The sequence below is a fragment of the Ramlibacter sp. genome (genome assembly GCF_035548915.1).
Taxonomy (GTDB): domain Bacteria; phylum Pseudomonadota; class Gammaproteobacteria; order Burkholderiales; family Burkholderiaceae_C; genus Ramlibacter.
On sequence record NZ_DASZSE010000014.1, the window covers coordinates 57672 to 100004 of the forward strand.

Genomic DNA, 42333 nt, shown 5'->3' on the forward strand with positions numbered 1-42333 from the left:
CGGCCGTCGCCCACCTGCTGCGTGTAGCTGGCCACGAAGTAACCCTTGAAGGCGAAAACGTTGTCCATGTGAAGCCGATTTTGCGTGCCGCAGTCCGGCTGTGCAATTCGGGAACGGACCCTCCCCCTACGATTCAATCTGCAAGAGTTGCATCGGGATTCTTACGAACGGCGGCCTCGTCGGGCCGCAGCTCGAGGCGCAGCGTGCAGGTTCCGTCCGGCCCTTCGCTCACGCCGAATCCGGCGTGCCGGCCGACGGCCACCATGCCGGCGTTCTCGCGCAGGCAGTACGCCACGACCCTTCGCGTGCCGCGAGCGCGCAGGTAGTCGAGCATGCAATCGGTGAGCCGCTGCCCGAGTCCGTGGTGCTGCCACTTGCCCGCGACGTGCACCGCGAATTCCGCTTCCACGTTGTCCGCATCGCAAACGCCCCGCACCTCGCCCACGATCTCGCCGTCTTCCAGCGCCACGAACGTCATCTCGCGCTCGTAGTCGATGAGGCAGTAGCGCGCGAGTTCGGACTTCGGCACTTCGCGCCGCGCCATGAAAAAGCGCAGGCGCAGGTCGGCGGGCGAAGCGGCCGAGTAGAAAGCGGCCAGCCGCGCGCCGTCTTCCGGACGAATGGGGCGCAGCAGCAGCTTGTGGCCGTCCACCTCGATCCTGCGCTCCAGCTCCGACGGATAGGGACGCAGCGCGAGCCGGCTGCCTTCGCCTTCGGCCGGGCGGCGCAGGCGCACGCGCGCGTCGAGGGCCAGCACGCCGCCGGCATCCGCCAGCAGCGGATTGATGTCGAGCTCCGCGATGCTATCCAGGTCGCAAGCGAGGCGCGACACGCTCTCGATGGCGCCCGTCACGGCGCGCATGTCGCAGGCGGCCCGCCCGCGATACCCCGCGAGCAGGCGACCGACCTGCGTCTGCCCGACGAGGTCCTGTGCAAGCTTTGCGTTGAGCGGCGGCAGCGCCACGGCGCGGTCCCGGCGCAGTTCCACGGCCGTGCCGCCTTCGCCGAACAGCACGGCCGGGCCGAACACCGGGTCGCTCGCGATGCCGACGATCAGCTCCAGCGCGTCGGGACGGCGCGCCATCGCCTGTACGAGAAAGCCCCGCACGCGCGCGTGCGGCGCGAGGCGCGACACGCTCTGGCGCATCCTGATCGCCGCCTCGCGCACTTCGTCGGCCGAATTCAGGTGCAGCGCGACGCCGCCCACGTCGGACTTGTGCACCACCTGGGGCGAGCGAATCTTGAGCGCGACGGGAAAACCGATGCGCTGCGCGAACCGCGCCGCCTCTTCGGCATCGGCGGCGTTCATGGTTTCCACCGCGGGGATGCCGTAGGCGCGCAGCAGTTCCGTGGCCTCGGTGGGCTCCAGCCATTCGCGCCCTTCGGCGAGCGCCTGATCCACGATCTCCTGCGCGGCGGCGCGGTCCGGCCGATACTCCGCCGCCTGCGCATCGGGCAGCTCGAGCAGCGCTTCCTGGTTCGCGTGATAGCGAGCGAGCTGCAGCCATGCGGCCACCGCGCGTTCCGGCGTGCCGTAGCACGCGATGCCCTCGCGGGCGAAGAGCTCGCGCGCTTCGCGCACCGAGACGCCGCCCAGCCAGTTCACGAGCACCGGCTTCGCGGCCTGCCGTATCGTCGGCGCGCAGGCCTTCGCGATGTCGGTGGCCGCCACGATGGCCGTGGGCGCATGCATGAAGAGGACGCCGTCCACTTCCGGCGCGGCCAGCAGAGTTTCGAACGAGCTGCGGTAGCGCTGCACGGGCGCGTCGCCGATGATGTCCACCGGATTCGCATGGGGCCACGTCGCGGGAAGGAACTCGTCGAGCGCCGCGAGCGTCGCGGGCGACAGCTGCGCGAGCTCTCCGCCGCCGAGCGCGAGCGCATCGGCCGCGAGCACGCCCGCGCCGCCGCCGTTCGTGAGGACGGCGAGCCGTCCCCCGAACCAGCTGCGCGGGCGCGACAGCGTCTGCGCCGCATCGAAGAGCGCCTCGAGCGAATCCACGCGCAGCATGCCCGCGCGCCTCACCGCCGCATCGAACACCGTGTCGGACCCCGCCATCGCCCCGGTGTGAGATGCGGCGGCCTTGGCGCCCGCGGGCGCGCGACCTGCCTTCACGAGGATCACAGGCTTGTTGCGCGCGGCCGCGCGCGCGGCCGACATGAACTTGCGCGCATGCTTCACCGACTCGACGTACATCAGGATCGCGCGCGTTGCGCCGTCGCTGCCGAGATAGTCGAGCATGTCGCCGAAGTCCACGTCCGCGCTGTCGCCGAGCGAGACGAAATGCGAGAAGCCGATCGCGTTCGCGTTCGCCCAGTCGAGCATGGCCGCGGCGAGTGCGCCCGATTGCGTCACGAAGGCAATCGAGCCCGGCAGCGCGCGCCCCGGCGCGAAACTCGCGTTCAGGCCCACGTGCGGCGCGAGCGCGCCGATGCAGTTGGGCCCGAGGATGCGAAGCCGCCAGGGCCGGGCCGCATCGAGCATCGCCTGCTCGTAGGTCGGCTCGTCCTCCGAGGGGCGCTGCCGCAGGCCCGCGGTCATCACGATCGCGCCGCGCGTGCCCCCGCGGCCGAGCTCCGCGATGAGTGGCGGTACGGCAGCGGGCGGCGTGCAGATCACGGCGAGCTCGGGCGCCTCGGGCAGCGCACGCACGTCGCGATGGATCTTCAGGCCGTTGCGCTCGCCGTCCTGGCGGTCGACGGCCCAGATCGGCCCGGCGAAGCCGCCTTGCAGCAGATTGTCCAGGACGATGCTGCCCAGGTTGCGCGCATGGTCCGACACGCCGATGACGGCGATCGAGCGCGGACAAAACAGGGATTCGAGGTTGCGAACGCTCATGCGATGAGCCTACGGGCCGCGCGGGAGGGCATGGTTGCGCCAGATCAAGGCTTCCCGGCAGAGGCGAATCGAGAATGCGTCGAAAGGGACCGTCAATCATCCGTCATGAGCACACAGGACCTCGCCTTGGACACGGCCGAGCGTTACCGGCAGGCGCTCGATCGCCGCGCGGGCGAGCTGCGAGCGTACTTGCGCGCCTGCGCCGAAGAAGCGGTGGCCTGCGCCGTCGATCCGGCCGAGGCGGGCGACTTCAAGGACGTCGCCGCGAAGGACACGCGCGCGGCGATCGATTCGGCGGCGGCGGACCAGGCGGCGCGGGACCTCGCGGCCGTCGCGGCCGCGCTGCGGCGCCTGAAAGACGGCACCTATGGCTCATGCGAGGACTGCGGCGAGCCCATCGGCGAGGCGCGGCTTGCCGCGATGCCCGCGGCGCTTTACTGCTGCGCTTGCCAGTCGGTGCACGAAAGACCGAAACTCGTGCGGCGGTGAACCGCACAAGAGGAAATCGCGATGACAACGACAAATGCACAAACGAGCGCGAGCGTCGCCCCGCTCGAGGCGATGATGGAATTCAACCGCTGGCAGATCGCGCTCGCCACCGAAGGCACGATCGCCGTGATGCGCGGCGTGGCCACCGCGCTCGAGTACTGGCAGGACCTGGCCTCGACGGGGTGGAAGTTCCAGGACGACGTGCTGCGCTCGTACAACCTCGCGGACCCCGCGGCGATCCTCGCTTCGGCCAACGTGCTCGACTGACTCCGGCTGCGAGCCGCGCATGAGGGCAAGCCTGCCTGCGACCATGCTCGCGATGGCGGCCGAGCCCGCAACGGGCCGGGTTCGCGCAGTGCGCAAGCCCGTTCCCGTCCCCGGCGCGGGCGAGCTCCTCGTGCGCGTGCTGGCCTGCGGCGTGTGCCGCACCGACCTGCACATCGTGGACGCGGATCTGCCGCCGCACGCGGCCGACGTGGTTCCGGGGCACGAGGTGGTGGGCGAAGTCGTCGCGCTCGGCAGCGGTGCCGCGCGTTTCGCGGCCGGCGCGCGCATCGGCATTCCGTGGCTGGGACGCACGTGTGGGCACTGCTCGTTTTGCCGCATGCAACGCGAAAACCTTTGCGACGCCCCCGTCTTCACGGGCTACGACCGCGACGGCGGCTATGCCGAATATGCGGTCGCGGACGAGCGATTCTGCTTCGCGCTGCCCGATGCGTACGACGCCGTGCATGCGGCGCCACTCCTGTGCGCGGGCTTGATCGGCTTTCGCACGTGGCGCATTGCCGGCGGCGCGGCGGCCGGGCGCATCGGCCTCTACGGGTTCGGCGCGGCGGCGCACATCGTGTGCCAGTTCGCGGCACGGCAGGGGCAGCAGGTGTTTGCCTTCACGCGATCGGGCGATGGCCGGGCCCAGGCCTTCGCGCGCTCGCTCGGCGCCGTGTGGGCCGGCGCGAGCGGCGAAGCCCCGCCCGAGCCGCTGGACGCCGCGCTCATCTTCGCGCCGGCGGGTTTTCTCGTGCCGGCGGCGCTCGCGGCGGTGAGAAAGGGCGGCAGCGTCGTGTGCGGCGGCATCCACATGAGCGACATCCCTTCGTTTCCCTACAGGCTCCTCTGGGGCGAGCGCGAAGTGAAGTCGGTGGCGAACCTCACGCGCGAGGATGGCGAGGCATTCTTTGCGATGCTGCGCGACGCCGAGGTGAAGACTCAAGTGCATCCATTCCCGCTCGACCGAGCCAACGATGCGCTGCAAGCCGTGCGAGGCGGAACGATCGAAGGCGCCGCTGTCCTCGTGCCGTGATGCACTGAGGGTGCGCGCCGGCTCATTCGTGCCGAAGCGCCTCGATCGGATCGAGGCTCGCCGCCCTGCGTGCGGGCGCGAAGCCGAACAGCACGCCGATCGCCGCCGAGAAACCGAAGGCGAGCAGCGCGATGCCCGCATCGAACAGAAAAGGCACACCCATCAGCGACGCAAGCACGTAGGAAGCCACGACGGCCAGCCCCACGCCCGCCAGACCGCCCGCTGAAGAGAGCACGACGGCCTCGACCAGGAACTGCAGCAGCACCTCCCGCTCCAGCGCACCGATCGCCAGCCGCACGCCGATCTCGCGCGTGCGCTCGGTCACGCTCACGAGCATGATGTTCATGATGCCGATGCCGCCCACGAGCAGACTCACGCCGGCCACCGCGCCCAGCAGCATCGTCATCACCTTCGTCGTGCCCGAAAGCGCATCGGCGATCTGCCGCGTGTCCATGATGCTGAAGTTGTCCTCCTCGCCCGCCGCCAGCTTGCGCCGCTCGCGCAGCAGCTCGCCGATCGAGCGCTTCACGCGCTCGGCATCGGCACCGTCGGCCACCGACACGAGCAGCGTGCCGACGTTCTGATTGCCCGTGAGCCGCCGCTGCACCGCATGCAGCGGCATGACGATCGTGTCGTCCTGGTCCTGGCCGATCGCGGCCTGGCCCTTGGAGGCCAGCACACCGATCACCTGGCACGAGAACTTGCGCACGCGCAGCTGCTCGCCCACCGGGTCCTGCCGGCCGAAGAGCTCGTGCCGGATCGTCTCGCCGATCAGGCACACGGACGCGCCCGCGCGTTCCTCGGCTTCATTGAAGACGCGGCCTTGCGCGACGCGCCAGTTGTTCGTGTGGAAGTATTCCGCGGTGCTGCCCGTCACGCGCGTCGCCCAATTGCGCCCGCCATAGACGGCGGTCACGCCGGCCGATTGCGCGGGCGCCACCGCGCTGATGCCCGCGAGCTGCGTCGCGAGCGCCTGCGCGTCCGCCTCCTTGAACATCTGCGCGCCCGCGGTATCGCTCACCGGGCCCAGACGCTGCCCGGGGCGGACCATCACGAGGTTGCTGCCCAGGCTCGAGATCTGATCGGACACCGCGCGCGTCGCGCCGTTGCCCACCGTCACCATCGTGATCACCGCCGCGACGCCGATCACGATGCCGAGCACGGTGAGAAACGAGCGCATCAGGTTGCGCCGTATCTCGCGCAGCGCGAGCCAGAAGGTGCTCCAGCCCATCAGGCCGCCTCGGGTTCGGAGAGCACCGGCGATTCGGCCGCGCCGCCGTCGCTCGCCACGCGGCCGTCCAGAAAACGCACGATGCGCCGCGCATACCGCGCCATGTCGGCCTCGTGCGTGACCATCACGATGGTGATGCCGCGCGCCGTGTTCAGCTCGCTCAGAAGCGCCATGATCTCGCGGCTGCGCTGCGTGTCGAGGTTGCCGGTCGGCTCGTCGGCAAGCAGCACCGAAGGTTCGGTGACGAGCGCGCGCGCGATCGCGACGCGCTGCTGCTGGCCGCCCGAAAGCTCCGCGGGCGTGTGATGCTCGCGGCCTTCGAGGCCGACGAGCGCAAGCGCCTTCGCGGCCGCGGCGTGCCGTTCGGCCGCCGGCATGCCGCGATAAAGCAGCGGCAGCTCGACGTTCTCCAGCGCCGACGTGCGCGGCAGGAGATTGAAGCCCTGGAACACGAAGCCGAGCCGGCCGCGCCGCAGCAAGGCGCGTTCGTTGCGCGTCATCGCGTGCACCGGCGCGCCGTCGAAGAAGTATTCGCCCGAAGTGGGCGAGTCGAGGCAGCCGATCAGGTTCATCGCCGTCGACTTGCCCGAGCCGCTCGGCCCCATGATCGCGACGAACTCGCCGCGCGCGATGTCGAGGTCGACGTCGCGCAGTGCGTAGACCGCGGTGTCGCCCTGCCCGTACACGCGGCTCACGTGCCGCAGCCGGATGAGCGGCGGCGCAGTCTCGCTCACTTCGTGGCCCCGAGCTGGTCGGTGATCACGACCATGCCCTCGTGGATCGCGTCGCCCGACACCTCCGTGAGGCGCCCATCGGATACGCCGGTCGTCACGGCGACGGCGACGGGCCGGCCCGATTCGAGCACCCAGACCTGCCGCGCGCCGGGCGCGACCGCGCCCTCCGCGCCCGCGCGGCGCTGCCGCTGGGGAAAGCGCGGCAGCAGTTTCGACACGATGCTCGTGCCGCCGCTTGCGGTAGTCGCCTGCGCGTCCGGCGAGAAGCGCAGCGCCGCGTTCGGCACGAGCAGCACGCCGTGGCGCTCGGTCGCGACGATCGAGGCCGTGCCCGTCATGCCGGGCCGCAGCGTGAGGTCGCGATTGTCGACGGCGAGCTCGGCGAGATAGGTGACGACGTTGTCCTTCGTGGTCGAGCCGTAGTTCACCCGCAGGATCGTCGCGGGATACTCGCGCTGCGCATACGCGCTCACGTTGAACGTCGAGCGCTGGCCTTCGCGCACGAGTCCCACGTCGGCCTCGTCGATGTTGACCTCGAGCTTCATGCGGGTGAGATCCTCCGCGATGGTGAAGAGCGTCACCGCCTGCAGCGACGCGGCCACCGCGTTGCCCGGGTCCACCGAGCGCGACAGCACGATGCCGTCCAGCGGCGAGCGGATGGAGGCCTTGCGCAGGCTGGTCTCGTCGGCACTGAGCGCCGCGGTGGCATCGGCGATGGCGGCGCGTGCGCTCGCCACCGCGGCTTCCGCGCGCGCGAGCGCGGCCTGCGCCGACGCGAGCTCCGCCGCGGAAGGCACCTTGCCGCCGGAAAGCCGCGCCACTTCCTGAAGGCGCTGCAGATTGCCCGTTGCTTCCTGCACCGTGGCTTCCTGCTGCCGCAGGCCGGCCTGGGCCACCGCGAGCGCCGCGCGCGAACGCGACACCTGGTCGGCGAGCCGGCTCGTGTCGAGCTCGGCCAGCACCTGGCCCTTCTTCACGCGATCGTTGAAGTCCACCAGCACGCGCGCCACGGTGCCCGAGAGTTCACTGCCCACGTCGGCCTTGTTCGTCGGCTGCAAGGTGCCCGTGGCGGTCACCTTCACGACGAGATCGCCGCGGGTAAGGGGCTCCGTCGCGAAGCGCGGCAGTGCCGCGGCGTCGTGCTGCGCGCTCCACCACCACGCGACGACGGCGAGCACCGCGACGATGGCGAATGCGATCCAGGACAGCATGCGGCGATACCACGGCGCGCGCCCCTCGCCGCCGAGCAATTCGCGAATGCGGATGTCGGGCGCGTTCACGATGCCGCCTTCGACGCGAGTTTCGATTCGCTCTCGCGCCATCCGCCGCCCATCGCCTTGTAAAGCCGCACGTGCGCCGCGGCGAGGTCCGCCTGCGCCGCGGCCACGCTGCCTTGCACGCCGAGCAGCGTGCGCTGCGTGTCCAGCACGGTCTGGAAATCGATCACGCCGCCCGCGTACCGCTGGGAGGCGAGCAGCTCCGCGTTGCGCGCGGCCTGCGCGGAAGTCCGCAAAGCCGCGAGCCGCTCGCGCGCCGATGAAAGTGCCACCAATGCATCCTCCACTTCCTGCAGCGCACCGAGCACGCTCGCGCGATAGGTTTCGTACGCCGCTTCGAATTCCGCCTCGCGGCCCGCGAGCTGCGCCTTCAGCCGGCCCGCGTCGAAGAGCGGCGCCGAAAGCGATGCGAGCAGCGACCGCGCGGCGGACACTTCTGCGATGCTGCCGAGCGTGAGGCCGCTCCATGCGGCCGACGCGGCGAGTTGCAGCGACGGCATGCGTGCGGCATCGGCCGCGGCGACACGTTCGGCCGCGGCCGCGAGCTTTTCTTCGGCCGCGCGCACGTCCGCGCGCTGGCGAAGCGCTTGCGCGGGCGGCACGACGAAAGCAACTTCGCGCGCGGCCGGCATCGCCGCGCCGGAGGCGAGCCGCTCGCGCAACGCGCCCGGCGCGCGGCCGGTCAGCACGGCGATCGCATGCGCCGACTGCGCTGCCGCCGCCTCGAGCGCGGGGATCGTGGCGCGCGTCTGCTCGGCGGCGCCCAGCGCCTGCTCGACGTCGATCGAACTCGCGAGGCCGGCTTGCGCGCGCCATCGGCTGATCGAAAGCGTGTCTTCCTGGCTCGCGAGGTTGTCGCGTGCGATCCGCGCCCGCACCTGGGCACTGCGCAAGTCGACGTAGGCGAGCGCGACTTCCGCTTCGATCGCGACCTGCACGGCCGCCAGCGTGTCCGCATCGGCCCGCAAGAGCGCGTCCTGCGCCGCGACGCCGTGTCGCGTGCCGCCGAAAAGATCGGCCTCCCATCCGGCATCCACGCCCACCTGGAAGCTGTCGCGTCCCTTGCCACCCGCAAGCGCCGAGCGCTGCGCGGATACGCCGAGCGAAAGTGCTGGCGCGAGCGCCGACGCCGCCTCGTCTCGCGCGGCGCGTGCCTGCCTGAGATTGGCGCGGGCGATCGCAACGTCCGTGCTTGCCGACCGCGCGTCCATCACGAGCTCGATGAGCAGCGGGTCGTCGAAGACGCGCCACCATTGCGCGGACGCGGCGGTTCCCGCGGGCGCCGCTTCGGTCCATTGCGCCGGAACGGCGTCGACCCCGTGAGGCGCAACGTCGAGCGGGTGGACGGCGCAGCCCGCCGTGACGAACACGGCGACCGGCACGAATGAAATCCTCATCACCGATCGATACTAGGCCGCGACGCCTGGCGTGAGATTGAGGTGGGTCAAGCGCGGCCGCCCGCCAGGAGTCTGCGCGGCGGCTACCCTCGCAAACCGCCAGATGCCAGGGCGGATGGGATCGGCATCACGGTGCTCCCATTGTGCCGCGCGCAAGACGCGTCCGGGATGGATGAAGTCCGCGCCCGCGCACGGCCGAGCGCCAGAAACGCCGCTTGGCCAATTCGAGCAGCACGAGGTACGCGGCGGTCATGGGCACGAGCGCCGCATAGAACCGCGCGGGGAGCACGACCAGGCCGAAGAGCGGGCCAAGCGGCGTGAACGGCAGCAGCACGCCCGCTGCGATGATCGCCCCCGCCGTGGCCCGGACGGCCGGATGCGGACGGCTCCCCAGCGCAGCGCCGCGCGTGCGGATGACGAAGATCGCAAGCACCTGCGTCGCAAGCGACTCGATGAACCAGCCCGACTGGAATTGCGCCGCGCCGGCGCCGAGCACGGCGATCAGTACGACGAACGTGAGCATGTCGAAGAGCGAACTCACGGGCCCGATCACGAGCATGAAGCGCATGAGCTGCGGCACGTCCCAGTGCTTCGGGCGATCCAGCTCGTGCGCGTCCACGCGGTCGAGCGGCAGCGCCACCGAGACGAAGTCGTACAGGAGGTTGTTCAGCAGGATCTGCAGCGCCGTCATCGGCAGGAACGGCAGAAAAAGCGCCGCCGCAGCCATGCTGATCATGTTGCCGAAGTTGGAGCTGGTGCCAAGCAGGATGTACTTGCGCGTGTTGGAGAACGTTCGCCTGCCCTCCGTGACGGCCGCGCTCAGGACGCCGAGGCTGTGGCGCAGCAGGATGAGGTCGGCCGACGCGCGCGCCGTGTCCGCGCCCGTGTCCACCGAGATGCCGACGTCGGCGCGATGCAGCGCGGGCGCGTCGTTGATGCCGTCGCCGAGGAAGCCGACCACGTGGCCGCGCGCGCGCAGCGCCTGGATCACGCGCTCCTTTTGCATCGGGTCGAGCCGGCAAAAGAGGTTCGCCTTGCGCGCGCGCTGCGCGAGCGCCCGCTCGTCGAGGTGCGCGATGTCGCTTCCCAGCAGAACGCCCTTCACGGGCATGCCGAGCTCACCGCACAGGTGGCGCGTCACGCGTTCGCTGTCGCCGGTGAGCACCTTCACTTCGACGCCCTTCGCATGGAGGGCGCGCAATGCGGCGCGCGCGTCGGCCTTGGGCGGATCGAGGAACGCCGCGAAGCCCGCGAAGACGAGCTCGCTCTCGTCCTTCAGGCCGGCGCTTTCCTGCGTCGCGGGGACTTCCTTGCACGCCACGCCGAGCACGCGAAAGCCGCTGTCTTCGAGCGACCGCAGCGTGGCCGCCGCGCGCTCGCGCGCCTCGCCGGTCCACGCGAGCGGCCCGCCGGCGGCGAGGTAGCGGTCGCAATGCGCGAGCACGTCCGCCGGAGCGCCCTTCACGCTCAGGCGCCGCTCGCCCGCGCGATCCAGCAGCACGGAAAGCCGCCGCCGCTCGAAGTCGAACGGCACTTCGTCGATCTTGCGCCAGGGCGCCGGATCGACTTCGCCGTGGGCAAGCACCGCATCCTCCAGCGGCGTGCGGATGCCGCTTTCGAAATGGCTGTTGAGGAACGCGTTTTCCAGCACCGCCGCGCTCTCGGTGCCGTCGATGTCGCAGTGGCGAGCGAGCTGGATGCGCGCTTCGGTGAGCGTGCCGGTCTTGTCCGTGCACAGCACGTCCATGGAGCCGAGGTTGTGGATCGAGGCCAGCCGCTTCACGATCACTTCCTGTTGCGCGAGCCGAAGCGCGCCGCGCGAGAGGCTCACGGTGAGCACCATCGGCAGCAGTTCGGGCGTCATGCCCACCGCGAGCGCGACCGCGAACAGGAATGTCTCGAGCCAGGGGCGGTGCGACATGCCGCCTGCGAGCAGCACGAAGAGCACGAGGAGAAACGCGATGCGCAGGATCATCGCGCCGAAGCGGCGCATGTCGGCCTCCAGCGCGAGTTCGCCCCGGTCCGCCGCCACGACGCCGGACACCGTGCCGAGCTGCGTCGCCTCGCCCGTGCGGCACACGAGCATCGTGCCGGTGCCCGACAGCACGCTGCTGCCCATGAAGAGCACGCATGGCGCGTCCTCGATGGCGGCGCCGGCGGCGCGCCGCACCTCTTTTTCCACGGGGAACGACTCGCCCGTGAGGGCCGATTGCTGCACGAAGAGATCGTGGCCTTCCAGCAGCACGCCGTCGGCCGGAACCTGCGAGCCGGCGCGCAGCACGACCACGTCGCCGGGGACGAGCTCGGCGACTTCGAGCGACGCTTCGGCGCCCGAGCGCAGCACGCGCGCGCGGATCGCCACCTGCGCGCTCAGTTTCGCGGCCGCCGAGTCGGCGCGGTGCTGCTGAATCTGGTCGAGCAGGAGGCTCGCGGCCACCGTCCAGCCGATCATCCACGCGCTCGTGCCTTCGCCCGTGACAAGCGATGCGATGCCCGCCGCCACGAGCACGAGCAGGAGCGGATTGCGCAGCCGCCGCGACATCGCGAGCCACCAGCCGCGGCGACGTGCCGTGCCCACGCGATTGGCGCCGAAGCGCGCGAGCCGCCGTGCGGCTTCGCCCGGTGCGAGTCCGGCCGGCGAGCTGCCGAGCGCCGCGAGCAGTGCGTCCGGCTCGTGCTGCCACCAGTCGGGCGGCAGCGCAGCGGGCGCGGGAATGGCAGGCGGTCGGAACATCGCGAGACTTTCAGCGGCTCATCTTGGCTTTGGCTTCGTGCGGCGCGCTTGACGGTGGTCAAGCACGCGGTGCGCGGCGGCGCCACCATCGAACTTCCCAAGCAATCGAAACGACCGAGAGGTGAAACATGGCGGGCTACAGACGCATCCTCGTGCCGGTGGACGGCAGCGAGACTTCCAACAAGGCGCTCGTCGCGGCGCTCAATCTGGCGCGCGACATGGGCAGCACCGTGCGCCTCTTGCACTCCATCGACGAGCTCGCGATGGTGAGCGGGCTCGAGGACTCGGGCTACGTCATGCAGGTGGCGCGCGACTACGGCGCGAAGACGCTCGAAGACGGCCTCGCGGTGGCGCGCGCGGCCGGCGTGGATGCCGACACGCATCTCATCGAGCTGCCCGGCCAGCGAGTGGGCGAGGCCGTGGCGGCCGAGGCCAAGGCCTGGGAAGCCGACCTGATCGTGGTCGGCACGCATGGCCGCAAGGGCATCGGCCGCGTGCTGCTTGGAAGCGGCGCGGAGCAGGTGATCCGCAACGCGCCGGTGCCGGTGCTGGTGATCCGGGGCGGGCCGGGCGTGGATTGAGTTGAGGGTCAGGGGTCATCCCCGCGAAAGCGGGGATTCAGTGGCTTATGCACTCGATGCGGTGACTCCATGCCGCTGTCGGGCGGAGGAAGCCGCTGGATCCCCGCTTTCGCGGGGATGACGGGGGGAGGCGCGGGGATGACGGGGGGCGCGCCGTTGACGGCGGGGCGCGCCGATGACGGCCGGGCGCGCCGATGACGGTGGGGCGCGCCGACGACAGTAGGCAAGAAACCCGCGGTGCCGACGATCAATGCGCCATCAGCACCGGCACGGTCTGCGCGCGCATCACCGTGCGGCTCACGCCACCCAGCACCAGCTCGCGCGCGCGCGAGTGCCCATAGCAGCCCATCACCAGCATGTCCGCGCCGAGGTCGAAGAGGCGCGACAGCACCATCTCGCCCAGCGCCTCCGGCGCGACGGGCTCGTGATGGAACTGCGCTTCCACCGCATGCTGGCGCAGCCACCCCGCCAGGCCGAGGCGGTGTCCGCGAATCTCGGGCGGCACTTCCTCGCCGAAGCTCAGCACGTGCACTCGCTGCGCCCGCTGCAGAAGCGGCAGCGCCGCCGTGACGGCGCGCGCGGACTCCCGCGTCGGCTTCCAGGCGATCACCACCGTTTCGCCGATCTTGCGCGTCCAGCCCGTGTAGGGCACGACCAGCGCGGGCTTGCCGCTCGCGATGATCACGGACTCGTTGAAGTCCCCCGGCAGCTCGGGCTGCGCGCCAGGGTCATGCTGGCCGAGCACCAGCATGTCGGCAGTGAGCGCCTGCTCGATGAAGCTTTCGATGACCGGCAGCTCGACGGCCTCGGCCCAGTCCGCGACCGGCCCCGGCGTCTGCATCGCCTGGTCGAAATCGGCGCGCACCTTGTCGCGCCGCTCGCGGTCGATCTGCACCAGATCGCTCGCGACCGAAGGCGCCATCGCGCCGCCGTACGGAATGTCGAGATAGCTCGGCGTCACCGCATAGAGGGCGCAGACCGCCGAGCCTTGGTGCCGGGCGATCTCACGCGCGACTTCGAGCCGCGCACGCCCGCCAGGACTCGAATCGAGGTGAACCAGGATCTGCTGAAGTGAAGTGCTCATGTCGATTTCTCCTTTGAGCGGCCGCGCCGCTCGATGCGTCAGTGAACGAGGACGGAGCCGACGGATTCGCCGGCGGGTTGCAAGGGGCCGAGCGGGTTGTTCTGGCGCTCGACACGATCGGTGTGGGCCTGGCCCGCATAGTTGCGAAACAGAACGGTCCCTTCGGACGCCACGACGAGCGCCTCGAACCACCAGCCCTCCACGCTCGTCACACGCCTCACGTTGAAGAAGTCGGCCCAGAAGCCGCCTTCGCGCTTGCGGCTTTCGCGAGCGAAGCGAAAGACCCACGCCTTGCACATCGACTTGGCGAGGATGCATTGGCGAATACCGGGGTCGAGGTCCGCGAGCGGCACGCCCGAATACGGCGCGAGGCGCGAGACGATTTCCGGATACGGGATCAGCGTCACGTTCCTGCCCTGCTCGGGGTCGAAGCCGAACTCGCGCAGGTCGGCCGTGCGCGTGCGGAAGGCAACGATCTTCTCCGCGGAAGCCTGCGCTTCGGCGAAGGTGGCAAAGGGCGACGGCGTGTCGGTGCTGCCGCGCGGCAGCATGGAAGCGCACGACGCGAGGAACACGCAGGCCGCAACGATCGGGGTGTATCGCAATCTCATGGCTTCACTTTTGCAGCAGTGCCGCCCCGCGGGGTTGACCCACGTCAACGAGCCGCGTGCACGGCCTGCGGGTTGAGGGACGACCGATCGAGCCGGCTCAGCGCCCGAGCCGCCGCACCGGGATGTAGAGCGGCACGCCGGAGCGCACGACGAGCAGCGCGACGGAACGCGCATTCAGCGTGCTCGCGAGGGCCTCGTCGAAATCCTCCGCGTTCGCGACCTCCCGGCCGTTCACGGCCGTGATGCGGTCGCCCGGCTCCAGCCCCGCGAGCACGCTCGAGCCCGACGCGGACGCCACGAACACGCCCGGGCCGTGACCGCGCGCGAGCTGCGGCGCAAGCAGCATGAGGCCGAGGCGATGCTCCTCGGGGGCGTCGCTCGCACCGGCTGCCGGCGGCGTGTCGGCCGCCTCGGCCTCGGCCACGATGACGACGTCGCGGCGAGACCGGTCCCGCCAGATGCCGAGCGAAAGAAGCTGCCCCGGCTTCGCGCGGTCGACCGCCGTCTCGAATTCCTGCTGGTCACCGATGCGCCGCCCGTCGAGCGACGTCACGACGTCGCCCGGGCGCAAGCCCGCGGCACGTGCCATGCCCTTGTCCAGAACCTTCGCGACGAGCGCGCCACGCGCGGCGGGCAGGCCGAACGCCTCGGCCAGCGCGGGCGTGACGGGCTGCGTGCGCACACCGATCGTCCCGCGCCGGACGTAGCCCGCGCTCTTCAGTTCGGCCGCGGCCTGCAGCACGGTTTCCATCGGGATGGCGAACGACACGCCCATGTAGACACCGGTATCCGAATAGACCATGGTGTTCATCCCCACGACTTCGCCCGCGGCGTTGAAGAGGGGCCCGCCGGAGCTGCCGGGGTTGAGCGCGACGTCGGTCTGAATGAGCGGCACGGTCACGCTGCCGGGCAGCACGCGCGGCCAGGCGCTCACGACACCCGCGCTCACGCTGTATTCGAAGCCGAAGGGCGCGCCGAGCGCCGCGACCCAGTCGCCCGCGCAGACGCGCTCGCGCGCGACCGCGACGGGAGAAAGTCCGTCCGCGGGCACGGCGAGAAGCGCCACGTCGCTGCGGCGGTCGAATCCCAGCACGCGGGCCGCGAAGCGCCTTCCATCGGCAAGAACGATCCACACGCCTTGCGCGGCGGCGACCGCATGCGCGCTTGCGATCACCTCGCCCGCGCGCAGCACGAAGCCGGAGGAAAACGAGCGTTCCTGTCCATCGGGAAGGGCTGCGGGCGATCCACCGGCCATGGGATGGAAGAACGCGGGCCCTTCGTCGTCGGCGGTATCGGCATGCGGCCGGATCACGAGCACGCTCACCACCGCGGGCGCGACGCGCGAGGCCGCCTGCGCGAACGATGCCGCCGGTGCCACCACGTTGCGCCCGTCGCACGTGCGGCCCGCGGCCGCGGCCGCACCGAACGCCAGCGCGAATGCGAGCACACAAAGCCCGAGCGTGCGAAAAGTCAATCCGCCTTTCATCGATCGGATTCTGCGAAACGGCCTGCGCGGGTAGTTGACGCGCATCAATTCCATCCTTTGTGCGAAGCCTAAAGTGAATTCGTCATGGACGCACGAATGCGCCTGCACATCCACTTCGAAAGGAAAGGAAAGGAACCGACATGAGCAACCTCCGACTGTTCGATCCGCTGATCGGCGACAACTTCGAGAACGCTTTGCGGCGCTTCTTCGCGCCGGCCTCGCTCGAACTCGACACGCCCCCTCTGAAGATGCGCGTCGACGTGACCGAGAACGACAAGGCCTACAGCGTGAAGGCCGACATCCCGGGCGTGAAGAAGGAAGACATCAACGTGCGCATCGACGGCAACCTCGTGCAGATCGATGCCGAAGTGAAGAGCGAAAAAGAGACCAAGGGCAACGGCGACAAGGTGCTTCGCAGCGAGCGCTACTACGGCACCGTCTCCCGGGCCTTCAGCCTCGCACAGGACGTGGACGAGTCGAACGTCCAGGCGAAGTACGCCGACGGCGTGCTCACGCTCGAACTGCCCAAGAAGGCGGGCTCGGCCGCCCGGAAGATCGCCATCCAGTAGGCGATGCATCCAACGAATGCCCCAATGATTGCCCCAACGATTGCCCAAACGATAGGAGACCGACATGGCTGATGCAGTCAAGACCGAAGGCGACGCGCTGCTGCGCGTGACGAATGCGAGCGACGTGGGAGCCTCCATGCAGCGCCGCTCATTCCTGAAGGGCGCGGCCGCCGCGGGTGCTGCCGTGTCGATCGCCGGCAGGGCGCTGGCCCAGGGCGAGATCGGCTACTGGTCCAAGGACCTGCCGAACGACAAGCTCGTGGACATGTACCGCACGATCGTGCGCATCCGCTGGCACGAAAGGACCATGGCCGACAAGATGGCGAGCGATCCCAACTACCGCGGCTACAACCACTTCTACGCCGGCCAGGAGGCGATCGCCTCGGGCGTGTGCGCGGCGCTGAACAACAGCGGCGGCGTGATGCAGGCCGACCTCGTGTACAGCACGCACCGGCCCACGGGCCATGCGATCGCCAAGGGCGTCGACATGAAGAAGATGGCGGCCGAGAACGAGTTCAAGGCCACGGGCCTGAACGGCGGCTACGGCGGCGAGATGCACCTGTCCGACCCCGAGGTGGGCTTCATCGGCGCGGACGGCATGATCGGCCCCGGCCCCGTGATCGCCACCGGCTCGGCACTCGCGATCAAGGCGCGCGGCAGCAAGCAGGTGGTCGTGAACTTCGGCGGCGACGGCACCTACGCGACGCCGCACTTCCACGGCACGCTCAACAACGCCGCGCTCCTGAAGCTGCCCTTCATCTACGTGCTGGAGAACAACCTCTATCACCAGTACGCGCACTATTCGTATTCGTGCCCGATGAAGGACATCGCCGAAGCGGCCGCGCCCTACGGCATCCCCGGCGTGGTGGTCGACGGCCAGGACGTGTTCCAGGTCTACAACGCCGCGAAGACCGCGGTCGAGCGTGCGCGGCGCGGCGAAGGCCCGACGCTCATCGAAGCCAAGACCTACCGCTACTACAACCACTGGGGCGCACCCGGCGTGAAGCCCGGTGAGCTCGGCGCCTTCGGCTACGACCCGCTCGCCATCACCTCGTTCCGCCCCGAGCGCGAAGTGCGCGCCTGGATGCAGCGCGACCCGGTGAACATCGCCCGCGACACGCTCATCAACTGGGGTGTGTTCGACCGCGCCCGCGCCGACCAGATCGAGGCTGCCGCGAAGCAGGAAGCGATCGAGGCGTTCCAGTGGGCCGCCGCGCAGCCCAACTGCAAGGAAGACGGCGCGCTTTCGAGGGTCTTCGCCTCCGGCGAACCCGTCCCCGCGCGGCAATTCGGCTGAGACGCACGAGATCAACGAGACCCAAGGAGATATCGACATGGCACGCAAGACATGGATGTACTCGGTGCTGGAAGCGGTCCAGCACGAAATGCGGCAGGACAAGAACATGCTGTGGCTCTTCGAGCTCACGCCCCCCGTCGCATCGAACCCGGGCAAGCCGGTGATCAACCTCGAGACGGAGTTCACGCGCAACCGCGTGCTGAATACCGGCATCGACGAGAACTGGATGGCCTCGGCCGTCCTCGGCGCGGGGCTCGCGGGCTCCAAGGCCGCCACCTACATCCCCTACCAGGGCAACTGCATGTGCTTCCAGGTGATCCAGAACCATGCGGGCAAGCTTCGGCTCATGACGGGCGGCAAGGCCTCGATGCCGATCGTGTACATCCTCGAGATGACCGGGCAGACGCCGGGCTTCGCGGGGCAGCACTCGGACTACGAGATCGACACCTACTACTCGCACATCCCCGGCGTGAAGACGGTCGTGCCGTCGACGCCGTACGACGCGAAGGGCATGATGGTGTCCGCGCTGCGCGATCCCGACCCGGTCGTGTACCTGTACCCGGCGGGCTTGCGCGAACTGATGGAGGAAGTGCCGGACGACCAGTATTCGGTTCCGATCGGCAAGGCCGCCGTGCGCTCGCAGGGCAACGACATCACGATCGTCGGCTCCGGCGCGAGCATGCCCGACGTGCTGGAAGCCACCGAGAAGCTGAAGGCCGCGGGCATGAGCGTCGAGGCCATCGACCTGCGCACGATCAAGCCGATGGACACCGAGACGCTCGTGAATTCGGTTCGCAAGACGAAGCGCCTGCTCACCGTGGACCAGAGCTACTACACGCTCTGCCCCGGCGCCGAGGTGATCGCCCGCGTGGCCGAGAACGTCGACGGCGCGAAGTTCAAGCGCGTGGCCTTCCCCGACGCCGCCCCGCCCGCATCGCCCGAGATGTTCCTCTGGATGCGGCCGAACGCGGACCACGTGGTGGCCGCGGCGAAAAAACTCGTCGGGTAAAGCCAGGGAGCGCACGATGCAACTTTCCGTCGCGAAATGCACGAACTGCGGGGCGCACGACGTCCACCCGACGAACGCCCGCTCGGCCTTCTGGCACGACGACCGCCTCGTGGTCGTGGAGGACATCCCGGCCCTGCAGTGCGCGGCGTGCGGCGAGCAGTACTACGACGACGCGACCATCGTGGCGCTCGACCTGCTGCGCGGCACCGGGTTCGACCCCGAAGCCGCGCGGCGCGTGATGGCGGTGACCGTGTTCTCGCTCGAAGACGCCCTCGCGACGGCGCCGGAGCGATGAAGGCCGGGCCGCCGCGCGCGCTGCGTCTCGCACTCGCGGGCGTGGCGGTGATGCTGCTCGTCGCCGCCGGCGGCGAGACGTCCGACTTCATGCCGAAGGGCGGCCGAGCGCTCCTCGTCGACGTCGTGGCGCCGACGGCTGCCGACCTCGCGGCGATCCGGCAGGAGAAGCGGACCGAGGCACAGTGGCTCGAGTTCGCGAAGGCGCAGAAGAAGCCGCTCACCGAAAAGGAACAGGCCACGCTCGCGGCCTACCTGGCCGTGAACATGCCCACGGCGAACGGCGCCGCGGCGCTGCCGCCCGACGGACGCGACCTCGCGTGGGAAGGCTGCCAGTCGTGCCATTCGCTCTTCGCGGGCTATCTCACGCAAACCGGTTCGGCCACGCGGTGGCGCAACATGTTCCTCGCTCCCTTCCACCGCAACATCAGGATGTCGGCGCAGGAGCGCGAGGAGTTCGCGCGCTACTCCGAGATCAACATGCCGATGAAGGTCGAGGACATCCCGGCCGAACTCCGGTTCTAGACCCTCCAACGAAGGATTCTTCCCATGACCATCCGCCGCATCCTGATTGCCACGGCCTGCGCGGGAGCGGCCGCGCTGGCGCTCGGCGCCGCGTGGGCCGAAGAGAAGGACGTGTTCGATTTCATTCCGCAGGGCGGGCGAACCCTTCTCGCGCGCGTGCTCGGCACGCATCCACCCGCGCAGGAAGTGAACGCCATGCTCGCCGAAAAGCATTCGCGCGACGAATGGCGGCAGTACCTGCGCGGCCACAAGGCGCAGATGGCCGCGCTCGGCAAGCTCGGCGACAAGGAACTCGAGACGCTCGCCGACTACATGGCCTTCAACATGCCGCTGCCGGCGGGCAAGGTGAACCCGGCTGCGAACCAGGCCGCGCTCGAAAAGGCGCTGCCGATCGACGGGCGCGACATGGCGCTCGAGAAGTGCCAGGGCTGCCACATCATCACCGTGGTCATCACGCAGAACCGCACGCGCGAAGCGTGGCTGGGCACGATGAACAAGCCGAGCCACGTGATGATCAAGCTTTCGAAGGAGCAGCGCGAGCAGCTCGCGAGCTTCCTCGTGCTGAACGCGGGCATCCCGATCGACGACGTGCCGCCGGAGCTGCGCGCGGGAGGCGCGAGCTACTGAGTCTTCCGACTCCCTCTCCCGCTTGCGGGAGAGGGCTGGGGTGAGGGTGGCGGCGCGCCCCCTCACCCCAGCAAAAGACACGGCCATGCTCTTCAACTCGCTCGACTTCTTCCTCTTTCTCGCGCCCGCGCTCGCGCTCTTCGCGTTCGCGCCGCAACGCGTGCGCTGGCTCTGGCTGCTCGTGGCGAGCGGGATCTTCTACGGCTGGCAGCAGCCTTCGCATCTGCTGTGGCTCGCCGCCGTGACGGCGGTCACGTGGGCATGCGGGGCGGTGCTGGCACGCATGGAAGCCGACGGCGCGCGCCGCGCGTGGCTGGCCGCGGGTCTCGTGCTCGCGATCGGCTCGCTCGTCGTCGCCAAGTTCTACGATTTCACCGCGAGCGAGCTGGCGCTGCCCCGGCTCGGCCTGGCTGCGCCCGCGGGCTTTTCCTTCTACGTGTTCTCGGCCGCGAGCTACCTGGTCGATGCGTATCGGCGCCGCACGCCCACCGGCGCGCACGCCGGCGAAGTCGCGCTCTACCTCGCGTGGTTTCCCAAGATCCTCGCCGGCCCCATCGAGCGCGCGCCGGGCTTCCTCGCGCGCGTGCGCGAAGCGGTGCGGCCCACGCCCGAGCAGATCGTGCTCGGCTCGCAGCTGATCGGCTGGGGCCTCGTGAAGAAGGTCGCCATCGCGGACAACCTCGCGCCGCTCGTGGACCGCACGTTCGGCATGGTGGCCTATGCGTCGCCGGTGGACCTGCTCGCAAGCGTCTACTTCTTCGCGTTCCAGATCTACTGCGATTTCTCCGGCTACACCGACATGGCCATCGGCGTGTCGCTGCTGTTCGGGCTGCCGCTCGCGGAGAACTTCCGCCGGCCCTACTTTTCGCGCAGCACGGCGGAATTCTGGGCGCAGCGCTGGCACATCTCGCTCGGCCGGTGGTTTCGCGACTACCTCTACATCCCGCTCGGCGGCAGCCGCGCCGGCCGCGTGAGGCAGTACCTGAACATCATGCTCGTGTTCGTCGCAAGCGGCCTGTGGCACGCCGGGCTCGGCTACGGCGTCGGCTGGACCTTCCTCGTGTGGGGCGCGCTCAACGGCGGCTACCAGTGGGCGGGTCTCGCGACGAAACCGCTGTGGGACCGGGCGGCCCGCGCTTTTCCCCGCATCGCGGCGAGCCGCGCATGGGTCGTGCTGCGGATCGTGTTCACCTTCCACCTGATCCTGCTCGCGTGGGTGTTCTTCCGCGCGAAGTCGCTGCACGACGCATGGGTCGTGCTGGAACGCATCGGCTCGCGCGTCGCCGAACTGCCGCATCTGCTCGCGCAGTATCCCTACGGCGCGGACCACAAGCTCGGGTTCGCGCTCATCGCGGCGCTGCTGGTGGTGGAAGCCGTTGACGAACGCAAGCCCGTGCTCGCGCGTCTCGCGGCCCGGCCCACCGCGTGGCGCTGGGCCGCCTGCTACGCGGCACTCGCGGTGCTGCTGGTTCTGGGCCGGTGGCAGGCGAGCGAATTCATCTACATGCAGTTCTGAAGCCGATGCAAGCGCAGATGCCCCCGCCTGCCATGACACCCATGCCGCTCGCCGCACGGCGCCTCGCGCGCGCGTCGGCCGCATTCGTGGGCATCGGGCTGCTGCTCTATCTGCTGCTCCTTGCGGGGGCGGAAGCGCTCGTCTATCGCAACGGCCACAGCAACCCTTTCTTCAAGATCGAGACGCTCGATCGGCCCTCGGCCGACTGGCTGATCCTCGGCACTTCGCATGCCATGCCGCTCGACTTCGGCGGCTTCGGTGCCACGATGCGGGAAGCGACCGGGCAGACCATCGTCAATCTCGCGGCGCAAGGCACCGGGCCTGTTTACAGCCGGCTCGTGCTGCGGCAGTACCTGCGCCGGCACAAGGCCGCGAACGTGCTCTACGTGGCCGATGCGTTCGCCTTCCAGTCGCGCGCGTGGAACGAAGACCGCTTCGGCGACGCCAAGCTGCTCGCGCGCACGCCGTTCGATGCCTCGCTCGCGGCGGCGCTCGCCGGCTACGTTCGCACCGAAGGCGTGAGCTGGCGCGCGTGGCTCGACTACGTGAGCGGGTTCTCGAAGATCAACAACCGCCAGCGCTTCGAGCTCGACGCGTGGGAGGGCGAGGCGCAGTTCGAGCGGCAATGGCGGGCCTCCTCGACTTCGGTGAAGAAGCGCATCGACTATCTCTACCCCGACGGCGCCGCCGCCGATACCCAGGCTACCCAGGCGCGCTACCTCGCCGAACTGGACCGCCTGCTGCGCGATGCGCGCGCGTCGGGCGCGCGCGTGACCGTCATCCAGATGCCCGTGCCGGCCGTGTTCCGCGCGCAGTTGCCGCGGCAGGCCGATTTCGAAGCGGCCCTCGCGCGCACGGCGTCGCTCGCCGGCGCGGAGTACCACGACTATTCCGCCTCGATCGACGAGCCGCGCTTTTACTTCGACAGCGACCATCTCGGCCGCACCGGTGTGCAGATGCTGTTCGACCGCGAGCTGAAGCCGCTCCTCCTCGCCGGAAGGCGCGGTCCCCAGCCATGACCGCCGAAGTCCGCTTCCTTCTGAATGGCCGGCCGGTGGTGGCCGACGCCACGGGCGAGCCGACGCTGCTGCAGATGCTGCGCGAGCAGCTTGGCGCGACCGGGCCGAAGTACGGCTGCGGCGAAGGCCTCTGCGGCGCGTGTACCGTCCTCGTGGACGGCCGCCCGGTGCGCTCCTGCGTCACGCCGCCCGCGCAGGTGGCCGGCCATCGGGTCACCACCGTCGAAGGCCTGGCGGACGGGGACCGGCTCGACGCTCTGCAGCGCGCATTCGCCGCGCGCGGCGCTTTCCAGTGCGGCTTCTGCACGCCGGGCATGCTGATGGCCGCGCACGCGCTGCTCGCCGCGAACCCGCGTCCCACGCGCGAGGCGATCGTGGCCGCGCTCGATCACCACCTCTGCCGCTGCGGCGCGCATCAGCGCATCGTCGCGGCCGTGGAAGCCGCCGGCCGCGACAAGGACAACGGATGACCGCCGCACCTCTGAATCGGCGCGAACTGCTGCGCATGCTCGGCGGCGGCATCGTCGTGATGGTCGCCTGGCCCGAGCCCACCGGGGCGCAGACACCGGCGTTTTCGTACCCCGAAGACGTCAACGCCTACCTCGTCGTGAAGACCGATGGCCGCGTCACGGTGCTTTCCGGCAAGATCGAGATGGGGCAAGGCGTGCTCACGTCGCTGGCGCAGATGGCGGCCGAGGAACTCGGCGTTGCGCTCGATGCGGTCGACATGGTGCTCGGCGACACGGCGCGCTGCCCGTGGGACATGGGCACGTTCGGCTCGCTCACCACGCGCATGTTCGGGCCCGCGCTGCGCGCGGCAGCGGCCAGGGCACGCATGGCGCTCATCGAGCTCGCATCCAGGCGCCTCGGCGTGGATGCCGCGCGGCTCGACGTGAAGGACGCTCGCGTATTCGTGCGCGGCCAGCCCGAGCGCGGCGCGACCTACGCGCAGCTCGCGGGCGGCGCGCGCATCGCCGCCGTCGTGGGCCGCAAGGAGATCCTGCGTGCCGCGTCGCAATTCGGCGTCATGGGCACGTCCCCGCAGCGGCTCGACGCGCGGGAAAAACTCACGGGCGCGGCGAAGTACACGGGCGACCTGCGCCTGCCCGGCATGCTGCATGCACGCATCGTGCGGCCCCCCGCACATGGCGCGCGGCTCGTGCGCGTCGACGCCGGCGCGGTGTTCGCCACGCCGGGCGCGCGCTGGGTGAACGAAGGCGAAGGCGAAGGCGAAGGCGAAGGCGGCCTCATGGCCGTGCTGCACGAATGGTCGCACGAAGCGGATGCCGCCTTCGCCCGCGTGCAGGCGCAGTGGGATGTTCCGCCCGCGCGCGTCGACAGCGAATCGATCTTCGAGCATCTTGCCGCGACGAAATCCGCGCCGCGGGTTCTTGTCGACCAGGGCAAATTCGGACCCGGCGACGCGGGCACGCGCCGTTTCGACGCCGAATATCGCAAGGGCTACGTCGCGCATGCGCCGCTCGAAACGCACGCGGCGCTCGCCGATGTGCGGGACGGGCGAGCGACCGTCTGGGCTTCGACCCAGACGCCTTTTCCCACGCGCGACCGCATTGCACGCGCGCTCGGTCTCGAGGCGTCGGCGGTGCGCGTGATCGTGCCTTATGTGGGCGGCGGCTTCGGCGGCAAGAGCGCGGATGCGCAAGCCGTGGAAGCGGCGCGCCTCTCGCGCGCTTGCGGCCGGCCGGTGAGGGTCGAGCGCACGCGCGGCGAGGAATTCTTCCTCGACACGTTCGACCCAGCCGCCGTCGTTCGCATCGCAAGCAGCCTCGACACGCAAGGCCGCATCGCGTCCTGGAGGAGCCGCGTCTTCGGCTGCGGCGATCGGGGCGCGGCCGTCTTCTACGACATCCCGAACCTGCGCGTGGAAGTGATGAGCGGCGCGTCGTACGCAAGCGAGCAACTCGCCGAAGGCGCGCACCCGCTCGCGGTCGGCCCGTGGCGGGCGCCAGGCGCCAACATGAACGTCTACGCGATCGAATCGCACATGGACACGATGGCCGCCGCCGCGGGCGTGGACCCCGTCGAATTCCGGCTGCGCCATCTGCGGGACGAGCGCATGCGGCGCGTGCTGCGCGCGGCAGCGGATGCATTCGGCTGGAAGCCCTCGCCCGCGCCGAGCGGCCGCGGCTTCGGCGTGGCATGCAGCGTCGACGCGGGCACGTGCGTCGCGACGATCGCGCACGTCGCGGTCGACGCGAAGTCCGGCGCAGTCCGCGCGCTGCGGCTCGTCTGCGCGCAGGACATGGGCATCGTCGTGAATCCCGAAGGCGCGAAGATGCAGATCGAAGGCGGCCTCGCGATGGGTCTCGGCTACACGTTGAGCGAGGAGGTCCGCTTCCAGGGCGGCGACGTGCTCGACCGCAACTTCGACACGTATCGGATCCCGCGCTTTTCGGACATGCCGCGGATCGAGGCGATCCTGGTGCGCAACGACGATCTCGCACCGCAGGGCGGCGGCGAGCCCTCGATCACGACCGCGGGTGCTTCGCTCGCGAACGCGGTGTTCGACGCGGCCGGTGCGCGCGTGCTGCGGTTGCCGATGACGCCCGAACGCGTGCGGCGTGCCGTCAGCGCTTGATCGGCGATGCCGCGCGCATCCACCTGCTGCAATGCATCGGGAAGCATCGCGCCAGCCTGCGCGCCGCTCGAGAGGAGAGCGAGCGCGAAGGCCAGCGCGCGGATCGGCCGAAGCGAAGCGCCCCGCCCGTCAGCGCCGTCCATCCGGCCCCGCACCGCGCGGCGCGGGCCTTCCGGACGGGGGATGCGGCGCGACAGGTCCGCGCGGCGGCGGATGCACGCCCGCCCCCGGCGGCGGATGCACGCCCGCCCCCGGCGGTGGATGCACGCCCGCCCCCGGCGGGCGGGGGGGATGCGGTACGCGCACCGGCGGGTGCCCGCGCAGCGGCGGCACGTGCGGCGGGCGATACCAGCGCCTGCGCACCGGCCACCACCAGCGGTCCAGGTAGTGGTCGTGCCAGTAGTCCTCCAGCACGAATCCCGCGATGCCGATGCCCACCACGGCGGCGATGCTCGGCAGCAGCACCTCGCGGTTGTCGTAGGCGTACACGAGGTTGCCCGCGTATACCCACCCGCGGTCCGGGCCGCTTTCGACGTCGCACCACGTGTAGCTCGGCACGCAGCCGTACACGTTCACGGCGGTGCGCGGGCCGAGGATGGCGACGACGGGAAAATCCCGCCCCGGTCCCGCGCGCAGGTGCACGCTCTTGCTGGTGGAGGCGAACTGCTGCGCGTGCGCCGCGCCCGAGAGCGCGAGCACACAGGCGGCGATGAAACCCGTGAGACGCATCTTCATGTCAGCTCGCGACGGCGTGCTGGATTCGTTCCTCCAGCTCCGCCGCACCGACGTCGATCAGGTCCACGGGCCGGGAGGCGCCGAGCCGATGCCCCGTGTTCTTGCCGAGCTCCTGCTTCAGTTCGCCGAAGAACGGATTGGGCGCGAAGATCGAGAGCGCATCGAAGCTGCCGCGCACGGCCTCGTGTTCCAGGTACTGCGCGAGTTCGTGGGCGAACCGCAGGTGTTCCTTGCGATGCGCATCGGTCTTGGGCTCGAAGGCCGAGCCCCCGAAGCCACTGCCGCTCATTTCGCGGCCGGCCTTGTCGTCGCCGAGCTCGCTCGTCTTCCTGCGGCTCGCGAGGTGTTCGAAAGAAGCGATCTGCTTCAGCAGGCCGCCATCCACGCGCGCCGCGAGGCGGGCCCGCGTGGCATCGGCGATCAGGAACCATTCGGTCTTGTGTTGCATGAGTCAACTCCTAAGTTTGCCGCGGCGCTTGGTCATGCTGAATGCGAACGCGAGCGTGCGCGATGCGGCGCAGGCCATGAAGCACGAACGCGTTGGGGGCCGTCGTCGATCTCGCGCGCGCACAGGTCCACCACTTTCATCGCTGGCTCCTTGCTGTTCTCTTCAATGGGCGCCCGCGGCCGGTCCCGGCACAGCGGGTCGCGAGATGGCCGCGGACTGCGTCGTCCGCGCGGCGGTCGAAGGCGGCAGCAGGTCGTCACCGAACGCGAGCAGGCGCGCGGTGGCGGAGCCGTCCTCCAGCGCTCGCTGGGTGAACGCCACGGTCGCGATGGGCGCATGGCCGAGGATGCGGCTCGCCTCGCCGACGGCGTTCGACGCGCCGCCCGAGCCCATCGTCGTCACCATCGCGAAGCGCGAAAGCGATTCGCGATGGGCCGCGATGAAGCTGCGCATCGGCCCCGCGAGCCGCCAGGCCCAGATCGGGGCCATGAGCACGACGGTTCGGAAGTCGCCCGGCGACGGGCCGTCGTAGTCGATCCGCGGATGGCGCCGCAAGAGCGAATCGAAGACGCAGCGCCACCAGTCGCGCCCGGGACGCCGGTCGCGGATTTCGGCGAGCGGCCAGCCGTGATGCGATGCGATGAGCTGCGCCGCGCGGCGAGTCACGCCGGAGTACGAATAGCAGACGACGAGGATGCTGTCCATGGCGTTTTCTCCTTCGAAGAGGGTGCAAAGCGGCCCATCGTGCGCGCAAGCAGCGCGCGGACTTCCTCGATGGGGCGGGTGTTGAGGATGTCGGCGGGCTCCAGCCAGCCGCGGCGTGCCTGGCCGATGCCCAGGCGCAGGAAGTCGAAGTCGTGCGGGCCGTGCGCGTCGCTTGCGATGCTCACGAGCACGCCCTCCTGCTTCGCGATGCGGCAGGCTCGGTCGTCGATGTCCAGGCGAAGCGGCTGCGCATCGAGCTCGATGAAAGAGCCGCGCGCCTTCGCGTGGTGGATCACGGCTTCGATGTCCAGATCGATCGGATCGCGCTTTCCGATGAGCCGCCCGGTGGCATGCCCGAGGATGCTGAAGTACGGATGATCCATCGCACGCTGCAGGCGCGCCGTCTGCTTCGCGCGCGAGAGCGCGAAGCCCTGGTGGACGGACCCCACCACCAGATCGAGGCGCCTCAGGATCGCGTCGGGCATATCGAGCGAGCCGTCCTCCAGGATGTCGACTTCGACGCCCTTCAGCAGCGTGACGCCGTCGAGCGTTTCGCCGAGCGCGTCGATCTCGTCGATCTGCCGCGCGAGGCGCTCCGCGTCGAGGCCGCTCGCCATGCCGGGCCGCTTCGACCGGTCGGCGATCGCGACATAGGCAAGGCCGTGGCGGCGCGCGGCGAGCGCCATCTCGCGCAGCGTCTGCGTGCCGTCGCTTCCTCGCGTGCGCACGTGCAGGTCGCCTCGCAGGTCGGCTAGGCGCACGAGGCTCGGCAGGCGCCCGCTGCGCGCCGCCTCGATTTCGCCCCGGTCCTCGCGCAGCTCCGGCTCGATGTATGCGAGGCCGAGCGCCGCGTACACGGATTCTTCCGTCGCGCCCGCGATGCGGCGCTTGCCGCGATCAAGGCCATATTCGTTCAGCTTCAGCCCCGCATCCAGCGCGAGCCGGCGCAGCGCGATGTTGTGCGCCTTGGAGCCCGTGAAGTAGAGCGACGCGCTGCCGAAGCTCGCGGGCCGCACGACGCGCAGGTCCACCTGCAGGCCCCCTGCGAGCAGGACGCTCGACCGCGTGGACCCTCTCGCGAGCACTTCGGTCACCTGAGGCGAGAGGGCGAAGTGTTCCATCACGCCGGTACCGGGCGGCGCCTCCACGAGCAGGTCGAGATCGCCCACGGTTTCGCGCATGCGCCGCACGCTGCCCGCGGCGAGCACGCGCCGCACGCCCGGGACGCGCCCCAACTCGTCGGCCAGCGCCTGCGCCACGGGCAAGACAGTGGCGAGCGGATGGCGACGATCGCGCTTCAGGCTCGCCTTCACGGCTTGCAGCAGCCGGCGCTCCAGCGCGATACTGAAGCCGCGCAGCTTGCGCACGCGCCCATCTTCGGCGGCCATGCGCAATTGCTCGAGCGACTTCACGCCCAGCTCGCGATAGAGCAGTTGCGCGCGACGCGGGCCGACCGCGGGCAGGCGCAGCAACTCGCGCACGCCGGGATCGATTTCGCGCCGCAACTGCGCGAGGAGCTCGCAGGTGCCGGTGGCCGCGATCTCGGCGATCTTGCCGGCCAAGTCCGCTCCGATGCCCGGCAGCGCCTCCAGCGGCTCGCCCGTAGCGAGCATGTCGCCGACCTCGCGGCCGAGTCCGCCGAGAACCCGTGCGGCGTTTCGATAGGTACGTGCGCGAAACGCATGACCGCCCCGCACTTCCAGCAGGTCCGCGATCTCGTCGAAGCCCGCGGCGGCATCCGCGTTGGAGAAGGCCACGATCGATCCCGGTCCGGTTCCCTAGTACATACCGGCCGCGCCCGGCATCTCGGGGCGTTCGGGCTGCTTCTTCGGCGCCTCGGCGATGAGGCAGTCGATGGTGAGGATGAGCCCCGCGATGGAGCCCGCGTTCTGCAGCGCGAGGCGAGTCACCTTCGCCGGATCGATCACGCCCATTTCGAGCAGGTCGCCGTATTCGCGCCGCGCGGCGTTGTAGCCGAAGCTCGGCTGCGCGGCGTTGTCGACGCGGTCGACTACGATCGAAGGCTCCTGCGCCGCATTCAGCACGATGCGCCGCAGCGGCTCCTCGAGTGCGCGCATCACGATCTTCAGGCCCGAATCCTCGTCCAGCGTCGGCAACGCGAGGCCCGTGAGCACCTTGCGCGCCCGCAGCAGCGCCACGCCGCCGCCGGGAACGATGCCCTCGTCGATGGCCGCGCGCGTCGCGTGCAGCGCGTCTTCGACGCGCAGCTTCTTTTCCTTCATCTCGGTCTCGGTCGCCGCGCCGACCTTGATCACCGCGACGCCGCCCGAGAGCTTCGCGATGCGCTCGTCCAGCTTCTCGCGGTCGTAGTCGCTCGTGAGCTTCTCGCGCTCGCGCTTGAGCGCGGCGATCCGGTCGCGGATCGCGGAAGGATCGCCCGCGCCGCCGACGATCGTCGTGTTCTCCTTGTCGACCACGACGCGACGCGCGCGGCCCAGGTGCTCGGGCTTGGCCTTCTCGAGCGTATGCCCCAGCTCGGGCGAGATCACTTCGCCGCCGGTCACGAGCGCGATGTCCTGCAGCATCGCCTTCCTGCGGTCGCCAAAGCCCGGTGCCTTCACGGCGCAGCACTTGATCACGCCGCGCATGCTGTTCACGACGAGCGTCGCGAGCGCATCGGCTTCCACTTCCTCGGCGATGACGACCAGCGGCGTGCCGGCCTTGGCGACGGCTTCGAGCAGCGGCACGAGTTCCTGCAGCCCCGAGAGCTTCTGGTCGTACACGAGCACGGCCGTGTCCTCCAGCACGCAGGACTGGCGTTCCGCGTCGTTGATGAAGTACCCGGAGAGATAGCCGCGGTCGAACTGCAGCCCCTCCACCACCTCCAGCTCGCTCGCCATGCCGGAGCCGTCCTCGATCGACACCGCGCCGTCGCGCCCGACCTTGTCGAGCGCCTGCGCGACGAGGTCGCCGATCGAGCGGTCGTTGTTCGCCGAGATCGCTGCCACGTGGGCGATCTCCTGCGACGTCACGCACGGCTGCGCCATCTTCCTGAGCTCCGCGACGACGGCGTCGATCGCCTGCTCGATGCCGTGCTTCAGCTCCATCGGGTTCATGCCGGCGGCAAGGTACTTGAGCCCTTCCTGCACGAGGCCGTGCGCGAGCACCGTGGCGGTGGTGGTGCCGTCGCCCGCCATCTCGCTCGTGCGCGCCGCGACTTCGCGCAGCAGCTGCGCACCCATGTTCTCGAAGCGGTCCTCGAGCTCGATGGCCTTGGCGACGACCACGCCCGAATTGACGATCTGCGGCGCGCCGTACTCGCGGTCGAGCACCACCGTGCGGCCGCGCGGGCCGAGCGTGACCTTCACCGCTTCGGCCAGCGTGTCCACGCCGCGGCGGATGCGGTCGCGGGCGTCGTCGTGGAACAGGAGTTTCTTGGCGGACATTCTTCGCACCTTTCGCATGCCCTTCGCATGCCTTTCGCCAGTCATTCTTCTTCAGGCCGCGCACGCGAGGCATGACGCAAGTCAACTCGCCGCAACTGCCCGGGCGTACATTGCCTTCGAAAGGAAGGCCGCATCCGTGGCCCCCTCGCAAAGGAGCAAGGACATGAAGACCGACCTGCAGATCAAGGCCGACGTGACCGCCGAACTGGCATGGGACGCGGCGTGCAACGCCGCGGCCATCGGCGTGGCGGTGAAAGAAGGCGTCGTGACGTTGAGCGGGCAGGTGGATACCTTTCTGCAAAAGCGCGCGGTGGACCAGGCCGTGCGGCGCGTCTCGGGCGTGCGCGGCGTCGCGCTCGACCTCGAGGTGCGCCTCGCGCCCGGTGACCACCGCAGCGACACCGACATCGCGCAGGCGGCCGTCGCCGCGCTGCGGTGGCACTCGGTGGTGCCGCAAGACAAGGTGCGAGTCGAAGTGGACGACGGCTGGGTCACGCTCACGGGCGAAGTGGACTGGCCCTACCAGCGCGCGAGCGCCGAGCAGTGCATCCAGCCGCTCACCGGCGTGCGCGGCGTGACGAACCAGGTAGCCATCGCCAGCCGCGCGGCACCCGGTGACATCCAGTCGCAGATTCGCGACGCGCTCGGGCGCCACGCCGCGCGCGAGGCGCGCCACATCGAAGTCGCGGTGGATGGCGGCGTCGTCACGCTCACCGGCAAGGTCGGCTCGCTCTCGGAGCACGAGGCCGCCGTCGGCACGGCCTTCGCGGCGCGCGGCGTCACGCGCGTCGTGGACCGCCTCGAAGTCACCGGCTGAAAGAGGGTTGACTTGCGACGATGCCCGGTGCGAGCATCGCGGGTCTGCAACAAAGAAGGAGAGGAACCGATGAACGACGTTACCCAGACCCCGCCTGCCGCGGGCGAACAGCGCCTGGCCGATGACCTGCGCACCGTGATCGCCGATGCCGAGCAGCTGCTGCGCCACGCGGTGCGCGACGCGAGCCAGAGCTACGCGGACGCGCGCACGCGGCTGGAAGGAAGCCTGAAGACCGCGAAGGACGAGCTCGCGGTGTTCGAGAAAGCCGCGCTCGAGCGCGCGATGGCGGGCGCCCGCGCGACCGATGCCTACGTACGGGAGAACCCGTGGCAAGCGGTGGGCGTCGGTGCGGCGATCGGGCTGCTGGCGGGCTACATTCTCGGGCGCAAGTAAGTGGCGCTCGGCGACAGCCTCTCGCGGCTCGGCGCCACGGGCGTGCTGATGGCGCGCCAGCGCCTGGAGCTCGCCGCGCTCGACTTCGAGGAAGAACTGCTGCAGGCCGCGTGGATTCTGATCCACGCGCTCGTCGCGGCGCTCTTCTGCACGCTGCTGCTCGCGGCCATCGCTGCATCCATCGTGATCGTTTTGTGGGATACGGCGCGCATCACCGCGCTTCTGTCCATCACGGGCGCGTTCGCGGCCGCGGCGGGCTTGGCCATCTGGCGGGTGGCGCGCGTGCTCGAGGAGAAGGCGCCTTTCATGGCCGCGACGCTGGCGGAACTCGCGAAGGACCGCGAGAGGCTCACGGCGAGCACCGAGTGAGCCGGGCCATGAATCAGCTCGGACGCATCCGCGCGCGCCGCCGCGACCTCGTCGGCGAGATTGCCCGCACGCGCGACAATGTGAGTGACGGCGCCGCGCGCATCCGGGGCTGGATGCGGCCGGTGGCGCTCGGCCTCACGGCGGGGCGCCTGCTCGCCGCGCGCAAGTGGCTGCGGCTCGCGGGCATGGCTCTTCTCGCGTTCACGGCCGTGCGCAAGGTGCTGGCCAAGCGCTGAAAAGGCACTGCGGCACCACCGGTATGGCGAGGACCAGACCGCCACGCCTCTAGCTGCACGCGACCGCCACCTGGCGCAGATCGAGGTGCCCCTGCAGCACCTTCTCGATGCCATCCTGCATCAGCGTCACCATGCCTTCGCTCACGGCACGCGCGAGAATCTGCGTCGAGCTTTCGCGCGCGAGCACCGCTTCCTTCAGCGAGGGACTTGCCACCATCATTTCATACACGCCGAGCCGGCCCTTGTAGCCCGTGTGGTCGCATTCCTCGCAGCCTGCCGGGGCATGCAGCGTGAGCGTGCCGTCCGCCTGACCGTAGCGCGACCGCCAGCGCGCCTCCACTTCGGCCGGCACGAGCGGCGTGGCGCCGCAGTATTCGCGCGCGAGCTCCGCGACCTCCTCGGGCGTCGCCACGTGCGGCTTCTTGCATTGACACAGGCGCCGCACCAGCCGCTGGCCGAGCACGCCCAGCAGCGCATCGGCGAAGTTGAACGGATCGAGCCCGAAGTCGAGCAGCCGCACGATGCTTTCCGCGGCGCTGTTCGTATGCATCGTGGAGAGCACGACGTGACCGGTGAGCGACGCGGCGATCACCGTGCGGGCCGTCTCGGGGTCGCGCGTCTCACCGACCATGATCACGTCCGGGTCGGCCCGCAGGAAGCTGCGCAGCACATTGGGAAACGTGAGGTCGAGCTTCGGGTTCACCTGCACCTGGCAGAGGCCCTCCTGCGCGATTTCCACCGGGTCCTCGACCGTCCAGATCTTGCGCTCGCCCGTGTTCATGTACGCGAGCAGCGAATGCAGCGTGGTGGTCTTGCCCGAGCCGGTCGGCCCGCAGACGAAGAGCAGGCCGTAGGACCGCTCGGCGATCGCCTTCAGCTGCGCGAGGTCGCGCGGCGCGAGTCCGAGCTGATCCAGCGACAGCGCGCGCGGCGCCGCGAGGATTCGCATCACGACGTCCTCCAGGCCCTGCGCGGTGGGCATGACGACGACGCGCAGCTCGATCGGCCTTATCCCCTGCTCCTGGAAACGAATCTTGCCGTCCTGCGGGCGCCGGTGCTCCGAGATGTCCAGGCTGCACATGATCTTGATGCGCGACACGAGCGCCGGGCGGAAATTGGCCGGCACTTCGATGTAGGGCCGCAGCACTCCGTCGACGCGGAAGCGCACGCGAGTGGGACGCTCGGCCATGCCGGTCTCGATGTGGATGTCCGACGCGCCCGCGTCGAACGCATCGACGATCATCTTGTTGACGAGGCGCACGAGCGTGTTGTCGGATTCCGTGACCTGCGCCGCTTCGGGCGGTACCTCCGGTTCGGGCCGTTCCTCGCCGAGGCGCGCGACGAGCTGGCCGATGGCCTCCGCGCCGCCGATGCCGCCGTAGTACTTGGCGATCGTGCTCGCGAGGTCGTCGTGCGAGGCCATGACGGGGTCGACCTGCAGGCCGGTGGCGAACTCCACTTCGTGCAGCGCCTTCCAGTCGAACGGGTCCTCGATGGCCACCACGAGCCGGCGTCCCGCGATGTAAAGCGGCATCACCCAGTGCCGCCAGGCGAGCTGCTCCGGCAACGCGCGGATCGCATTCGGGTCGCAGGCAAAGCGCATCAGGTTGAGCGTGGGCACGCCGAGCTGGCTCGCGACGGCCTGCGAGAGCGCCTCGCGCGGGATCGCGCCCATGTCCACCAGCACTTCGCCGAGGAGCCGATGCGGCCCGCCTTCCCATCTCTGGCGCGAAAGCGCTTCCTTCACCTGGGCCTCGTTCACGAGCCCCATCGCCACCAGCAGCTCGCCGATGCGGCCGCGCGCGGTGGAGCGGCCGATCTCGAGGAAGTGTTCGAGTTCGCGCCGGTTGCTGGGCGGGCCGGGTCGCGGCTCGGCCTCCTGCATCGGCGCCGAGGGTCCGGCGGGCGGCGCCGATGCCGGTGCGTCCGGCACGTCCATCATGCTCGGCACGTCCGTCACGTCCGTCACGTGCGTCAGGTGCGTCACGTCCGGCTCGGACGCCGCAGCCGCATGCGGCGCGGTAGCTGTCGGCGTGTCCGCGCGGTGCTCGTCCGGGGCATTTTCCTCGAGCGGATCGATGGTGTAGTCGTTGAACGCGTCGGAGGGAAAGAACCAGCGCATCGCGCCGTCGCTCGGGTGCACGACGAAGACGTAGAGCCCGCACGGGCGCATGAGCACGGCGAGCGCTTCGGCCTCGATGTCCGTGCCGTCCTTCATGTGCACGGTGCAGCGCCACGCGCGATGGCCCGACTTCAGCGCGACGGCACCCGGCGGCACGGCAAGCGGTATCTGCTCCAGCTCCACGGGCTTTTGCAGCTGCAGGCAGCGAATCTCGGAGAAAGGCAACGTGACCGCGTTGGCGTGCGCCGGGCGGAACGTGAGACGCCGCGCCTCGCAGTCGATCGAAAGCAGCACGCACGCCACCGCGTCTCCGGTGGCGAGCATCAGGTTGGCCCGTTCGCCTTGCGGATCGGGCTCGTCACCTGCAATGCGCATGTGGTGAGGCGCGGGCCAGTCGAGGCGCGAGTCGGCGGCAGCTTGGTGTGTCGTCGGCATGCGGATGAGGTTAACGATGCCTCGTGGCCTCGCGCTTGACACACGTCAACGCGCACGCCACCGCGACGCGTAGATTGATCGGCGCATGCCTGCGACAACCTCTTCATCCGTCCTGCGCGCCCATGCGCTTGCCAAGACCTACGGCAGCGGCGACGCCGCCGTGCAGGCCCTGCGCGACGTCGACCTCGAAGTCGCGGCCGGCGAATTCATCGTGCTGCTCGGGCCTTCGGGCAGCGGCAAGTCGACGCTGCTGAACATCCTGGGCGGGCTCGACGTGCCCACGTCGGGCGAGGTTGAATTCCTCGGGCAGCGCCTTACGGGCGGCGCCGACGACGAGCTCACGCGCTACCGGCGCGAGCACGTGGGCTTCGTCTTCCAGTTCTACAACCTGATCCCGAGCCTCACCGTGGCGGAGAACGTCGCGCTCGTCACCGACATCGCGCGCGACCCGATGCCCGTGGACGAGGCGCTCGCGCTCGTGGCCCTGACTCCGAGGCGCGATCACTTTCCCTCGCAGCTCTCCGGCGGCGAGCAGCAGCGCGTTGCCATCGCGCGCGCCATCGCGAAGCGCCCGCAACTCCTCTTGTGCGACGAGCCGACCGGCGCGCTCGACTACGCGACGGGCAAGCTCGTGCTGGAAGTGATCGCGCGCATCAACCGCGAGCTCGGCACGACCGCCGTCGTCATCACGCACAACGCGGCGATCGCGGGCATGGCCGATCGCGTCGTGCGCCTGGCCGACGGCCGCATCGCGAGCGTGAGCCGGCCCGAGCGGCGCCTCACGCCCGCGGAGCTGTCCTGGTGACGCGGATGAAAGCGCTCGATCGCAAGGTGCTGCGCGACCTGCGCCTGCTCTGGAGCCAGGCGATCACGATCGCGCTGGTGGTGGCGAGCGGCATCGGCGGCTTCCTCGCGACGCTCTCGGCGGTCGATTCGCTCGCCATCGCGCGCGACGCGTTCTATGCGAGCGGCCATTTCGCCGACGTCTTCGCCAGCGTGAAGCGCGCCCCCGACGCGATGGGCGAGCGGCTGCGCGAAATCCCCGGCGTGCTGGACGTGCAGACGACCGTGGAATCGTTCGCACGCGTCACCGTGCCCGGCAGCGTCGACCCCGTGATGGGCAACCTGATCGGGCTCGATCGGCATCGCGCGCAGCGGCTGAACCAGGTGCTGCTGCGCTCGGGCCAATGGCCCGCGCCCGCGTCCGGCGCGGGCGGCGAACTCCAGGTTCTCGCTTCCGAAAGTTTTGCGCAGGCGCACAAGCTGCGGCCCGGCGCGACGGTCTCGGCTCTCGTGAACGGCAAGCGCCGCACGCTGCGCATCACCGGCACCGCGCTCTCGCCCGAATACATCTTCGGCGGGATGATGGGCGTGCCCGACCTGCGCGCGTACGGCGTGTTCTGGCTGGACAAGGACGAACTCGCCGCCGCCGCGGACATGGCGGGCGCATTCAACAAGGCCGCGGTCAAGCTCGCGCCGGGCGCATCGGAGCGCGCGGTGGAAGACGCCGTGACGCGAACGCTCGCGAAGCTCGGCGGCGCGCCCGCGCACGGCCGCGCCGAACAAATGTCGCACGCGATGCTCGACAACGAGATCAAGGAGCAGCACGTGATGGGCACGGTGCTGCCCGCGATCTTCCTGGCCGTGGCGGGCTTCCTGCTGCACGTCGTGACGGCGCGGCTCGTCGCCACGCAGCGCGAACAGGTGGCCGCATTGAAAGCACTCGGCTATCGCAACCGAACGATCGCGCTGCACTACCTGAAACTCGTCGCGCCGATGGTCGCGGGCGGCTATGTGCTCGGGGTCGCGCTCGGCGACTGGCTCGGCGCGGGCCTCACGGGACTCTACGCGGAGTTCTTCCACTTTCCGGCGTTCGAACATCGCATCTCGCCCTCGCTCGCACTGATCGGCCTCGCGATCGTGTCGGCGACGGCCGTGCTCGGCACGCTCACCGCCATCGCGGCCACGGTGCGGCTGTCGCCCGCCGAAGCGATGCGGCCGCCCGCGCCCGGGCACTACCGGCGCGCGCTGCTGGAACGCGTGCCGCGCCTGAAACTCGCGCCCGCGCTGCGCATGATTTTGCGCAACATCGAACGCCGGCCGCTGCGCGCGGCACTCACGACCGGCGGCATCGCGGCGGCCGTGGCGATCGTGATCATGGGCTACTTCTTCCGCGACGCGATCGAGGCCATCGTGGACAACCAGTTCAACCTCGCGATGCGCGGCGACATCATCGTGTGGACGATCAACCCGGTGGACCCCGGCGCCTCGCGCGAACTCGCGCGTCTGCCCGGCGTGCTGCAGGTGGAGCCGGGGCGGCGCGTCGCGGTGCGCATCACGCACGGCGCCGTGAGCGAGAACATCCTGATCGACGGCTCGCCGCCCGCGCCGCTCTTGCAGCGGGTGATCGACGTGGACCAGCATCTCGCGCTCGCGGGCACGGCGGGCCTGCTCATCACCGATCGCCTCGCGGACAAGCTGCACGTGCGGCCCGGCGAGGAGGTGACGATCGAGGTGCGCGAAGGAAAGCGCGAAGTGCGGCAGGTCACGGTGGCCGGCACGGTGCGCAACATGATGGGGCTTTTCGGCTACATCCGCCGCGACGCGCTCAACCTGCTGCTCGGCGAAGGCGACGTCGCGAGCTTCTTCAGCCTGCGCGTCGCGCCCGGCATGCTGCCCGCCACGCTGCGCGCGACGCAGGACCTGCCGAACGTGGCGGGCGCCTTCAGCAAGGCGACGATGCTGCGCAACATGCAGGAGGTCACCGCGCGCAACATCCTCGTGATGAGCACGATCCTCACGGCGTTTGCGGTGGTGATCGCGGTGGGCGTCGTCTACAACAACGCGCGCATCGCGCTCGCGGAGCGCACGTGGGAGCTCGCGAGCCTGCGCGTGCTCGGATTCACGCGCGCGGAAGTGTCGATGCTGCTGCTGGGCGAGCTCGCGCTCGGCATCGCCGTGGCGCTGCCGCTCGGGATGTTTCTCGGCTGGGCGCTCACGCATGGCGTGGTCGAGGCGATCAAGAACGACCAGATGCTGTTTCCGGTGACGATCCAGCCGCGAACCTATGCGTGGGCGGCCATTGCGGTCGTCGCCGCGGGCGTGGGCAGCGCGCTCGTCGTGCGCAGGCGCATCGATCGGCTCGACATGGTCGCGGCGCTGAAAACGAGGGAATGAATCATGTTCGGCAATTTCCATATCGACAAGGCGAAGCTCGCGTACGCGGCGTTCGGTGCCGCGGCCTTGGCCGCGCTTGCCTGGGCATTCGCACCGCGGCCGGTGCAGGTCGAGACGGCCGTGGTCGAACGCGGCCGCTTCGAGCAGTCCATCGAGGAGGACGGGCGCACGCGCCTGAAGGATCGCTTCACGATCTCCGCGCCCGTGGCCGCGCGGATGGCGCGCATCACGCTGCGCGAAGGCGACCCGGTGCGCGTGGGCGACACGATCGCCGTGCTCACGCCGGTGATGTCGTCGATGTTCGACGAGCGCAGCCTGCGTGAAGCGACGGCGCGGCTGAAGGCCGCGGATGCGAATGTGACGGGTGCGGCGGCGCGCGTCGAACATGCGCGCGTGGCACAGGAGGAGGCGCGGCTCGAGTTGCTGCGCACGGAGAAGCTCGCGCGCGAAGGATTCCTTTCGGCGTCGCGGCTCGACAGTGCGCGCCTCGCCTTGGCGGGCGCGGAGCGGGAACTCGAAGCCGCGAATGCCGCGCGGCAAGTCACCGTGCACGAGCGGGCGCAGGCGGCAGCGGTGCTGCAGCCCGCGGGCGCTGCCGCGCCCGGCGAGCCGCTCGCGGTGCGCTCGCCCGTGAGCGGTGTCGTGCTGCGGATACCGCTGCAAAGCGAAGGCACGATCGTCGCGGGGACGGCGCTCATGGATGTCGGCGACACGGATCGCATGGAAGTGGTGGCGCAACTGCTCACGACCGATGCGGTGCTGGCCCGGCCCGGCACGCGCGCGATGATCGAGCGCTGGGGCGGGCCGCCCGCGCGGGGTGTGGTGCGGCTCGTCGAGCCCGCGGCGTTCACGAAGGTGTCGGCGCTCGGGATCGAAGAGCAGCGCGTGAACGTGCTGATCGATGTGCTCGATGCGCCCGCCGCTTGGCGCAGCATGGGGGACGGCTTTCGCGTGACCGCGCGGGTGATCACCGCGAGCGCGGACGACGCGGTGCTCGTGCCGGTGGGGGCGTTGATGCCGATTGCCGATGGGGGTGTCGCGGTCTACGTGCTGGAAGGCGGCCGCGCGAAGCTGAAGCCGGTGGAGCTGGGCGGGCGCAATGGGATGGTCGGGTGGGTACGGTCCGGGTTGGCGCCGGGGCAGGTGGTGATCGTCTATCCGCCGCCCAACGTGGCGGATGGCAAGCGGGTGGAGGGGCGGAGGGTGTGACGATCGAAGAGGCGCGCGCGACGCGCCTCGTGGAACGCCACGTGCTCCAGGTGTTCAGCACGCGCGGCTTCGGAGAAGAAGGAGTTCACCGAAGTACCATCGGCTGTCAGGCCTCCTGCCGCCACTGATTTCAGAATTCTAGGGTAAATCGTTGCAAGACATTGATTTCCATGAAAAAATCAACCATCAATTCATTTCAGAATTCATTTCATAATCATGCGCCCTTCCAATGTCGGAGCCCGGCATGAGTTGAGGCGCGTGCTCGGCCGGGCGCCTGCAGCAACCGGACAACTCGCCGCGGCCCTGGGTGTGAGCCTGCCGAGCCTGCACCGGATGCTCAACGAGCTTGGCGGTGAGCTGGTTTCATCGGGAAGCACGCGCAATCGCAAACACGCGCTGCGCCGTTTGCTGCGTGGCACTGATTCGACGATACCCGTGTATTCCGTGGATGCCGAAGGACGCGCCGCATCGCAGGAGCCGATCGAGCTCATTCAGCCCGAGGGATGCCTCGCACGTCTGGCGCCCGCCGTGTGGCCGGCGGCACGTGAGAATGATGGCTGGTGGGAAGGTTTGCCCTACCCGCTCTACGACATGCGCCCGCAGGGCTATCTGGGGCGAATCGTGGCGCGCAGCGTCGCACGGCAATTGCACGTATCGGACAACCCGGATGCGTGGAGCGACGACGACGTTCTCTATTGGCTCGTGCAGCATGGAAGCGATCAGCCGGGAAACCTCATCGTCGGCGAGCAGGCGATTCAGGCGTGGAACCGGCAACTCGGGCGCGGACTTGCCGACATCGTTGCCGGTTCGGAAACACCCGAGCGATATGTCGAATTTGCAGAGGCGTCGCTCAATCAAGGCGTGGCGGGGTCCAGTGCCGGCGGAGAATTCCCCAAGTTCACGGCGGCGAGAGATCTTCACGATGCCGATACACCTCACGTGATCGTCAAGTTCTCGGGCAGCGAAAATTCCGCGGCGGTGCGACGGTGGTCCGACTTGCTGATCGCCGAGCATCTGGCGCTCGAAGCGATCCGGCAATGCATGGCGGGGCATCGCGTGGCGCGCAGCCGGATCCTGATTCATGGCGGACGAACGTTTCTGGAGAGCGAGCGATTCGACCGGCATGGCGAATTCGGCCGCAGTCCGGTGGCGACACTCACCGTAGTCGATGCGGCCTTGATCGGCACGAGCGAAACGGCGTGGCCGAAGATCATGCGCTCGCCTGCCGCGCGGAGCCTGTTTCCACCTGCGGTGATCGATCGCGCCGAAGAGCTGTGGTGGTTCGGCCGTTTCATTGCGAACAGCGACATGCACAAGGGCAATCTCACCTTTCGTCCGCGTGGCGATCACTTCGACCTCGCGCCCGCCTACGACATGCTCCCGATGCACTATGCGCCGTTGCGTGCAGGGGAAGTCCCTTCGCATGTGTTCGATACGGCTACGCTGCCGCTGCCGCCGCGCGGCCGCGAGGCGGATTGGCATCGGGTGGTCGATGCCGCGCGGGTCTTCTGGCGATCGGCATCCGAAGACGTGCGCATCGGCGAAAGCTTTCGCGCGATCTGTGCGGAGAACGGCCGGTTGCTGCAACGCTGGAGCGAAGCGTGGAGGCCGGAGTCGTGACCCCTCCCTCGCTCCAGTCCTGTACGAAATTGTTTGGCCATCACGACGTCTGCTACCTTTGAGTTGGGGCTGACGCTGGCGCATAGGGTCTCTTGATGAGCTTCCCGTAGTCGAGGGTCTTAACGCCAACCTCGCCATTTGGACAACGGGAATACCGGCTGGGCTCGTTGGCAATCAGCCAATCAAGAACTTCTGAATTGGGAACAGGCCGACACTCAATCCTTTCTTCAGGCTTGAAGTTCTCGAAACCAGGAAAAAACTCCAAACGTGATGACTTAATCAAGTGAGACTTCAAGCTCGCGGGAATCGGAACAGGAGAACTCTTGTCGAGGACGGCTATCGCCCATTGTCGGAGCTCTTCGTTTTCCTTGCTCGGTTGCTCTTTCAGCACGCCAAGCGCCATCTGGACGTAGTCCTTCTTGAGTCCTGCTTCGGTCACGGAGCTTTGAACAAAGTAACCAATGAGTGCCAGGATGACAGGTATGGCGACGCTAGAGCCGATCTGTGTGATCTGCTTCCAAGTTTCCAGCCGGTCCGGAAGCGACAACCCGGCTCCTGAGCTTTTAAGCGTCATCGAGTTCCACGGACATGCGATATACCTTCAAGCCGATTCGGTCCGAAGTCGTGCAAGCGTGCTTCAGGCCTGGATCCACGCTGCCAGCAACAATTGCGCCGTTCACCTTTCGATCAGGGAATTTCGCCATCAAGATTCCCATGTACATCGAGACCTGTCCGAATACTCGGAAATCAGCCATGCCTGATTTGAGCTCCACTACCAACAGAGCGCCGGTTCCTGCCTCCTCTAGAAGAACATCAATTCTCTTCCCTTCGATCGAGTACTCGATTCCGATCGCGTTGCCGCCAAAAATTCGGAAATTTGGAAAGAGCTCAGAAATGTGGGCACATATTGCGGTTTGGAGATCTTTCTCGTAAGCGAAGTTTGATTCGGGAGAGGCAATTTCATCTTCTTCGTCAGCGAGCGTTGGAATCTCCAGCTTCTGATACTGCACGAAAAATTCAGCATATCGGTTGATTGCGGCTCGAAAACGACTGTGCTGTTCGTAGCCGTAGTCAGCGTACTTGCCCGACTGACTGTAGGCATGCGCAATCTCACTGATAAGAACTTGATCCGTAACTTCGTATATGTTGATCTTCTGCCCTGTCGCCTTCGAGTAGTGCTGCGAAACGATATTTATTGCCTGCGGATAGTTCTTTGCAGCGGAAGGCTTTCCCTGTTTGATCAACCAATCTCTGAACTGAATCTCCATAGACACGAGAGGCTCCTCGGCTGACTGTGAGGTCTAAGGAACGTCTGAACAAGTCCACCGATGATGCCTTCATGCGTTGAAAGACGCAAAGGAGCTTGAGCGATGAGCCAGCTGAGTTTTTCGGACGCGGAGTACGCCGGCAAGAGGAAGAAGACGAGGCGCGAAGTCTTCCTG

The 42333-nt window shown here is 69.1% G+C and carries 40 protein-coding genes (1 of these 40 cut by a window edge); 22 read left to right on the forward strand and 18 right to left on the reverse strand.

The window, feature by feature from the left end; all coding sequences use genetic code 11:
* Positions 1–68, reverse strand: partial view of a hypothetical protein gene (locus tag VHA82_RS03360; RefSeq protein ID WP_325540268.1) — the 5' portion only. The gene continues 208 nt to the left of window position 1, outside the view; 68 of the gene's 276 nt are visible here — the first part of the coding sequence; it begins with the start codon at positions 66–68; its stop codon lies off the left edge, out of view.
* A gap of 65 nt (positions 69–133) precedes the next feature.
* Positions 134–2839, reverse strand: a complete 2706-nt coding sequence (locus VHA82_RS03365) for a bifunctional acetate--CoA ligase family protein/GNAT family N-acetyltransferase (RefSeq protein WP_325540270.1) — start codon at positions 2837–2839, stop codon at positions 134–136.
* 105 nt (positions 2840–2944) lie between these two features.
* Here VHA82_RS03365 and VHA82_RS03370 point away from each other — a divergent pair, with 105 nt between their 5' ends.
* The 3 genes from VHA82_RS03370 to VHA82_RS03380 are packed head-to-tail and all read left to right on the forward strand — an operon-like array spanning position 2945 to position 4628.
* Positions 2945–3328 carry a TraR/DksA family transcriptional regulator gene (locus VHA82_RS03370; protein ID WP_325540272.1) on the forward strand — a complete coding sequence of 128 codons (384 nt, stop codon included), beginning with the start codon at positions 2945–2947 and terminating at the stop codon, positions 3326–3328.
* A gap of 21 nt (positions 3329–3349) precedes the next feature.
* Positions 3350–3595, forward strand: coding sequence for a hypothetical protein (locus VHA82_RS03375; RefSeq protein WP_325540274.1), 246 nt, complete (start codon positions 3350–3352; stop codon positions 3593–3595).
* Positions 3596–3638: 43 nt separating this feature from the next.
* Complete coding sequence (locus VHA82_RS03380; protein ID WP_325540345.1) at positions 3639–4628, forward strand: zinc-dependent alcohol dehydrogenase family protein; 990 nt, start codon at positions 3639–3641, stop codon at positions 4626–4628.
* 22 nt (positions 4629–4650) lie between these two features.
* On the opposite strand, the gene VHA82_RS03385 is transcribed toward VHA82_RS03380, so the two are convergent.
* The 5 genes from VHA82_RS03385 to mgtA all read right to left on the reverse strand — a co-directional run bounded on the left by VHA82_RS03385 (position 4651) and on the right by mgtA (position 12001).
* The gene (locus VHA82_RS03385; protein WP_325540276.1) at positions 4651–5859 is read right to left on the reverse strand and encodes an ABC transporter permease; all 1209 of its coding nucleotides are present in this window, start codon (positions 5857–5859) and stop codon (positions 4651–4653) included.
* Positions 5859–6593, reverse strand: coding sequence for an ABC transporter ATP-binding protein (locus VHA82_RS03390; protein WP_325540278.1), 735 nt, complete (start codon positions 6591–6593; stop codon positions 5859–5861). The genes VHA82_RS03385 and VHA82_RS03390 overlap by 1 nt, the downstream gene beginning before the upstream one ends.
* Complete coding sequence (locus tag VHA82_RS03395; protein ID WP_325540280.1) at positions 6590–7915, reverse strand: efflux RND transporter periplasmic adaptor subunit; 1326 nt, start codon at positions 7913–7915, stop codon at positions 6590–6592. Before VHA82_RS03395 ends, VHA82_RS03390 begins: the two co-directional genes overlap by 4 nt.
* The gene (locus VHA82_RS03400; RefSeq protein WP_325540283.1) at positions 7870–9267 is read right to left on the reverse strand and encodes an efflux transporter outer membrane subunit; all 1398 of its coding nucleotides are present in this window, start codon (positions 9265–9267) and stop codon (positions 7870–7872) included. Before VHA82_RS03400 ends, VHA82_RS03395 begins: the two co-directional genes overlap by 46 nt.
* A 127-nt stretch (positions 9268–9394) precedes the next feature.
* The gene (gene mgtA / locus VHA82_RS03405) at positions 9395–12001 is read right to left on the reverse strand and encodes a magnesium-translocating P-type ATPase (protein WP_325540285.1); all 2607 of its coding nucleotides are present in this window, start codon (positions 11999–12001) and stop codon (positions 9395–9397) included.
* A 128-nt stretch (positions 12002–12129) separates the two neighbouring features.
* Between mgtA and VHA82_RS03410 the strand changes: the two genes are divergently transcribed.
* Entirely contained in the window at positions 12130–12582 is a 453-nt protein-coding gene (locus tag VHA82_RS03410; protein ID WP_325540287.1) for a universal stress protein, read from the forward strand.
* A gap of 247 nt (positions 12583–12829) precedes the next feature.
* Here VHA82_RS03410 and VHA82_RS03415 read toward each other — a convergent pair whose 3' ends face one another.
* From VHA82_RS03415 to VHA82_RS03425, 3 genes are all read right to left on the reverse strand, one after another.
* Positions 12830–13666, reverse strand: coding sequence for a universal stress protein (locus VHA82_RS03415; RefSeq protein ID WP_325540288.1), 837 nt, complete (start codon positions 13664–13666; stop codon positions 12830–12832).
* 38 nt (positions 13667–13704) lie between these two features.
* The gene (locus tag VHA82_RS03420; RefSeq protein WP_325540289.1) at positions 13705–14277 is read right to left on the reverse strand and encodes a hypothetical protein; all 573 of its coding nucleotides are present in this window, start codon (positions 14275–14277) and stop codon (positions 13705–13707) included.
* A gap of 97 nt (positions 14278–14374) precedes the next feature.
* Entirely contained in the window at positions 14375–15763 is a 1389-nt protein-coding gene (locus tag VHA82_RS03425; RefSeq protein ID WP_325540291.1) for a trypsin-like peptidase domain-containing protein, read from the reverse strand.
* A 140-nt stretch (positions 15764–15903) separates the two neighbouring features.
* On the opposite strand from VHA82_RS03425, the gene VHA82_RS03430 reads away from it, so the two are divergent.
* The 10 genes from VHA82_RS03430 to VHA82_RS03475 all read left to right on the forward strand — a co-directional run bounded on the left by VHA82_RS03430 (position 15904) and on the right by VHA82_RS03475 (position 25218).
* Complete coding sequence (locus VHA82_RS03430) at positions 15904–16332, forward strand: Hsp20/alpha crystallin family protein (protein ID WP_325540292.1); 429 nt, start codon at positions 15904–15906, stop codon at positions 16330–16332.
* A gap of 64 nt (positions 16333–16396) precedes the next feature.
* Positions 16397–17629, forward strand: a complete 1233-nt coding sequence (locus VHA82_RS03435; protein ID WP_325540293.1) for a thiamine pyrophosphate-dependent dehydrogenase E1 component subunit alpha — start codon at positions 16397–16399, stop codon at positions 17627–17629.
* A gap of 37 nt (positions 17630–17666) precedes the next feature.
* Positions 17667–18638, forward strand: coding sequence for an alpha-ketoacid dehydrogenase subunit beta (locus tag VHA82_RS03440; protein WP_325540295.1), 972 nt, complete (start codon positions 17667–17669; stop codon positions 18636–18638).
* A gap of 16 nt (positions 18639–18654) precedes the next feature.
* Positions 18655–18933 carry a type II toxin-antitoxin system MqsA family antitoxin gene (locus VHA82_RS03445; RefSeq protein ID WP_325540297.1) on the forward strand — a complete coding sequence of 93 codons (279 nt, stop codon included), beginning with the start codon at positions 18655–18657 and terminating at the stop codon, positions 18931–18933.
* On the forward strand, positions 18930–19457 hold the full coding sequence (locus VHA82_RS03450; RefSeq protein WP_325540298.1) for a hypothetical protein: 528 nt from the start codon (positions 18930–18932) through the stop codon (positions 19455–19457). Before VHA82_RS03445 ends, VHA82_RS03450 begins: the two co-directional genes overlap by 4 nt.
* A 24-nt stretch (positions 19458–19481) precedes the next feature.
* A complete protein-coding gene (locus VHA82_RS03455; protein ID WP_325540300.1) occupies positions 19482–20084 on the forward strand; it encodes a hypothetical protein in 603 nt (200 codons plus the stop codon).
* 85 nt (positions 20085–20169) lie between these two features.
* Positions 20170–21600 (forward strand): MBOAT family O-acyltransferase, encoded by a 1431-nt coding sequence (locus tag VHA82_RS03460; RefSeq protein WP_325540302.1) that lies wholly within the window; start codon positions 20170–20172, stop codon positions 21598–21600.
* Between the two features lie 41 nt (positions 21601–21641).
* Complete coding sequence (locus VHA82_RS03465; protein ID WP_325540303.1) at positions 21642–22619, forward strand: hypothetical protein; 978 nt, start codon at positions 21642–21644, stop codon at positions 22617–22619.
* Positions 22616–23089 carry a (2Fe-2S)-binding protein gene (locus VHA82_RS03470; RefSeq protein WP_325540304.1) on the forward strand — a complete coding sequence of 158 codons (474 nt, stop codon included), beginning with the start codon at positions 22616–22618 and terminating at the stop codon, positions 23087–23089. The genes VHA82_RS03465 and VHA82_RS03470 overlap by 4 nt, the downstream gene beginning before the upstream one ends.
* Entirely contained in the window at positions 23086–25218 is a 2133-nt protein-coding gene (locus VHA82_RS03475) for a xanthine dehydrogenase family protein molybdopterin-binding subunit (protein WP_325540306.1), read from the forward strand. The genes VHA82_RS03470 and VHA82_RS03475 overlap by 4 nt, the downstream gene beginning before the upstream one ends.
* A 129-nt stretch (positions 25219–25347) precedes the next feature.
* On the opposite strand, the gene VHA82_RS03480 is transcribed toward VHA82_RS03475, so the two are convergent.
* The 5 genes from VHA82_RS03480 to groL form a co-directional block, all read right to left on the reverse strand.
* Positions 25348–25953 (reverse strand): SH3 domain-containing protein, encoded by a 606-nt coding sequence (locus tag VHA82_RS03480; protein ID WP_325540308.1) that lies wholly within the window; start codon positions 25951–25953, stop codon positions 25348–25350.
* 1 nt (position 25954) lies between these two features.
* Complete coding sequence (locus VHA82_RS03485) at positions 25955–26401, reverse strand: host attachment protein (RefSeq protein ID WP_325540310.1); 447 nt, start codon at positions 26399–26401, stop codon at positions 25955–25957.
* Between the two features lie 162 nt (positions 26402–26563).
* The gene (locus tag VHA82_RS03490; protein WP_325540312.1) at positions 26564–27106 is read right to left on the reverse strand and encodes a flavodoxin; all 543 of its coding nucleotides are present in this window, start codon (positions 27104–27106) and stop codon (positions 26564–26566) included.
* Entirely contained in the window at positions 27064–28863 is a 1800-nt protein-coding gene (gene polX / locus VHA82_RS03495; protein ID WP_325540314.1) for a DNA polymerase/3'-5' exonuclease PolX, read from the reverse strand. Before polX ends, VHA82_RS03490 begins: the two co-directional genes overlap by 43 nt.
* A gap of 21 nt (positions 28864–28884) precedes the next feature.
* On the reverse strand, positions 28885–30513 hold the full coding sequence (gene groL / locus VHA82_RS03500) for a chaperonin GroEL (protein WP_325540316.1): 1629 nt from the start codon (positions 30511–30513) through the stop codon (positions 28885–28887).
* A gap of 163 nt (positions 30514–30676) precedes the next feature.
* Here groL and VHA82_RS03505 point away from each other — a divergent pair, with 163 nt between their 5' ends.
* The 4 genes from VHA82_RS03505 to VHA82_RS03520 all read left to right on the forward strand — a co-directional run bounded on the left by VHA82_RS03505 (position 30677) and on the right by VHA82_RS03520 (position 32328).
* Entirely contained in the window at positions 30677–31330 is a 654-nt protein-coding gene (locus tag VHA82_RS03505) for a BON domain-containing protein (RefSeq protein WP_325540318.1), read from the forward strand.
* Positions 31331–31399: 69 nt separating this feature from the next.
* Entirely contained in the window at positions 31400–31723 is a 324-nt protein-coding gene (locus VHA82_RS03510) for a DUF883 family protein (protein WP_325540320.1), read from the forward strand.
* Positions 31724–32092: a phage holin family protein gene (locus VHA82_RS03515; RefSeq protein ID WP_325540321.1), complete on the forward strand. Its 369-nt coding sequence runs from the start codon at positions 31724–31726 to the stop codon at positions 32090–32092. It begins immediately after the preceding gene.
* 8 nt (positions 32093–32100) lie between these two features.
* Complete coding sequence (locus VHA82_RS03520) at positions 32101–32328, forward strand: hypothetical protein (protein WP_325540323.1); 228 nt, start codon at positions 32101–32103, stop codon at positions 32326–32328.
* Between the two features lie 49 nt (positions 32329–32377).
* Here VHA82_RS03520 and VHA82_RS03525 read toward each other — a convergent pair whose 3' ends face one another.
* Complete coding sequence (locus VHA82_RS03525; protein ID WP_325540325.1) at positions 32378–34885, reverse strand: GspE/PulE family protein; 2508 nt, start codon at positions 34883–34885, stop codon at positions 32378–32380.
* Between the two features lie 85 nt (positions 34886–34970).
* On the opposite strand from VHA82_RS03525, the gene VHA82_RS03530 reads away from it, so the two are divergent.
* From VHA82_RS03530 to yjjJ, 4 genes are all read left to right on the forward strand, one after another.
* Positions 34971–35690, forward strand: a complete 720-nt coding sequence (locus VHA82_RS03530; protein ID WP_325540327.1) for an ABC transporter ATP-binding protein — start codon at positions 34971–34973, stop codon at positions 35688–35690.
* A gap of 5 nt (positions 35691–35695) precedes the next feature.
* A complete protein-coding gene (locus tag VHA82_RS03535; RefSeq protein ID WP_325540329.1) occupies positions 35696–38062 on the forward strand; it encodes an ABC transporter permease in 2367 nt (788 codons plus the stop codon).
* Positions 38063–38065: 3 nt separating this feature from the next.
* Positions 38066–39271: an efflux RND transporter periplasmic adaptor subunit gene (locus tag VHA82_RS03540; RefSeq protein ID WP_325540331.1), complete on the forward strand. Its 1206-nt coding sequence runs from the start codon at positions 38066–38068 to the stop codon at positions 39269–39271.
* Between the two features lie 216 nt (positions 39272–39487).
* A complete protein-coding gene (gene yjjJ, locus VHA82_RS03545) occupies positions 39488–40891 on the forward strand; it encodes a type II toxin-antitoxin system HipA family toxin YjjJ (RefSeq protein ID WP_325540333.1) in 1404 nt (467 codons plus the stop codon).
* A gap of 52 nt (positions 40892–40943) precedes the next feature.
* Here yjjJ and VHA82_RS03550 read toward each other — a convergent pair whose 3' ends face one another.
* Both VHA82_RS03550 and VHA82_RS03555 read right to left on the reverse strand, forming a co-directional pair.
* Positions 40944–41465, reverse strand: coding sequence for a hypothetical protein (locus VHA82_RS03550; protein ID WP_325540335.1), 522 nt, complete (start codon positions 41463–41465; stop codon positions 40944–40946).
* Positions 41455–42165, reverse strand: a complete 711-nt coding sequence (locus VHA82_RS03555; protein ID WP_325540337.1) for a hypothetical protein — start codon at positions 42163–42165, stop codon at positions 41455–41457. The genes VHA82_RS03550 and VHA82_RS03555 overlap by 11 nt, the downstream gene beginning before the upstream one ends.
* Positions 42166–42333 lie beyond the last annotated feature (168 nt).

Excerpts from the sequence above, each read along its gene's own strand:
- VHA82_RS03365 (WP_325540270.1), bottom strand. The coding sequence starts at position 2,839 with ATGAGCGTTCGCAACCTCGAATCCCTGTTTTGTCCGCGCTCGATCGCC.
- VHA82_RS03370 (WP_325540272.1), top strand. The coding sequence starts at position 2,945 with ATGAGCACACAGGACCTCGCCTTGGACACGGCCGAGCGTTACCGGCAG.
- VHA82_RS03375 (WP_325540274.1), top strand. The coding sequence starts at position 3,350 with ATGACAACGACAAATGCACAAACGAGCGCGAGCGTCGCCCCGCTCGAG.
- VHA82_RS03380 (WP_325540345.1), top strand. The coding sequence starts at position 3,639 with ATGCTCGCGATGGCGGCCGAGCCCGCAACGGGCCGGGTTCGCGCAGTG.
- VHA82_RS03385 (WP_325540276.1), bottom strand. The coding sequence starts at position 5,859 with ATGGGCTGGAGCACCTTCTGGCTCGCGCTGCGCGAGATACGGCGCAAC.
- VHA82_RS03395 (WP_325540280.1), bottom strand. The coding sequence starts at position 7,915 with ATGGCGCGAGAGCGAATCGAAACTCGCGTCGAAGGCGGCATCGTGAAC.
- VHA82_RS03400 (WP_325540283.1), bottom strand. The coding sequence starts at position 9,267 with ATGAGGATTTCATTCGTGCCGGTCGCCGTGTTCGTCACGGCGGGCTGC.
- mgtA (WP_325540285.1), bottom strand. The coding sequence starts at position 12,001 with ATGTTCCGACCGCCTGCCATTCCCGCGCCCGCTGCGCTGCCGCCCGAC.
- VHA82_RS03410 (WP_325540287.1), top strand. The coding sequence starts at position 12,130 with ATGGCGGGCTACAGACGCATCCTCGTGCCGGTGGACGGCAGCGAGACT.
- VHA82_RS03415 (WP_325540288.1), bottom strand. The coding sequence starts at position 13,666 with ATGAGCACTTCACTTCAGCAGATCCTGGTTCACCTCGATTCGAGTCCT.
- VHA82_RS03420 (WP_325540289.1), bottom strand. The coding sequence starts at position 14,277 with ATGAGATTGCGATACACCCCGATCGTTGCGGCCTGCGTGTTCCTCGCG.
- VHA82_RS03425 (WP_325540291.1), bottom strand. The coding sequence starts at position 15,763 with ATGAAAGGCGGATTGACTTTTCGCACGCTCGGGCTTTGTGTGCTCGCA.
- VHA82_RS03430 (WP_325540292.1), top strand. The coding sequence starts at position 15,904 with ATGAGCAACCTCCGACTGTTCGATCCGCTGATCGGCGACAACTTCGAG.
- VHA82_RS03435 (WP_325540293.1), top strand. The coding sequence starts at position 16,397 with ATGGCTGATGCAGTCAAGACCGAAGGCGACGCGCTGCTGCGCGTGACG.
- VHA82_RS03440 (WP_325540295.1), top strand. The coding sequence starts at position 17,667 with ATGGCACGCAAGACATGGATGTACTCGGTGCTGGAAGCGGTCCAGCAC.
- VHA82_RS03445 (WP_325540297.1), top strand. The coding sequence starts at position 18,655 with ATGCAACTTTCCGTCGCGAAATGCACGAACTGCGGGGCGCACGACGTC.
- VHA82_RS03450 (WP_325540298.1), top strand. The coding sequence starts at position 18,930 with ATGAAGGCCGGGCCGCCGCGCGCGCTGCGTCTCGCACTCGCGGGCGTG.
- VHA82_RS03455 (WP_325540300.1), top strand. The coding sequence starts at position 19,482 with ATGACCATCCGCCGCATCCTGATTGCCACGGCCTGCGCGGGAGCGGCC.
- VHA82_RS03460 (WP_325540302.1), top strand. The coding sequence starts at position 20,170 with ATGCTCTTCAACTCGCTCGACTTCTTCCTCTTTCTCGCGCCCGCGCTC.
- VHA82_RS03465 (WP_325540303.1), top strand. The coding sequence starts at position 21,642 with ATGCCGCTCGCCGCACGGCGCCTCGCGCGCGCGTCGGCCGCATTCGTG.
- VHA82_RS03470 (WP_325540304.1), top strand. The coding sequence starts at position 22,616 with ATGACCGCCGAAGTCCGCTTCCTTCTGAATGGCCGGCCGGTGGTGGCC.
- VHA82_RS03475 (WP_325540306.1), top strand. The coding sequence starts at position 23,086 with ATGACCGCCGCACCTCTGAATCGGCGCGAACTGCTGCGCATGCTCGGC.
- VHA82_RS03480 (WP_325540308.1), bottom strand. The coding sequence starts at position 25,953 with ATGAAGATGCGTCTCACGGGTTTCATCGCCGCCTGTGTGCTCGCGCTC.
- VHA82_RS03485 (WP_325540310.1), bottom strand. The coding sequence starts at position 26,401 with ATGCAACACAAGACCGAATGGTTCCTGATCGCCGATGCCACGCGGGCC.
- VHA82_RS03490 (WP_325540312.1), bottom strand. The coding sequence starts at position 27,106 with ATGGACAGCATCCTCGTCGTCTGCTATTCGTACTCCGGCGTGACTCGC.
- groL (WP_325540316.1), bottom strand. The coding sequence starts at position 30,513 with ATGTCCGCCAAGAAACTCCTGTTCCACGACGACGCCCGCGACCGCATC.
- VHA82_RS03505 (WP_325540318.1), top strand. The coding sequence starts at position 30,677 with ATGAAGACCGACCTGCAGATCAAGGCCGACGTGACCGCCGAACTGGCA.
- VHA82_RS03510 (WP_325540320.1), top strand. The coding sequence starts at position 31,400 with ATGAACGACGTTACCCAGACCCCGCCTGCCGCGGGCGAACAGCGCCTG.
- VHA82_RS03520 (WP_325540323.1), top strand. The coding sequence starts at position 32,101 with ATGAATCAGCTCGGACGCATCCGCGCGCGCCGCCGCGACCTCGTCGGC.
- VHA82_RS03525 (WP_325540325.1), bottom strand. The coding sequence starts at position 34,885 with ATGCCGACGACACACCAAGCTGCCGCCGACTCGCGCCTCGACTGGCCC.
- VHA82_RS03530 (WP_325540327.1), top strand. The coding sequence starts at position 34,971 with ATGCCTGCGACAACCTCTTCATCCGTCCTGCGCGCCCATGCGCTTGCC.
- VHA82_RS03535 (WP_325540329.1), top strand. The coding sequence starts at position 35,696 with ATGAAAGCGCTCGATCGCAAGGTGCTGCGCGACCTGCGCCTGCTCTGG.
- VHA82_RS03540 (WP_325540331.1), top strand. The coding sequence starts at position 38,066 with ATGTTCGGCAATTTCCATATCGACAAGGCGAAGCTCGCGTACGCGGCG.
- yjjJ (WP_325540333.1), top strand. The coding sequence starts at position 39,488 with ATGCGCCCTTCCAATGTCGGAGCCCGGCATGAGTTGAGGCGCGTGCTC.
- VHA82_RS03550 (WP_325540335.1), bottom strand. The coding sequence starts at position 41,465 with ATGACGCTTAAAAGCTCAGGAGCCGGGTTGTCGCTTCCGGACCGGCTG.